Below are 55,684 nucleotides of genomic sequence, written 5' to 3'. Positions count from 1 at the left end.
GACCGATCGACCTGACCCCCTGGGACTACCGCACCGATCCTGTCGAAACCGGCGTCACGGCTCAGGTCGTTGGCACGGGTCCGACGACGGACAAGGGTGTGACCGCCCAGCTCCTTGCCCGCATCGTGGGCGAGGCCCGCCGTGAAATCATGATGACGACCCCCTATTTCGTGCCGGGCGATGTCGTATCGGAAGCCATCATCGGAGCGGCCATGGCGGGCGTGGATATCACGCTGACCGTGCCGCATCGCAATGATTCCTGGTTCGTCGGCGCGGCGAGCCGAGCCTATTATCCGCGACTGCTCGATGCGGGTGTCAGGATCCAGGAGTTCGATGGCGGCCTCCTCCATGCAAAGATCCTGACCGTCGATGGCGAGCTGACTTTCTTCGGGTCGACCAATCTCGATTTTCGCAGCTTCGACCTCAATTTCGAAAATGACATCATGGTGCGGGACAAGGAATTCACCGCCGCGATGCGGGCGCGCCAGCAGGAATATGGTCGTTCGGCGCGGCCGGTGACGCGAGGTCAGACAGAAGCCCTCCCTCTGCACACCCGCATCTGGCGCAATGCGCTTGCATCGCTCGGTCCGTTGATTTGACGTCCGGTCAGCTAGCGCTTCTCCCGGAATTTGGATCCCGATAGTATGGTTCGTCGAAGCACGGAGTATGACGCACATGGTTGGCACGCCGATCCCGAAGGACATCTTTACCGAACCGGAGAATGTCGATCCGGATACCCTCGCCAATCTCGGCCCGCTGAGGCGTTTGGCCGGAATATGGGAAGGCGACAAGGGCAATGACCTCAATCCGAAGGCGGACGGCCCGGAGCAGCGCCAATATTTTGAGCGGGTCGAGATGCAGCCGATCGATCCCCAGACGAATGGCCCCCAACTTCTCTACGGCCTGCGCTACCACACCCATATCGGCACGCGCGAAGAGGACATCACCTTCCACGACCAGATCGGCTATTGGCTGTGGGAGCCTGCAACCGGCCTCATCATGCAGACACTGGCTATCCCTCGTGGCCAGGTCGCGCTCGCATGTGGACAAGCCGGGAAGGACGACATGACGCTGAAAGTGAAAGCCGTTCGCGGCCAGACCGATTATGGCATCTGCTCCACGGACTTTCTGGAGCAGGCGTTCCGGACCGACAGCTACATGCTCGAAATCGATTTTGCCGCAGATGGCTCCTGGACATATACGAGCGAGACCATGCTGATGGTCAAAGGCCGCAACGAGCCGTTCACCCACCGCGACACGGGCAGCCTTAAGAAGGTGGGCGATGCCGATCTCAATCCCTGGCTCAGGATCGTTCGTGCCAAGGCCGGCGGGCCGGGCTGATGGGGGGAGCCGCGACGACGTTTCACTATTTCGACACCAGGACCTGGCTTGGCGCGGTGATTCTTGCGGCGCTGCTGATCGGAGCCGCGATCCTCATTTCCTGGCTGGTGCGACGCGCCTTCACGACGCTCATCGCACATGACCGGTCCGAACGCATCGACCAGATCACGATCTCGTTTCTCAGCCACCTGGCAATCCTGATCATATGGCTGCTGATCGGCGCGCTGTACGCCCATCTTGTTCCGGCGCTTAACCGTCTCAGCACCGCCTTGCTCGCCGGGGTCGGGCTGATGTCGGTGATCGTCGGCTTCGCCGCCCAGACGACGCTGGGCAATCTGGTCTCTGGCGTTAGCCTTGTATTGTACAAGCCATTCCGCCGTGGGGACCGATTGCAGGTCGTCGCGCCCAATAAGGATCAATTCGACGTCGGTGTTGTCGAGGATATCACGCTGGGTTTCACCATCCTGCGCACGGATGATGGCCGCGAGATCATCATAGCCAATGGCACGATGGCGCAGCAGACAATGATCAAACTGCCACGCAGCGAGAAGGATGGCGCATGAGAGCCGTGATCGCCGCCTCAGCTTTCGGAATGCTTGGTCGATCGCCTAATTCACGATGAGGGAACGGGGGCGTCTGTCAGGAGCAGGCATTCGGACATCTATCCCGGAACGCCCGGCTCTGGTCGGCACAGGCTTCAAGGAAACTCCTCCGTCTTACATCGGCAAGCTGCGAAGTGAGTATGGCGCCCATTCACTTCGCCGGACGCCATTCACTTCGCCGGACGAAGGCGTCGATCATCTATAGGGCGACCGGGAACCTTCGTGCCGTCCAGATCCCTCTCGGTCATAGCAAGATCGAGAACATGGTTCGCTATCTCGGCATTCTTGGCGAGGGGCCATTCAGCGTAACCACAAGCGGAGCACTCCTCCGACCAGCGCCAACGCAAGAACGCTCGTCGCCCAAATTCCGACGAACCATCCAAGCCGGCACAGCCAAAGCGGCATCAATGATAGCCCTCCGCCCCTACCTTGCCGCGAAACACCCAATAGGACCACGCAGTATAGGCCAGGATGACGGGCACCATGATCGAGGCCCCCACCAGCATGAACATCTGGCTGCGGTGAGGCGCGGCCGCTTCCCAGATCGTCACCCGCGCTGGAATTACGTCGGGCCAGATCGAAATGCCAAGGCCGACGAGGCAAAGTCCGAACAAGGCAAGCGCCCAAAAGAATGGCTGCGCATCACGCTTCCGACGCAGGCTGCGATAGAAGAGCAATGTCATGATCACTGTGGCAAGCGGCACCTGCGCCGTCGCCACTATGCCGGGGAAGCTCAGCCAACGCTGATAATATTTTGTCTCCAGCCCCAAGGTCGCGAGACTGATTGCGCCGATCATGATCAGAAGGCCGATGCCCAGTCGACCGGCATAGGTCACCGCCTGCCGTTGCAATCCGCCCTCGGTTTTCCAATTTAGCCAGCAGGCACCGAGCAGGGCATAGCCCACCAGCAGACTAATGCCGGTCAGCAGGCTGAACGGTGACAACCATTCCCACCAGCCGCCGGCATAGCTGCGACCCTTGACCGTGATACCCTGAAGAAGCGCGCCAAGCGCAATTCCTTGCGCGAAGGTGGTAATGACCGAGCCGGTGGTGAACGCCTTGTCCCAGAAGGCGCGGTGCGCCGGATCGCGCCATCGAAACTCGAAGGCGACACCTCGAAAGACGAGTCCCAGCAGCATCGCGATCATTGGCGCGTAAAGCGCTGGCAGGATGATCGCATAGGCTAGCGGGAATGCAGCGAGCAGACCGCCAACGCCCATCACCAGCCAGGTCTCGTTTCCGTCCCACACCGGCGCGATGCTATTCATCGCGGTGTCACGGTCCTGGCCGACCTTGAAGAGAGGAAAGAGGATGCCAATGCCGAGATCGAAGCCATCCATCACGACATAGGCAATGATCGCAAAGCCGATGATGCAAGCCCAGATGACAGTGAGATCGATCATGCCGAAGCTCCCTCGATGATAGCTGGGGCGGGGGTGATGCCTGCGCTGCGGATCGGTGCGTCATCGGGCGGGGTTTCATGCGCTTGGGGCGGCTTCTTCATCAGATGCAGGAGATACCAGATGCCCATGCCGAAGACGGTGAAATAGACGATCGCAAATGCGAGCAGCGACGAGGCGACGGCGGGAGCATCCAGAGGCGAAGCGCTCTGTGTCGTCCTTAGCAAGCCGTAGATCGTGAACGGCTGGCGCCCGACTTCGGTTACCACCCAGCCGGCCAGCACGGCGACAAGTCCGGACGGTCCCATCAGGACCGCGAACCGATGCAGCATCGGCCAGTCGTAAAGCGCCTTGCGCCAGCGCGCGATGAGGCTCCACAGCCCGATTGCGAGCATGGCAAACCCAATGCCGACCATGACGCGAAAGGCCCAGAAGACGATGCCGGCGGGCGGTTGGTCGGCTTTCGGTACAGTGTCGAGACCCTTCAGGGGCGCGTCGAGTTCGTGCCTGAGGATCAGCGACGAGGCCTTTGGTATCTCGATGGCGTAGTCGACCCGCTGTTCCTTGCTGTTCGGGATGCCGAACAGGATCAGCGGAGCGCCGTGCGGGTGACTCTGGTAATGGCCCTCCATTGCCATGACCTTCACCGGCTGATGCTCGAGCGTATTCAGTCCGTGCATGTCGCCGGCGAAGATCTGGATCGGCGCAACGATCGCTGCCATCCACATCGCCATCGAGAACATCTTGCGCGCGCCCGGATTGGCGCGGTCCTTGAGAAGATGCCAGGCACCCACCGCGCCGACGATGAAGGCGGTCGTCAGATAGGCCGCGAGGACCGTGTGGAACAGGCGATAGGGGAAGCTGGGATTGAAGATGATCGCAAGCCAGCTTGTCCCGGGCAGGAACTGACCGTTGGCGCCGATCTCATAGCCAGTCGGCGTTTGCATCCAGCTGTTGACCGCCAGGATCCAGAAGGCGGAAATAAAGGTCCCCAGCGCCACGGCTAGCGTAGCGACAAAGTGCAGCTTGCGCCCGACCTTGTTGATTCCGAACAGCATGACGCCGAGGAAGCCGGCCTCCAGGAAGAAAGCGGTCAGTACTTCATAGGCCATCAGCGGCCCGATAACTGGACCTGCCTTATCGGAAAACACCGACCAGTTCGTACCGAACTGGTAAGACATGACGATACCCGAGACGACGCCCATCCCGAACACGACAGCGAAAATCTTGAGCCAATAGCGGAACAGATTGGCATAAACGCCCTTGCCGGTCTTCAGCCACAGGGCTTCCAGTACCGCCAGATAGCTTGCCAGCCCGATGGAAAAGGCGGGGAACAAGAAGTGGAAGCTGACCGTAAAGGCGAATTGCGCCCGCGCAAGAATGATGGCGTCCATGGATGTCCCCGTTCAGCTGGCGAGTGCGGACCAGCTCTTGAATAGCATGTAGATGGCGACAATGAGCACGAAGATCGCGAACAGGCTGTTCAATCGGCCCTTTTCGGCAGCCATCACCTGGGATGTGCGTGTGCCGATGATGCTTCCGACGATGCCGCCCGCGATGAAAACGCTGGCGAGGCCCCACAGGACATAGCCAGAAACAGCATAGTTGAGCGCGGTGGTCAGGCCGAAGGCGGCGACCGCCACCAGCGAAGTGCCGATAGCGCGCAGGATCGGCATATGTGTCGACGCAATCAGGCCCGGTACGATGAGGAAACCCCCGCCAATTCCGAAAAAGCCGGAAAATGCCCCGGTGCCGAGACCATAGCCAACCACCTTGCCAACGTTCTCCCGGTTACATTGCGCGCCTTCTATGCCCTGATCGCCGCGTCCGCGGAACATCAGGAACGCCACCACGACCATCAGGATAGCGAATAGAAAGAGCAGCCTGTGTCCGTCGATGCTCTTGCCGAGGGTCGAGCCGCCGAGCGCGCCGATGACGCCTGCCGCCGCATAGATCCCGCCGCACCGCCAGTTCACCGTCCGGGCATGGGCATGGTTCCAGAGACCGGCGAGCGCGTTGACCGCGACCGCCAGAGCGCTGGTGCCGATAGCCTCGTGCGGATTGCGGATCCCCACGAGATAGAGCAGCAAGGGCACGGCGAGGATCGATCCGCCGCCGCCGACGAGCCCGAGCACGAACCCGACGAGCGCGCCCGAGAGACCGCCAAGGGCATATTGCATCGGCTCCAGCATGGCTCAGTGCGCCGCCCCGATTGCATGCGGCGCGACCATCCATTCGCGCCCCTTGAGCATGCCGTGCCAGTAGACCGGCGGAAGGATCGTGTCTTTCAGCAACCACGACAGGCGGGAGGGACGCGTCCCGTCGATCAGCCAGTTGGGGAAGCTGGGTAAGAGTTTGCCGCCATAGCCGAATTCGGCGAGGACGATCTTGCCTGCCTCGACCGTCAGCGGGCAGGAACCATAGCCGTCATAGTCCGCGACCGGTTCCTTGCCTTCAAGAGCAGCGAGAACGTTTACCGCGACGACCGGTGCCTGCTTGCGTGCGGCGGCTGCGGTCTTGGCGTTGGAGGCGGAGCAGGCGTCGCCCAGTGCGAACACGTTGGGATAGCGCAGGTGCTGAAGCGTCGCCTCGTCAACCTCGATGAAGCCGGACGCGGCCGCGAGCGGACTCGACCGGACAAAATCCGGAGCGACCTGGGGCGGTACGACATGGATCATGTCGAAGCGTTCATCGACCCGTCGCGTGCCATCGCCATCCTTGCGCTCGAAGGTGGCGACCTTCGCCGCGCCATCGATGGCAACCAGCTTCGATTCGAAATTCAGGTGCGCGCCATAACGCTCGACATATTCCATGAGCGCAGGGACATAGGCTGCGACGCCGAACAACACCGCACCGGCAGTGTGGAACTGCACGTCGATGTCCTTCAGGACCCCGGCCTTTTCCCAGCGATGACAGGAGAGATACATGGCCTTTTGCGGCGCGCCGGCACATTTGATCGGCATCGCAGGCTGGGTGAACAGCGCCCGCCCGCCCTTGAATTCCTTGACAAGCCGGTTGGTATAGGGCGCGAGATCGTAGCCGTAATTGGAGGTGACGCCGTTCTTCCCGATCGTTTCGGCCAGACCTGGTATGGCATTCCAGTCGAGCGTGATGCCGGGACAGGCGACCAGGACCCGATAGCCGACGTCGCGACCGTCACAGAGGATCACCTTGTTCTCGTCGGGGACGAAGCCGGAGGCGGCGGTGCGGATCCAGGTGACCTGCCTGGGCATGACCCGCGCTTCGGCGCGGCGCGTGAATTCCTTGTCGAACACCCCTGCGCCCACCATCGTCCAGCCCGGCTGGTAATAATGCACCTCCGACGGCTCGATGACGGCGATATCAAGTTTGGGATTGCGCTTCAGGAGGCTGGACGCCGTTGCAATTCCGGCAGCACCGCCACCGACGATCACGACATCGTGAATCCTGGGAGAGGAAGCCGAGTTCTCCTGCGATTGGGCAAGCTCGTAGAGCTTCGTCGATCGAGCGCCGGAGCGACAGAAAGCCAGGATCGGCTTGGGAAGGACCGCAATCGCCTCCGCCATGGCGTCGACATTGGCGTTGGCGATCGCGCCTGAAGCTGCGGGCACATGGGCGAAGCGCAGGCCCGCTTGCTGGGCAGCCTCGCGGATCTGGTCTGCCGTAATTTGCCCCGGTTCCTCGCCGTCGGGCCGGTTGCAGATGATGGCCTTGAACCCCTGGGCTGCAATCGAGGGGATATCGGCGATCGTAAGCTGGGGCGATACGGCGAAGTCTGTGTTCAGCGGTTTGATGTCCATGATTGCTCCTCCACCCGCTGCCGCGCGGGGCTGTTATCTCATTATGTGGTGATGCGGTGGATGGTCATGCCGGCCAGCATGGCGACCACGAATATCCCGGCCTCGAACGGGGCGATCAGCAAGTCAGCCAGCGCCGGTCCGGGGCACAGGCCCCCGATGCCCCAGCCGATGCCGAACAGAGCTGCGCCCGCCAGCAGCTTCCCGTCGATCAGGCGGGTGCCGGGCAGGTCAAAGGCGTTGCACGCGACGGGCTTCGTCATGCGTTGCTGGATCAGCCAGGCTATCGCCATCGGAACCATCGCCCCCGCCATCACAAAAGCGAGCGTGGGATCCCATGCGCCGAAGAGGTCAAGAAAGGCACGCACACGTGCAGGGTCGGCCATGCCGGAAACGGCAAGTCCAGCGCCGAACAGCAGGCCAGACGCGAGCGCGAGCGCAACCTGCCTCATAGCCAGCCTCCCAGGCGCATCACGCCAACCGTTGCAAAGCCGCTGGCCATGAAAGTGAAGGTTGCCACTATCGACCGCGGCGACAGCCGCGAAAGGCCGCATACCCCGTGGCCGCTGGTGCAGCCCGACCCGAGCCGGGTGCCCAGGCCGACAAGCAACCCCGCCCCGATGAGTTGCAGGATGCCCGCGCCGAAGCGGGTTTCAACACCACCGCAAACCAGTGTTACCAGCATCGCGCCCAGTGGCAGTCCGACCACGAAGGCGATGGCAAGCGCACGCGGCGCCCCAGCGGTGGCGATGGCGGTCGCGCGGGCCAGCATGCCGCTGACCCCCGCGATCCGGCCAAAGCCCAGCAACATGATGGCGGCGGCAAGGCCGATCATCAGGCCGCCCAGAAATCCGGCAACGGGCATTGCATCGGGAAAGCCGGGCAAGGTCATAGCGCGTTGACCGGGATCTTGAGGTAGGTGATGCCGTTGTCCTCAGGCGGCGGCAGGTGCCCGGCGCGCATGTTGACCTGGACCGAGGGCAGGATCAGGCGCGGCATCGCGAGCGTCTTGTCGCGGGCCTCGCGCATCGCGACGAATTCGTCTTCGCTCACGCCGTCGTGAATATGGACGTTGGAACTGCGCTCCGCCTCGACCGTGGTTTCCCACACATAGTCCGTGCGCCCTTCGGGCAGATAGTCGTGGCACATGAACAGCCGGGTTTCCGGTGGCAACGACAGGAGCCGTTTGGCGGACTGGTAAAGGGTACGGGCATCCCCGCCGGGAAAATCGGCGCGGGCCGTGCCATAGTCCGGCATGAACATGGTATCGCCGACAAAGACGGCGTCACCGATCACATAGGCAATGCAAGCCGGCGTGTGGCCCGGCACATGGAGCACGGTGACGTCGAGATTGCCAATGCGGAAGTGGTCGCCATCCTTCCACAGATGATCGAAATCGGAGCCGTCGCGCTCGAAGTCCGTGCCGGCATTGAACAGCTTGCCAAAGGCTTCCTGCACGGTGACGATATGCTCGCCGATGGCGATCTTCCCGCCCAGCTTCTCCTGCAGATAGGGCGCTGCCGACAAGTGATCGGCATGGGCGTGGGTCTCCAGGTGCCAGTCGACCAGCAGTCCCTTCTCCCCAACATAATCGAGAACTGCGTCTGCCGCGCAGAAGGATGTCCGACCCGAAGCCGGATCATAGTCCAGCACGCTGTCGATGATCGCGGCGCGTCGGCTTTCGGCATCGTGAACGACGTAAGTCACCGTGAACGTCGGTTCGTCGAAGAATGCCTTGATCTGCGGGACGCCAGTCTGCGCGGCCGAGATTTGCAACGATGCAGCTTCAAGTGAGGAGTCGATCACGGAAAACCTCATAAATTCACATTTACATATATTGTGTAATCGAATAATTCTATTGCGTCAAGAAACTAGAGTGTCGAAGGAAGCATTATGGAAACCAGTCAAAGGATCGAGGGCAGGCCCCCGCGTATCGGAGAACCCGCGCCCGATTTCCGCGCGCGCTCGACAACCGGCGAAATCCAGCTCTCCAAGCTGCGCGGACGATGGGTGATCTTCTTCTCTCATCCCGCGGATTTCACGCCTGTCTGCAGCACGGAATTTGCCGAGCTCGCCCGGCGCCAGTTGGAGTTCGATGCGCTCGAAACCTCGCTATTGGGGCTGTCTGTCGACAGCCTTTACGCGCACATGGCGTGGGTCAGGGCGATCCGCGAGACGCTGGGAGCCGATGTCCGATTTCCCATCATAGAGGATCCGAGCATGGCGATCGGGCGTGCCTATGGCATGATCGATGAACAATCGGCCGACAGCATGGCGATGCGATCGACATTCTTCATCGACCCGGAAGGAGTCATTAGAGCGATCACTTGCTATCCCCACAATGTGGGGCGTTCGGTGGACGAGATGCTGCGGCTGCTCAAGGCATTGAAGGCGGTGGAAGGAGCCGACACGCTGGCGCCTGAAGGATGGCGGGATGGACAGCCGCTGCTCTCAGCACCCTCCGACGTCTCCGGAGATCGTCAGGATTGGTTTTGCCGTTTTGTGGACGCGCCATGAAAGCGGCATTTTACGAAGACCGCGACACTGCGACCATCGCTGCTGAAAAGCTGAAGGTCTTTGCTCAACCGCAGCGCCTTATGATTCTGTCGTGCCTGTTGCGCGGGGAACGCAACGTCTCGGAGATTGGCGAAGCGACCGACATCGCGCAACCCGCGCTCAGCCAGCAGCTGGGCGAGTTGCGCCGCGCCAACCTCGTTCAAACGCGCAAGGAAGCTAAATTGGTGTGGTATGCGCTTGCTGACGAGGATGTCGCCCTATGTGTCCGCACAATGGAAGCGATTTTCGGAGGCATAGGCAAAATAGACGATGTTCGCGGCGCTGCGAAGCCGGCCCGCGGCCAGCCGCTGTCGGGCGGTGTCGCTGGTTTCGCTCAAATTTTGGATTGAAAACTTTCTGTCGCTAGAACGATTTCCAAGCGATCGGAACCGATTGCTGGTTAAGAAATCGCGGAAAACAAGGAATCCAGGGCGGCGATCCGATTCAATCAGATCGAAACCCGCTCTAGCGCCCAGGCGCCTGACTCTTGACTCTGCTGACTCCGCAAAAATCACATCGGCAGTCGGTGCAGGAGCCAGGGATTATCGAAACGGACACACCGTCAGGCTTCAGAGGGATACGGCGTATATCGTGCCGATCATCGGCGCAGCGATTAGGCCGGGCGGTCTTGCACCAGCCGGAGCGGCACGATTGCTGTGAACTGACATATTCGCACCCGGACCGGAACGGCGCATGTTGGGTCCGCGTCCGCGCCGAGCGCCCTACCGGTTTGCTTTGGAACAAAGCCCTCGTTCCCGCCCACGTCGCTAAGCGTCGCGTTGTACCGAGAGCCGACATCTACCGTTTGGCCACATCGGTGTCGTTTGAGGAACGGGAAGGCGCAAACCATTTTCTGAAATTACATGACTTCAGACATCTTCTTGCGTTGCGGGCCAGCATGCCCCAACCTGCCTCATAATTCACGATACCACTTGAGTTTGGATAACGAGCCTAAGCTTTCGCTCAATCGCTGGCACCTTCATCATCTTGCTCAGATAGAAACTTCGTGTCTGCCACGATGGCTCTGCTTCGCCGCCGCCATGACCTGCATGACATTGAGGGCCTCCTCAACTGGGACAGGACCAGGTCCTCCCATCGCGATTGCGTCTCTGATTGCTGCATAGAACTGTCGATAGTCTCCCGGAATTGATGCGACGGGCATCCCGCCCTGTTCACATTCCGCCACTTCAAAAAGCGTGCCTGGTTCCCGGTCCACGCCAAATTCGGGGCATGATGGGTTGCCCCCTGCCTTTAATTGCTGCTCTTGGGGATCCATGCCGCGCTTGATGAAACTTCCCGATGTGCCATGGACGGCCATGCGCAAGCTGTTGTCGAGTGTCAGCTGGCTGGCATGCAAGACAACACGAAGGCGCGGATAACGCAGCAGGATGTGGAAATAGTCATCGGCCAGACCTCCGTATTTCTGGATCCCCAGATCGGCGTAGACTGCTGCTGGCATACCAAATAGTAACAAGGCCTGATCGATCAGATGTGGGCCAAGATCGTTGAAGATGCCTGCGCCGGGTCGTTCGCGCCACCGGTCGCGGAGTTCGGGACGAAAACGGTCGAAATGGCTTTCGAACTGCATGATTTCACCCAGCCTGCCTGACGCAATCAGCGATCTCAGAGTGAGAAAATCGCTGTCCCAGCGACGATTGTGGAACACCGACAGGAGCCGATTGGCCTGCCGTGAATGTTCGGCAACGCTCCGCGCGTCTTCGAGTGTGAGAGCAAAAGGTTTGTCGATCACGACATGTTTGTTGGCATCGAGAGCGGCATGGGCTTGCGGCACGTGGAGCGGGTCGGGAGTGGCGATCACGACCAGATCGATGTCAGGATCGGCCAGAGCTTGATCAAGCCCCTCGAACACTCTTGCCGCGGGAAGATCCGTGTGGACCTTGGCGGGGCTTGTGGAGACCACCGCGGCGAGTTCGATCCCCGGCGTGGCCGCAATCAAGGGCGCGTGAAACGTCCTGCCGGCATAGCCATAGCCGACCAGAGCGACCCTCACGACTGGATGAACCACAAGCACGCCCTCCCACAATATGATCGGCACTCGATCCCCGGAATAAGAAACCCGCAGCCAGGGAAGTTCCCCGACTGCGGGCATAGGTGCTCCCCGGCAGGGTTTCTACATCTTGACGCGAACCCCGACGTGAACGCCTGGCCAATCGTGTCATAGGCGCCCGAATAGGGGATTGAGAAGGTCGTCGTTGGCTTCGGCGAGGGCGGCGGATCCTTGTCGAACAGGTTACTGATGGTGAGGAAGGCCTCGAAGCGCTCCATGACCTTCGTCGTGAGGGTCACGTCGGTATAGGCCACAGCCGGGATATCGTTCTCGGGAATGCCGATCCCTTCGACCAGGTTGGTATCGATCAGCGATTTGCCGATGATCCGTTCCTGCAGGAACACGCCGAAGCTGTCCGAATTGTAGTTGATCTGGAAGATCCCGCGCCAGCGCGGATTGGTCGCAGCGCCGCGCTGGTTGATCACGGACCCCACGGCGGGACGGATGTAATCGGCGCTGTTGATGTTGACAAAGCCGCGCAGGGCTAACTGGCCCGATCCCAGATTTGTGCGATATTGCGCTTCGATGTCCCAGCCTTTGACCCGCTGCGGATTGAGGTTGAACGGCGGCGTGATGACCGTGAGCGCACCGTTTGACAGGCTCTGCAAGGCGCAGAAGGTCTGATCACCGGCCGCGCAGAGATTGACCTGCTGCTGGGCCAGCAACCCGGCAATCGCGTTGTTCACGTCGATCTTGTAGTAGTCGACCGATGCCTGGAAGCCGGGAAGGAAGCCGGGCTTCAGTACCACCCCGGCAGTAAGAGTCCGCCTTTTCGGGAGTCAGGTTCGGGTTGCCGCGGGTCAGCTGGAACAGTGGAATCGTGTTTCCGCCGAAGGTGATGGTGGCACTCGAGAACTGGCTGCCGTTATAGAGGTCGATCATCGAAGGCGCCCGAATGTCGCGCGAGCGGGTCAGGCGGAAACGGATGTCGTCGACCGGCGCCCAGTTGGCGCCAAGCTTCCAGGTCGTCGCATCGAATGAGCTGGACGAAGGCGCCGACGTGGAGACACCTCTGGCGAAGGTGTAGACCCGGCCATCTGCGCTGTACCTCGCGCGGCGGACGGCTCCGTTGAGATCGAGCTGATGGAAGAACGGCTTGCCTTCGACCAGCGGAACCCCCACCTCCAGATAGCCCTCAACCACCTTGATCGCGCCGCTGAACGGCTGCGGATTGAAGAAGCGGAATGCGCCTTGGCGCCGTTCTGGGCCGATGGCGTGCCAAGGATGCCGGTGAAGCTGTTGACCGTCTGCGACAGGGCATCCGATGTCTGGTTGGCCTTGTCGCTGCGATATTCGATACCTGTTGCCAGTGAGATCGGCGAGTTGCTGGCAAGGAAGGCACCGCCGAGTTCACCGCGCAGGTTCAGAGCGATGTTGTGCTGGGATCCACTCGTCGTGATGCTTCCCGTTCTTCCATTCGGCCTTCTGTTCAATGTGAACCCTGAGGGCCGCCGCCTTGAAGGTCAGAATTGCCGGATCTCACTCCCATTCTTGCGGGGCCACTGCGGTTCTGCAAGCAGTAGGGCAATTAACGTGATGCCTCACTCTGAGAGAGCTTCGCAACAGCCGAAATATGGCGTCGCATGGAAATGTCACGGGGATAACCGACCGGCCGGCTTGTACGACCGGGCTTCGTCCACGAGGCTCTGCATCCGGGCGATCTTGTCCTTGCGTACCTGGTCGCGGCGGATCAGGTCGCGCACATAATCGCTCGCATTGCTGTAGCGGCCGGTTTCGGCCTGCGCCTCGACCCATTGCTTCATCGGATCGGGAAGGGAAATGTTCATGGTGGCCATGGGCGGACTCCTTGTCCAGAATATGCCAAGGACCGCCAATTCTTGTTAAATTCACCAGTCCCGACCCAAGGTCTAATTGTCCCTTTCCGCAAAAGGTTCATCCTGTTCCCAACTTTCAGACGAGTCCGGGAGAGGATGGATGTTACAGCAGGCAATGGCGCGGTTCGCGGGGAAGACGCTGGTTCGCGACACCTATGACAATTTCATCGGCGGCCAATGGGTGAAGCCGGTTCGCGGGGAATATTTCGACAATCTTTCGCCGGTGACGGGCCAGAGCGTGTGCAAGATCGCTCGCTCGACCGCCGAGGATATCGAGCTGGCGCTCGACGCGGCGCACAAGGCGAAGGAGGGTTGGGGCCAGCGATCGGCGACCGAGCGGGCTAACATCCTCAATCGCATCGCGCAGCGGATGGAGGAGAATCTCGACCTGCTCGCCATGGCCGAGACGATCGACAACGGCAAGCCGATCCGCGAGACGACCGCGGCCGACATTCCGCTCGCCATCGACCATTTCCGCTATTTCGCGGCCTGCGTGCGGTCGCAGGAAGGTTCGATCGCCGAGATCGACCATGACACGGTCGCCTATCATTTCCATGAGCCGCTGGGCGTGGTGGGGCAGATCATCCCCTGGAACTTCCCGATCCTGATGGCGGCGTGGAAGCTGGCCCCGGCGCTGGCGGCGGGTAATTGCGTGGTGCTGAAGCCTGCCGAGCAGACGCCGATGTCGATCATGGTGCTGATGGACCTGGTCGGCGACCTGATCCCCGAAGGCGTGCTGAACGTCGTCAACGGATTTGGCGTGGAGGCCGGCAAGCCGCTGGCCACAAGCAAGCGGATTTCGAAGATCGCCTTCACCGGGGAAACCACCACCGGGCGGCTGATCATGCAATATGCCTCGGAAAACCTGATCCCGGTGACGCTGGAGCTGGGCGGCAAGTCGCCCAATATCTTCTTTGCCGACGTGATGGAGGCGGACGACGACTATTTCGACAAATGCCTGGAAGGCTTTGCGATGTTCGCGCTCAACCAGGGTGAGGTCTGCACATGTCCGAGCCGGGCGCTGGTGCAGGAAAGCATCTACGAGAAGTTCATCGAGCGCGCCGTCGCCCGCGTGCAGAAGATAGTGCAGGGCAGTCCGCTCGACCCCGCGACGATGATCGGGGCGCAGGCGTCGAACGACCAGCTGGAGAAGATCCTTTCCTATATCGACATCGGCAAGGATGAGGGTGCCAAGGTGCTGACCGGGGGTACGCGGGCGCATCTGGGCGGCGAGCTGGAGCAGGGCTATTATGTGACGCCGACCGTGCTGGAGGGGCACAACCGGATGCGCATCTTCCAGGAGGAGATTTTCGGTCCGGTGCTGTCGGTCACGACCTTCAAGGACGAGGCGGAGGCGCTCGCCATCGCCAATGACACGCTGTACGGCCTGGGCGCGGGGGTGTGGAGCCGCAACGGCAACACCGCCTATCGCATGGGCCGCGCAATCCAGGCCGGGCGCGTGTGGACCAATTGCTACCACGCCTATCCGGCGCATGCGGCCTTTGGCGGATACAAGCAGTCGGGCATCGGGCGCGAGACGCACAAGATGATGCTGGATCACTATCAGCAGACCAAGAACCTGCTGGTCAGCTATTCGACCAAGGCGCTGGGGTTCTTCTGAGGCGCGTGGCGGGTCGCATGCCGAAGGCGGATTGTTTCCCCCTTCACGCCTTCGGTTCCGGCGGGCGCCTCTCCCGGGCGCCCGCCTTTTCGTCTCCGTGCCGATGGTGGGAGGGAGAAGGGAGAACATGATGAACCTGCCGCCCCGCATCCTGGCCACGCCCGGCGCCGAGGCGCTGATCGCGCGGCTGACGGCGCGCCACGGGCCGTTGATGTTCCATCAGTCCGGCGGCTGTTGCGACGGGTCGGCGCCGATGTGCTTTCCGCGGGGCGAGTTCAGGGTCGGGGGGCAGGACGTGCTGCTGGGCCATGTGGCGGGCGAGGTGGACGGGGGGGTGCCGGTGTGGATCGGCGCGGCGCAGTTCGAATATTGGCGGCATACCCAGGTGACCATCGACGTGGTGCCGGGCCGGGGCGCGGGCATGTCGCTGGAAAGTCCGGAGGGGGTGCGCTTCATCGTGCGGTCGCGCGTCTTCAGCGATGAGGAGAATGCAGCGCTGGAAGCGGCGGGAGAACCCTTGCGCGGCGGATGATTAGGCATAGACAGTAAGAACAGGAGAACAGGCGGGGAGAGGAACATGACGGTGCTGGCATCGGAGATCGCCTTTGCGTCGAGCCATGCGGGCGATCCGGCCAGGGCCATGGCCGAAGTCGCCGGGCAATTGGGAAAGGAGCCGCTGGCCGGGATGCTGCTGTTTTGTTCGCACCGTTTCGACCGTGAGGCGCTGGCGCGGGCGGTCAATCGCAGCGCGGAGGGCGTGGTGGCGATCGGCTGCACCAGTTCGGGCGAGCTTACCGAAAATGGGTATGACGAGGACAGCCTGAGCGTCATCGGCTTTCCGGCCTCGGCCTTTCACATGAGCTCGATCTGCTTCGATGACATAGAGAATTTCGATCCCGCCGCCGCGCGGCAGGCGGTGCGGGGGCTGGCGGCGCGGGCGGAACGGGAAAGCCGCCATCTGGGCGAGAAGGTCAATCATGTCGCGCTGTTCCTGGTCGACGGCCTGTCGCACCGAGAGGAATTGCTGACGATGACGATCCAGGACGCGCTGGGCGATATCGCGCTGATCGGCGGGTCGTCGGGCGACGGGCTGGTCTTTCGCGAAACGGCGGTGTTCCATGGCGGGCGCTTCCACGCCCATGCGGCGGTGGTGGCGATCCTTTCCACGCCGCGCCCGATCCATGTCTTCAAGGCGCAGCATTACCAGCCGAGCGCGGCGAAGATGGTCGTCACCGGCGCCATCCCGCAGGACCGGATCGTGACCGAGATCAATGCGGAACCGGCCGCGCAGGAATATCTGAAACTCGCCGGCCATGGGGGCGAGGCGCTGGGCGTCGCCTTTTATGCCGCCCATCCGCTGATGGTGCGGGCCGGGGGCGATTATCATGTGCGGTCGATACAGAGCGCCAATCCGGACGGCAGCCTGACCTTCTATTGCGCGATCGACGAGGGGATCGTGATGACCGTCGGCGAGCCGGTGGACCGGATTGCGCGGATGGACGCCCTGTTTGCGGACATCGCGGCGCAGGTGGGGCCGGTGGACCGGATCATCGCCTTCGATTGCGTGTTGAACCGCATCGATGCCGAACAGCGGCAGATCAGCCGCGCGGTGTCGGAACTTTACGGGCGGCATCGGGTGATCGGCTTCAACACCTATGGCGAGCAATATCATGCGCTGCACGTCAACCAGACATTCAGCGGCCTGGCCATCGGACGGTGAGAGAGGTCGCCCTCTCTTCCGCCGAGCTGGAGGCGTTGCGGGAAGAGAACCGCAAGCTGCGCAAGATCAACGCGGCGCTGATCGACCGGGTCGAACGGTCGAGCGACATGGCGGGCAATGCCTTTTCGATGTTCGAGACCGCCATCTCGCTGGAAGCCATGGTGCGCGAGCGGACGGCGCAGCTGGAGGAGGCGCTGGCGAAGCTGGCGGAGGTCAATGCCGACCTTGCTGCCGCCCATGGTCATGCCGATGCGGCGCGGATGCGGCTGCGCGATGCGATCGATTCCGTCAACGAGGGCTTTGTGCTGTTCGATGCGGAGGACCGGCTGGTCCTCTATAACGAAGCCTATCTGGGTTTCTGGCCGGAGATTGCGGCGCACATCCGCGAGGGCATGAGTTTCGACGAGATCGCCCGGCTGGCCGCGGCGCATCATCGCCCGGTGGGGCAAGACCGCTGGGTGTCCGACCGGCTGGCGCGCCACAGCGTGGCGGAGGGCGGCCATGTCCAGGCGCTGTCCGACGGACGCTGGGTGCAGATCAATGAACTGCGCACCAGCGAGGGCGGCATCGTCGGCATCTATACCGACATCACCGAGGTGAAGACGGAGGATGCCCGCGACCGGGCGCGCGAACTGGCCGAGCGCAACATCGTGTTGCAGGCGACGCTCGACAATCTGTCGGAGGGCGTCTGCCTGTTCGACGCGGAGGGGCGACTGGCGGCGTGGAACGAGGCGTTGCAACGGCTGCTGGAATTGCCGGAGGAGTGGGCGCAGGAGGGCGGCACCCATGCCGCGCTGCTGGATTGGTGCCGGGGCCGGCTGGGCATGGATGACAGGGGCTGCCTCGACCGGGGCGGCGCGCGCCATCGCAGCGAGCTGGTTCATGCCGGGGGACGCAGTTTCGAGATCCGCAGCAACGCCATGGAACGGGGTGGGCAGGTGATCGGCTTCACCGAGGTCACCGACATGCTGCGCGCGCAGGCGGCGCTGCGCGAGACGGCGGAGACGCTGGAACGGCGCGTGGCGGAACGCACGTCGGAACTGGAGGCGGAGGTAGCGGAGCGGCGCCAGATCGAGGCGCAGCTGATGGATGCCAAGACGGCGGCGGAAAAGGCGAACCTGTCCAAGACCAGCTTCCTTGCCGCGGCCAGCCACGACCTGTTGCAGCCGTTGAACGCGGCGCGGCTGTTCGTCGCGGCGCTGGGCGACCGGCGGCTGGCGCTGCCCACACGGGCGCTGGTCAACCAGACGTCGACCGCGCTCGATTCGGTGGAAGACCTGCTGGAGGCGCTGCTGGAGATCAGCCGCCTGGATGCTGGCGCGATCCAGCCGGAGATCAGCGATTTCCGCATCGACCGGCTGCTGGACACGCTGCGGACGGAATTCGCGCCGATGGCCCGTTCGGCGGGGCTGACGCTGACGGTCGAGGGTCTGGCCGACGAAGGAGGGCCGATCTGGGTACGGTCCGACATTCGACTGTTGCGCCGTATCCTCCAGAACTTCCTGTCCAACGCCTTGCGCTATACCCAGCGCGGATCGGTGCGCGTCACCTGCGTGGCGGAGGGGGAGGGGATAAGGCTGAGCGTCGCCGACAGCGGCCCCGGCATCCCCCCGGACAAGCAGCAACTGATCTTCGAGGAGTTTCGCCGCCTCGAAACGCATGGGGGCAGAGGCGCGGGTGGCAAGGGGCTGGGCCTGGCCATCGTCCGGCGGGCGAGCGACATGCTGCGCCATGAGGTGACGCTGGAATCCGTGCCGGGGCAGGGTTCGACTTTTTCGATCCGCGTGCCGCGCGGCGGGGCGGTGGTGGAGGAAGGGGAGGGCGGTGCCGCGCAGCGCAGCGACCGTTCGATGCGCGGGCTGAAGGTGCTGGTGGTCGACAATGAACGCGCGATCCAGACCGGCATGGCCACGCTGCTGGGCGGCTGGGGCTGTGCCGTGGCCACGGCGGCGGGATTTGAGGAGGCGGTGGCGGCCTTCGCGGACGAGGACGCGCCCGACGTCATCCTGGTCGACTATCATCTGAACGACGGCGAGACCGGGGATGGCGTGATCGAGCGGCTGCACGGCCATTTCGGGCGGGCGGTGCCTTCGGTGATGATCTCGGCCGACCGGGGTGAGGCGCTGAAGGCGCGGATGGACGGCTGGGGCATTCCGCTGCTGGGCAAGCCGGTGAAGCCGGCGCAGTTGCGCGCCCTTTTGCGGACGATGTTGAAATAGGGCTGAAACAGGGCGTGCCCGGCGATCGGATTCAGGAAGGACGCAGGTTTCGGCGCTTCATTTCGTCCAGCACCGCCTGTTCGAAGCCGCTGGGCCGTTTCGTGTCGCCGATCCTGCGGCGGATGGCGAGCAGTTGCTGGTCCGTCAGATCGGCCGCGTCGGCAGCGTCTTTCAGATGATCGTGCACGGCGAATCTCCGGATCACGGCGGTGAGAAGTGTCGCACGAAAGCCGGGCAGGGGCAATTTACCGGAAAGTTCTAGTACGATCGGAGAGCAGGGGGAGGCCGCCCCGTCCGGGGAGCGGCCCGCCCATCTTCATGCCGCCAGGTCGAAGCGGTCGGCGTTCATCACCTTGGTCCAGGCAGCAACGAAGTCGTTCACGAACTTGTCGCCCGCATCGGCGGAGGCATAGACCTCCGACAAGGCGCGCAGTTGCGAGTTCGATCCGAACACCAGGTCGACGCGCGTGCCGGTCCATTTCTGTTCGTTGGACGTGCGGCAGGTGCCGGTGAAGATGTCCTTCTGCCCCTCGGCTTCCTTCCAGGCCGTGCCCATGTCGAGCAGGTTGACGAAGAAGTCGTTGCTGAGCGTGCCGGGACGGTCGGTGAACACGCCATGCGGCGAACCGCCATGATTGGCGCCCAGCACACGCAGGCCGCCGACCAGCACCGTCATTTCCGGGGCGCTGAGCGTCAGCAACTGGGCGCGGTCGATCAGCAGTTCCTCGACCGGGACATTGAACGGCACGGGCAGATAGTTGCGGAAACCGTCGACCTTCGGTTCCATCACCTCGAAATTCTGCACGTCGGTCTGTTCCTGCGACGCGTCGGTGCGGCCCGGAGTGAAGGGCACCTCGATCGAGCGCCCGCCATCCCTCGCCGCCTTCTCGATCGCCGCCGATCCGGCCAGCACGATGAGGTCCGCGAGCGAGACCTTCTTCGCCCCCGCGACGTCGAACTCGGCCTTGATCTTCTCCAGCGCGGAGAGGACGCGGCCAAGCTGCTCCGGCTGGTTCACATCCCAGTCCTTTTGCGGGGCAAGGCGGATGCGCCCGCCATTGGCGCCGCCGCGATGGTCCGACCCGCGATAGGTGGAGGCGGAGGCCCAGGCGGTCGTCACCAGTTCAGCCACGCTGAGGCCCGACGCCAATATCTTCTGCTTGAGCGAGGCGATGTCCGAAGCGTCGACCAGCGGATGGTCGACCGCCGGGATCGGATCCTGCCAGATCAGGTCCTCGGCCGGTACTTCGGGGCCGAGATAGCGCGCCTTGGGCCCCATGTCGCGATGGCACAGCTTGAACCAGGCGCGGGCGAAGGCATCCTCGAACGCGGCGGGGTCATTGCGGAAGCGTTCGGAGATCTTCCGATATTCCGGGTCCATCTTGAACGCCATGTCGGCGGTCGTCATCATCGTCGGCACGCGCCGGTCGGGGCTGTGCGCGCCCGGCGCCATATCCTCCGGCTTCTGATTGACCGGCTGCCACTGCTTGGCGCCCGCCGGGCTCTTCACCAGTTCATATTCATAGTCGAGCAGCATGTGGAAGAAGCTGTGGTCCCAGGTCCGGGGCGTGGGCGTCCACGCGCCCTCGATGCCGCTGGTGATGGTGTGGTCGCCCACGCCGCTTTCATAGCCGCTCTGCCAGCCCAGGCCCTGCTGCGCTATGTCGGCGCCCTCGGGTTCCTTGCCGACCTTGGACGCGTCGCCCGCGCCATGCGCCTTGCCGAAGGTGTGGCCGCCCGCGGTGAGCGCGACGGTTTCCTCATCGTTCATGCCCATGCGCAGGAAGGTTTCGCGGATGTCGCGCGCCGATTGCAGCGGGTCGGGATTGCCGCCCGGTCCTTCGGGATTGACGTAGATGAGGCCCATCTGGATCGCGGCGAGCGGGCTTTCGAGGGCCATGTTCTTTTCGGGCTGGATGCGGGTCTCATTGCCCTCCTGCCCGACCCAGAATTCCTCCGTGCCCCAATAGACGTCCTTTTCCGGCTCGAACACGTCGGCGCGGCCGCCGCCGAAGCCGAAGACCGGGCCGCCCATCGATTCAATGGCGACATTGCCGGCGAGGATCATGAGGTCGGCCCAGCTCAGCTTCTGCCCATATTTCTGCTTGATCGGCCACAGCAGGCGGCGGGCCTTGTCGAGATTGGCATTGTCCGGCCAGCTGTTGAGCGGGGCGAAGCGCTGCGAGCCGGAGGAGGCGCCGCCGCGGCCGTCGCCGGTGCGATAAGTGCCCGCCGAGTGCCAGGCCATGCGGATGAAGAAGGGGCCGTAATGGCCGTAATCCGCCGGCCACCAGGGCTGGCTGTCGGTCATGAGGGCCGTCAGATCCCTTTTCAGCGCGTCATAATCGAGCGTCTTGAAGGCTGCGGCATAATCGAAATCGTCGCCCAGCGGATTGCCGGACAAGCCGTTCTGCTGGAGAATGTCGAGCGAAAGCTGGTTGGGCCACCAGTCGCGATTGGTGCGCCCCAGCAGGGATCGAAGCGCCGCCGGCTCCTTCATGGGGCAGGCCAACGGATCATTGCTCGTCTTTGCGTCCATTGCACGGGTTCCTTTCAGCTTCTCCGGATGGGGGGGATTTTAGGCCATGGCCGGCAAAGGGGGAACTGCGACGGCCATGTTATTTTTCCGATGACTGTATGGAATTTATTGCATGAAAGGGGAGGCGCCCGCCCCTGATCCTTCAAGCGGGGTGAACGACTCCGCCCGATGGCCGCTCGCCTAGATGCTGAACGCGAAATGGCTGGCGCCCTTTTGCAGCCGCCGCCAGTTTTCCGCATTCATGTGCACCAGCGTGTGATGGTCGCCGCCCTCGAACCAGACATCCTGACCCATCAGCATGTCGTCGTCGATGATGGTCTTCAGCCCGTAGGCCGCGCCGACCGGGGGCAGCGCGCCGAGGTCGCAATCAGGAAACAGCGCCGCGGTCGTATGCTCCTCCGCCAGGGACACGTCGCGGGCCAGCCATTGCTGCAGGAAGTTGAAGCTCACATGTTTGGAAGAGGGGAGGACGGCCAGCAGATATTCGTCGCCCGCCTGCACCAGCACGGCCTTCGCCACCTGCCGGCCGGGGACATGCGCTGCCTGCGCCGCCCGCGCCATCTCTGTCGAGGGTTCATGCGGCCATTCGTCGAACCTGGTGCCGCAGCGGTCCATATAGCCGCGCAATCTCTGGGAAATCGCCATGACATCCTCCATCGGCCTGTGCCCGGGGGCATGGTCAGCGGGGCGTCGTGCGCGGTGCCGGAAATGGGGGCCGGCACAAGGGCGGGCGGCGAGTCTGGCCAATGCCGTCTATAGGTGAAGAATAGCAGATTTGCCGACGACAAGCGATCCCGCCCTGGAACCCTCAATCGGCGCGGAAATGCACCCGATTGGCCTTGATCACCGCCTGGGTGCGGCTGAGCACGCCCAGCTTCTGGAGAATGGCGGAGACATGCGCCTTGATGGTGGTCATCGACACGCCGAGATCATGTGCGATCTGCTTGTTCAGCCGGCCGCGCACCAGATGCGCCAGCACCGTTTTCTGCTGCGGCGTGAGGCTGTCGATACGGCGGGCGATCTCATCCTCCTCCGCGGTGGGAGCGATCGTCTCGCCCATGGCCTCCGGCAGGTAGATCTCGCCCGAGACCACGCGATGGAGCGCGTCGACAATGGCGCTGCGCTTCAGTGACTTGGGAATGAAGCCCGCGGCGCCGGCGGCCAGCGCCTCCTGCACGATCGGGCGGTCGAAGGCGCCCGACACCATCACCACGGGCAGGATCGGAAAACGATCGCGCAGCAGTTTGAGGCCATCCAGGCGGCGGACATCGGGTATGTTGAGGTCGAGCAGGATGAGGTCGAAATTGTCCTGCTTTTCCAGCAAGGCGACGGCCTCTTCCATGCTTGCCGCCTCGAAGATCTCGCAATTGTCGAAGCTGATCGCGATCACGCTGCGCAGCCCGTCGCGCACGAGGGGGTGATCGTCGACGATCAGTACCCGCTCCATGATTGCCTCGCCACCCATATACTGGCCCACCCCTTGCCCCGGATAATCGGACAAGTCATGGGCCGTGGCAAGCCGCATCGCGCCAGGCGGGACCGCCCGGATGGAGGGGATGTGGTTGCCGCGGCCCATGACGATCATCGTGCTTATCCCTTATTTAGGCAGCTTGAACACCCAGAGCGAACCGCCCTGGTTGATGTCCTTGAAGCTCTTGGCGACTTCGCCGCCCCAGAGCGGCACCGCGCCACCCCAGCCGGACATCACCGCCACATATTGCTCGCCATCCTGTTCCCAGGTGACGGGGCTGCCCACCACGCCCGATCCGGTCTGGAACTTCCACAGTTCCTGGCCCGTCTTGGCGTCGAAGGCCTTGAGATACCCCTCCGGCGTGCCGGTGAAGACGAGGTTGCCCGCGGTCGAGAGCACGCCGCCCCAGAGGGGCGCCTTGTTCTTATATTCCCAGACGATCTTGCCCGTCTTGGGGTCCATGGCGCGCAGCGCGCCGATATGATCCTCCGCAATGGGCTTGATGGTGAAGCCGGCGCCCAGATAGGCTGCGCCCTTCTTGTAGGCGATCGGCTCGTTCCAGATGTCCATGCCCCAGTCGTTGGACGGGATGTAGAAGAGGCCGGTGTCCTGGCTGTAGGCCATGGGCATCCAGTTCTTTCCGCCCAGGAAGCTGGGGCTGGCGAAGACCGACGATCCCTTGGCCGCCTCGCCCGGTGCGCCGGGGCGATTGGCGTCGTTGTAGTTGGGCCGGCCGTTCTTGTTGAAGCCATTGGCCCAGGTCGTCTGCATGACGAACTTGTTGGCGCTGACGAACTTGCCGTTGGTGCGGTCGAGCACGAAGAAATAGCCGTTGCGGTCTGCCTTCGCGCCCAGCTTCATCGCCTTGCCGTTGACGGTGGCGTCGAAGGGGATGAATTCGTTGACGCCGTCGAAATCCCAGCCGTCATGCGGGGTCGTCTGGAAATGCCATTTGATGACGCCGGTGTCGGGATCGATCGCCAGCGTCGAGCTGGTGTAGAGATTGTCGCCGGGGCGCAGATGGCTGTTCCACGGCGCGGGGTTGCCGGTGCCAAAGAAGAGCAGGTTGGTTTCCGGATCATAGGTGCCGCCCAGCCAAGTGGCGCCGCCGCCGGTCTTCCACAGGTCGCCCTGCCAGCTGGCGTTGGTCTTGCCGGTGATGCCGTTGTCCCTGCCATTGAGGGTGCCCATATGCCCCTCTATGGTCGGGCGGCGCCAGACCAATTCGCCGGTGTTGACGTCGCGCGCCTCGACCGCGCCGACAATGCCGAATTCGCCGCCGCTATTGCCGTAGATCACCTTGCCCTTCACCACCATGGGTGCGGCGGTGGCCGAATAGCCGGCCTGATAGTCCGCGATCTGCTTGTTCCAGATGACCTTTCCGGTGTGGCGGTTGAGCGCGACCATGTGCGCGTCCAGCGTCGCGAAGATGATCTTGTCGCCATAGATCGCCGCGCCGCGGTTCACCACGTCGCAGCAGGGCATGATCGCTTCGGGCAGGCGGGCGTCATATTGCCACTTTTCCTCGCCCGTGCGCGCGTCGAAGGCGAACACGCGCGAATAGCTGCCGGTGACGTAGATGGTGCCGTCATAGACGATCGGCTGCGCTTCCTGCCCGCGCTGCTTTTCCCCGCCGAGCGAGGAGGCGAAGGCGGGTACCAGCCTTGCGACATTGGAGGCGTTGATCGCCTTCAGCGGGCTGAAGCGCTGCGCCTGCGGACCCATGCCATAGGTCAGAACGTCGCCCGGCGTCGCCGCGTCGTTCATGAGGTCCGCATCGGTTGGACCTTCGGCCAGCAATGGCGCGGCGGCAACCGCCAGGCTCAGGATCGCGGCGCCGGACAGGGCTCGCGTCAAACGTCCTTTCATTCTTTCCTCCCTCTGTTGAAAGGGCGTGCTCGGCGCCCCCGACCGCTGCAGATTATTGCACCTGTTGTGCGCAGCAATTGGACCTTGGGTCGGCCCCTTCCCCCCGACTCTCTGGAACGGGGAGGGGCAGGTGCCCGATCTCAACCCGCCGCCAGCGCGGGTGTCCATTCCACGCCATAGGGGGCGAACAGTGCCTTCATCTCGCCGCTGGCGGCCATGGCGACGACGATCTCCTCCACCGCGTCGCCCAGGGTGCGGCTGTTTTCCCTGACCGCCATGCCGATGTCCCATCCGGGCGAGGTGAAGGCGGGCAGGGGCCCCTTGCGCAAGGCAAGGCCCTTCGCGCCGCGGTGCAGCCCTTCCTCGATCTGTGCGCGGCTGGCGAGGACGGCGTCCGCCTTGCCCGCCGCGACGGCCGCGACCGCTTCGGCGCCGCTGGGATAATGCGCGACATCCTTCGCCAACAGGCCGCCGAAGGAACCGATCAGGTAGAAGTCGGGAATGGAGTCGAGTTCGGCCGCCAGCCTGTGCCCGCGCCATCCGGTGGGCGGCGCTTCCAGATCAATGGCGTCCGGCATGCCGGCAAGACGGAAGCTCTCGCGATAATAGGGCGCGATGATCGCCACCTGGTCGTTGCGGGCGGCGAAGGTCCGGTCGAAGGGGATGTGCAGCATCAGGTCGCCCGGCGCGAAGCCGAGCAGTCCGCCCTTCCACACGCCATGGCGCAGATCGTCGTCCACGCTTTCGTCCGCGACGAGCTGGGCGAGGTCGGCGCGCACGCCCAGTTTCCCGGCGATCGCATGCGCCAGATCGACGTCGAGGCCGACGAGCTTCCCGCCTTCCTCCCAGGACCAGGGGCGATTGTCCCTGTAGACGACCACCCGCAGCACGCCCAGGTCCTTGACCTTGCCCAGCGGTGCCGCATGCGCCATGCCGGGCCTCATCCCTAGCCCCAGCGCCATCGCCGCGCCCGCTGAGCCGATCAGGCCACGCCGGCTGAACATGGCCTCAGCCCTGGAACTTGGTTTCGAGCCAGGCGCGGATCGCCCAGCCGGCCTTCTGGCCCAGCACGTCCCCGAAGGGCGGCATATAGACCTTTCCGTCATGGCTGGAGCCGTGGCGGAAGCGTTCGACGAACCACTGGTCGCCCGATTCGCCCTGTTCCAGATAGCGCAGGTCCGGCGCGATGCCGCCGCTTTCGGCGTCGAGCCCGTGGCAGCGGGCGCAATTCTGGCCATAGGCGGACTGGCCGATCTCTATGGCCTTGGCATTGCCGCTATAGGGGTTTTTCTGAAGCCATTCCTCGCCAATGTCCGGCAAGGCGGAGGTGTCGACCGCCTGCGGCGTCACATTGCCGTGCGCCATCAGGCCGGTTGCCGTGGTCGCGCCCAATATGGCGACGGCGCCCAGCAGCGAAATGCGTCCCAGATTCATGCTCGAAATCCTCACCCGAATTGATTGGGGCAAGTGTAGGGCAGCGTGCTTTGCCGCCCTATTGGCCGTTGGTACTATCCCGGTGGAGGCGCGCGCGCCTTAAAACTCGCGGGTGCCATACAGGAACACGGAATATCCATCGGGCGGCGGAGAGGATCAGGGCGGATGAAGCGCATCATTCTGGCGGGGTTGGTACTGGCTCCGGCGAGCGCGCAGCCAGTGAGCGCGTGGGCGGAGACGCTCTATGTCTCCAACGAGCGCGGCAACAGCGTCACGGTGATCGACGCGGCCAGCGCGAAGGTGGTCGCGACATGGGCGGTCGGCGGCCGGCCGCGCGGGATCACCGTGTCGAAGGACGGGAAATATATCTATCTGTGCGCATCGACCGACCATGCCGTGCAGGTGATCGAGCGGGCCACGGGCAAGGTCGTGGCGGAGTTGCCGTCAGGGGAGGATCCGGAGCAATTCTTCCTGTCGCGCGATGGCGGGACGCTGTTCGTCGCCAATGAGGACAATGCGGCGCTGACCGCGATCGACCTTGGGACCAGGACCGTCGCTTTCCAGGTGGATGTCGGCGGGGAGCCCGAAGGCGTGGCGCAAAGTCCCGACAGCCGGTGGGTCGTGGTGACGTCGGAGGAAGAGAATGTCGTCAACTGGGTCGACGTGGCGAAGCGGGAAATGGTCGAGGCGACGCCCGTCGACCTGCGCCCGCGCCATGTCGAATTCACCCGCGACGGCGCCCAGCTCTGGGTCGCGGCGGAGGTGGGCGGGACGGTGCAGATCATCGATACGGCCTCCCGCAAGGTGGTCGAGACGCTGCATTTCGCCATTCCGGGCGTGGCGGAGCATCGCATATTGCCCTGCGGGATCCGCTTCACGCCGGACGGCAGGACGGCGGTGGTGGCGCTGGGCCGGGCGGACCATGTCGCGCTGGTCGACGTGGCGAGCCGCAAGGTGCGCGCCTATGTGCCGGTGGGCAAGCGGGTATGGCATGTCGCGGTGAGCGGCGACGGCGCGCGGGCCTATGCGGCCAATGGCCTTTCGGACAATGTGAGCGTGATCGATCTGGCCAGGGGAGAGGTCACGGGAACGATCCCCGTGGGCGCCGCGCCCTGGGGAATCGTGGCGGTCCCCTGATCATCCGCAGATAGGTTGCCCCCTCATCCCAAGGGAGGAAGCCCTAAGTCCAATTTTCCTGCCGGGGCGTCCGCCTCACTCTCTCTTCAGCCGGGGGCATTGACCGGCACAAAGAGGGAGGATGTTATGAAAAGGACGCTGCTCCTCGCGAGCGCGGCCATGGGGCTGCTTTGCGCGACTGCCACGCCGGCATTGGCCGGGACCACCGCCGATCTGCTGAAGCGGCTGCATGAGAAGGGAATCCTCTCCGACGAGGAATATCAGGAGCTGCTGAAGAATGAGAGCGCCGAGGCGGCTTCGGCGCCTGCCGCCCCGCCGGTGACGCCCGACGCGTCGGGCGGCGGCCGGACCGTGCGCATGACCGACAGCGGCGTCGGCTTCGAAATGGGCGACGTCACGCTCAAATTCTCCGGCTCGGTCAACGGCTTCTACGTCCATGACAATGGCGAGGCGCCCAGCGCGACCAACAGCGTGGTCGGCGGCGTGGCGACGGTAGGCGGCAAGAGTTCGGCGATCCGCAACGGCCTGCTGCCAGGCTTCCTGAAGGTCGAGGTCATGACCCGGCAGGGCGGCTGGGATGTGGGCGCGCATTTCGGCATGTATCCGGGCATTAATTCGGTGAACTATGCGGCGGGCGGCGGCGCGAACAGCCCCGGCAATCCGCGTGGGCTGCAGACGGCGGGCATCGATTTCCGCCAGACCTACCTGACCTTCGGCCGGCCGGGCTTTGGCGAGGTGAAGATCGGCCGCGACATCGGCCTGTTCGCCTCCGAGCAGATACTGAACGACATCACCCTGCTGTCTTCGGGAACGCCGGCGGGCAATGTCGCGCCGTCCAACACCACGCTGGGGCGGATCGGCGTCGGCTATATCTACACCGATTTCCAGCCGCAGATCACCTATACCACGCCCAGCTTCAGCGGCTTTACCGCCAGCCTCGGCATTTTCGAGCCCTTGTCGTCGCTGACCGGGCCGGACGAGGCCAACAAGGAGCCGGGCTTCCAGGGCAAGCTGGTCTATGACGGCAAGTTCGGCGGCGTGGGCACGCGCCTGTGGGCGGCCGGCATCCGGCAGAAGCATAATGTGATCGCGGGTCCGGACTATACCAGCTGGGGCTGGGACGCGGGCGCGAAGGTGACGGTGGGTCCGCTGACGCTGGTCGGCACCTATTATGATGCCTCGGGCCTTGGCACGACGGCGCTCAACCTGTTCGACACCGATGGCCTGGGCAACAAGCGCGACAGCCATGGCTTCTACCTGCAAGGGCTGGCGACGTTCGGGAAAGTCTCGGTCGGGGGCAGCTATGGCGAGAGCAGTCTCGACTATGCCAACGCCGCCGACGCGCTGGCCAATCCGACGCTGGTGGACAAGAATTCGAGCTGGGTCGGGCAGCTCCGCTACGGCCTTACGAGCTGGGTGACGCTGCTCAGCGAATATGTCCACACCAAGTCGGAAGCGCATAACGGCAACCGGGCCAGTTCCGACGCCGTCGCGGCCGGGGCGATCCTGTTCTTCTGATCCCGACCGAAGGAACAATGTCACGGGGCGGGGCCGCATCCTAACAGGGATGCGGCCCCATTTTTTCATGGCTGGACAATGGCCTGGCGGTCGAGGAACAAAGAAGAAGAGGCAAGGGGATGAGGAAGGGCATGCGGCTGGTCGGCGCGGCATGGGCGATGCTGGCGGGGCAGGCCATGGTCCTGGACGCGCGGGCGGAGACGGCCGACGCCGATGCGGAGCGGCAGCCGATCGTCGTCACGGCGCCCGGCGGCGCGATCGATGCCGATGATGCGTTGCGCCTGACCGGCGCGGACATCGGCCGCGCCGGGGCGCCCGACCTGCTGGGCGCACTGACCCGGTCGATCGCGGGCGTGACCCTGCAGGATGCGCAGGGCAATCCGTGGCAGCCCAATCTGGTCTATCGCGGCTTTACCGCCTCCCCCTTGCAGGGGCAGGCGCAGGGGCTGGCGGTCTATCTGGACGGGGCGCGCTTCAACCAGCCCTTTGGCGATACCGTCGCCTTCGATCTGTTGCCGGAGGCGGCGATTCGCGGCGTCACCCTGCTTGACAGCAGCGCTGTCTACGGGCTGAACGCGCTGGGCGGGGCGATGGTGATCGACACCAGGACGGGCGCCAGCGATCCGGGGCTGGAGGCGAGCCTGACCGGCGGCCGTTTCGGGTCGCGGGAGGCGAGCGTCGCGGGCGGCCTGAAGAGGGGCGATTTCAGTGCCTTCGGCGCGTTCCAGTACCGCCATGAGGACGGCTGGCGCGACCATTCGCCCTCCACCCTCTATAATGGCTATGCCGACCTGGGCTTCGACACCGCGACGGGCGGGCTGCATCTGAAGTGGATCGGCGCCGACACGGACCTGGCGGGCAATGGCGTCGCGCCGGTCGAATTGCTGGCGGCGGACCGGCGGGCGGTCTTCACCTGGCCCGACAATGCCAGAGCGCGCTATGGCCGGGTCAGCCTGCACCCCTGGGTCGCGTTGGGGGAGGGGACGCGGATCGAGGGCACGTTCTATGCCCAGCGGTTGAAGCTGCGCACCGTGAATGGCGATGCCGCCGACATGGAGGCGTGCGAGGACGAGGATCGCGCCGGGCTGCTCTGCCTGGAGACCGTGGGCGGGACGGAAGAGGCGCTGCTGACTGATGGCGACGGGCGGCCGATTGCCGATGTGCGGGGCGGCGAGGGCTATGGCGTGCTCAACCGTGGCCGGCTCGACAGCCGGGCGATGGGCGCGCTGGTCCAGATGATCGACGAGCGGGCGTTGCCGGGCGGGCGCAATCACCTTGCCATCGGGCTGAGCTATGACACGAGCCGCAGCCGCTTTGGCGCGTCGACCGAACTGGGCGCGCTGACGGAGGATCGCAGCGTCCAGGGGCTGGGGCCGTCCATCGTGCAGGAGGACGGCGCCATCGGGCCGGTCGGCCTGGTCGCGCATGCCAGCTATTGGGGGCTGTTCGCGCAGGACCGGCTGCCGCTGACCCCCCGGCTCTCGGCGGAGATCGGGCTGCGCTACAATCATGTCGCGATCGCGATGCGCGACCGGATCGGCACGGCGCTCAACGGCGATCATCGGTTCGAGCGGCTGAACCCCGGTCTGGAGTTCGATTACCGGCTGTCGCAGGAACTGGACCTGCGCGTCGGCTATGCCGAGAGCAACCGCGCGCCCACGCCCGCCGAACTGTCCTGCGCCGATGAGCATGCGCCGTGCAGCCTCGCCAATTTCTTCATCGCCGATCCGCCGTTGAAGCAGGTCGTCGCCAAAAGCTGGGAAGCGGGCGCGGGCGGGCGGGGCCGGTGGGGCGGGTTCCGGCTGGAATGGCTGTTGTCCGCCTATCGCACGCGCAACCGCGACGACATTCAATTTGTCGCGTCCGACATTCGCGGACGCGCCTGGTTCCGCAATATCGGCGCCACCCGGCGGCAGGGCGTGGAGTTCACCCTGAAGGCCGTGCGCGGTGGCTTTTCCGGGGCCCTCAGCTATGCCTTCACCGACGCGACCTACCGGCATGAGCTGGCGCTTTCCAGTCCCGCCAATCCCGCGGCGGACGAGAACGGCGTGATCCTTGTCCGGCCGGGCGACCGGCTGCCCGGCATTCCCCGCCACAGTGCGACGCTGTCGCTGGACTATGCCGGGCGGGGCTGGTCGGCCGGCGGCGACCTGATCGCGCGGACGGGACAATATCTGGTGGGTGACGAGGGCAATGACCAGCCGCCGCTGAAGGGCTATGCGCTGGTCAATCTGCGCGCCGGGGTCGATATCCTGCCGGGGGTGACGCTGTTCGGCGAGTTGCACAATGCGCTGGACTGCAAATATGCAACCTTCGGCACGTTCAGCGACATCGGGGAGGTGGCGATGGCGCAAGCGCCGCATGCGTCCGATCCGCGCGCCTATGGGCCGGGCGCGCCGCGCCGCTGGTATGCGGGGGTGAAGGCTCGATTCTAGAGCCAACCGGCTTGGATCGCCGGCTAATCGCGCCAGATCAGGCTGGCTGGTCGATGCGGGGCAGCAGCCGCGCCTCCAGCCCCGGATAGAGGTGGGAGACGCTGCGTTGCAGTTCGTATCGTGCCGCCGCCATGGTCGCGAAGCGTGGGGGGATTGGCAGTTCGCCCGCCTCCACCATGTCGAGGCCCGATTGCACCGCCCGCGTCAGCGCGTCCTCCAGCCAGTCGATCCAGTCGCGGGTCTGGGCAATGGCGGCCCTGCCGCCCGGATCGAACGGGCCATGGCCGGGGACCAGCCCGCCATGCGGTTCGCTCGCCAGCCGGTCGAGGCTCGCGCGCCAGCGGGGAAGGTCGGCGGTCGGCGTGCTGGGTGCGCGATCGTGAAAGACGAGGTCGCCGCCGATCAGCAGGCCGCTTCGTTCGTCCAGCAGCGCCAGGTCCGCGCCGCTGTGGCCGGAAAGCGCCAGCAGCCGCAAGCCGCGCCCGCCGAAATCATCGCGCCCTGTCGTGATCGGCAGGCCGGGCAGGACCAGTTCGGTGCCGCGCATCCAGTCGTTCAGCAACCGGTACATCGCGTCTGAATAGCCGCGTCCCTCGCTGGCGAGCGCTTCGATCGTGCCGGGCAGCGCCGCGACGATCCCGGGATCGAAGGCGGCGATGCCCATGCCGTGATCGGGGTGCAGATGGGTGACATAGACGCGGACCACCCTCTGGCCGGTCAGTTCCTCCGCCACCTTGCGCAGCGCCTGCCCATAGGAGAGCGACGGGCCGCAATCGCACAGTACCGTCCCCGCCGGCGTGGCGATGATCGCGATATTGGCGATGGCGCCGCCATTGGCCGGATCGATCGGGGCGTCCGCGCCGTGGATCATCCATATTCCGTCCGCGACGGCGACGGGATCGATCGCATAGCGGCCGCGCGCCTGCGCGGGCAAGGCGGCGAGCGCCATGCCGCCGGTGATCAGTCCGCGCCGGGTGAGCATCATCGCGGCGGGGGCGACTGGCGCGCGACGGACAGTGCCGCGTGATAATCGCGTCCGTTGGTGTCGCGGGCATCGACCGTCAGCATGTCGCCCGCCGCCGCATGAGGGACCAGGGTGATGGCCGGGTCTTCCGCGACCGAAGCCCAGATCTCCATCCGGCCCAGTTCGCGGCCGGCGCCGTCGCGCACGGTCAGCTGTTCCAGATGATAGGTGGGAATGGCATCGACCAGCCCGGTATCCATCGGGTGCCGGAAGCTGATGCGCAGGCGGCTGGCCGGGGTTGGCCCGGCGACGGGCCAGGCTTCGCCCCTGATTTCGCCCAGATGTTCGGCCCAGTCGCCCTTGACGCGGCTGACCGGCGGCGTCGAGCAGCCGCCGCCCGCCGCGTCGATCCAGCCGCCGGACACCAGCCATTCGCCGCTCGCCAACTGCACCGCGCCGCGCACGGGCGTGCGCTGGTCCAGCTTGATCCGGGTGGCGAGATAGGCGTCGCTGTCCGTCGGGTGATAGTCGATGGCGATGGGGATCGGGTTGAGGTCTGCCATCAGCACGATGCGTCGGACGCCGGCAATGGCGCGGGCGTCGATGGCCACCGGGAAGCTGCGCTGATTTTCCGCGATCTGGGGAAAGCCGACCTTCACCCGCGGGTCGAAGCGGACCGGATCGTCGCCGAACAGCAGCTTCGCATGCGCTTCCCACATCGGCGATTCGAGCGGATCGGCAGGCACGGATGCGTCTGCGCGCGCCGCCAGCGCGAGCAGGGCCAGGGTCATGGCTGCGTATCTTCGCCCTTTCACGTCCTTCTCCCTTGGTGCAGATCTACAGGCTGGCGCAATGCGCTACCATTGGCCCTTGGGTCGGATGGGGAGGGCCGGGAATGAGGATGACTGTATGGGGCGCCGCATTGCTGCTTTGCGCGGCGCCGGTGGGGGCGGAGCCATTGTTCGGCCCCGACGGATATCGCATCGCCGCCTATCGCGCGCCGGTCGCCCGCCCGCCCGACGGGGTTGGCCGGATCGCCCCGGCCGCCGCCGCGGCCCTGCGGCCGGGGCGGGACGCGCTGTTCATCGATGTCCTGCCGGCCGAGGGCGGGCATAGGGAGCGCGACGGGCGCTGGCGGCTGGCGGAGCAGCATGAAAGCGTTCCGGGCGCGCACTGGTTTCCCGAAGCGGGCAGGGGCGTGCCGGAGCCCGGCATCGCGGCCTGGTTCGCAGGTGGCGTGCGGCGGCTGACGGGTGGACGGCGGGATCGCATGCTCCTGGTCTTCTGCCGGGCCGATTGCTGGATGAGCTGGAACGCCGCGCGGCGGCTGCGCGCCATGGGCTATCGCAATGTCTGGTGGCTGGCGGAGGGGACGGACGGCTGGCGCGACCTGGGACAGCCATTGGCGCGGGCGGTGCCGGAGGGAGGCGTCGTGCGCGCGAGCGCTCCGTCCTAGATCAGGCGCGGGTCGTGCCCCGATTTTGTCGTGGCATGCTTTGGTCTGCTCAAGCTCTAGGACCAATGGCCCATTGCGAGGATCCGCCGCGCTGCGCCATCTTTTGCCCAAGCATGTTTGCATGGGAGAGAGAGCCTTGACCGACATTCGCATCACCCTGGGCGCTGTTGGCGCCGTCGCGCTGCTGGCGCTGGCGCCGCTTTCGGCGCAGGCCAGGGACATCATCGTCCATATGAAGAACCAGGGCGCGGATGGCGCCATGGTGTTCGAGCCGTCCTTCGTGAAGGCGGCTGTGGGCGACACCATCCGTTTCCAGCCAAGCAATCCCAGCCATAATGCCGAAACCATGGCGAACATGCTGCCGGCCGGCGCGACCCCGATGAAGGGCGCGATGAACAAGGAGGCGGTGCTGACCGTCACCAAGCCGGGCCTCTACGGCATCAAGTGCATGCCGCATTATTCGATGGGCATGGTCGCCCTGGTGCAGGTGGGCAAGGTAACCCCGGCCGATCTCGCCGCCGCCAAGGCGGTGAAGTTGCCGCCCTTCGCCGCCAAGCGGATGACCGCCGCGCTTGCCAAGGTGAAGTGAGATCCGCCGATGCTGACCACGGCCCCCCTTGTCTATCCCGTGCCGCCGCTCTGGTCGGCGGAGGCGAAGGTCGATGCCGCCGCCTATGCCGCGGGCTATCGCCGATCGATCGATGACGCTGACGCCTATTGGCTGGAGCAGGCGCGGCGGCTGGACTGGCTGCGCGAACCCACCCGCGCCGACGAGAGCAGCTTTGCGGAGCGGAATTTCGGCATAAGCTGGTTCAGCGACGGCATGCTCAACGTGTCGGCCAATTGCCTGGACCGCCATCTGGAGACGCGCGGGGACCAGGTGGCGATCATCTGGGAACCCGACGATCCGGAGGAACCGGCGCGGCGCTTCACCTATCGGCAATTGCATACGGAGGTGTGTCGCTTCGCCAATGTGCTGAAGGCGGCGGGCGTGGGCCGCGGCGACCGGGTGACGCTCTACCTGCCGATGATTCCGGAGGCCGCCTTCGCCATGCTCGCCTGCGCGCGGATCGGGGCGATCCATTCCGTCGTGTTCGGCGGCTTTTCGCCCGAGGCGCTGGCGGGGCGGATCACCGATTGCGACAGCCGGATCGTCATCACCGCCGATGAGGGGCGGCGCGGCGGCAGGACCGTGCCGCTCAAGCGCAATGTCGACGCGGCGGCGGTTCTGGCGCCGGGGCTGGAGCGCGTGATCGTCGTCCGGGCGACCGGCGGCGATGTTGCAATGGATGCTGGGCGCGACGCCTATTATGACGAACTGGCCGCCACCGTTTCCGTCGATTGTCCGGCCGAGGCGATGGCGGCGGAAGACCCGCTGTTCCTGCTCTATACCTCCGGATCGACGGGCAAGCCCAAGGGCGTGCTGCATTCGACCGGGGGCTATCTGCTCTGGGCGGCGATGACATTCGACCTGAGCTTCGACCATCGGCCGGGCGAAGTCTTCTGGTCATCCGCCGATGTCGGCTGGGTCACGGGGCACAGCTATATCGTCTATGGGCCGCTCGCCAATGGCGGCACCACGCTGATGTTCGAGGGGGTGCCGAACTGGCCGACGCCCAGCCGCATCTGGGAAGTGGTCGACCGGCATCAGGTGGCGACGCTCTACACCGCGCCGACGGCGCTGCGTTCGCTGATGAAGGAAGGCGACGATTTCGTGACCCGCACCAGCCGCACGTCGCTGCGCCTGCTGGGGACGGTGGGCGAGCCGATCAATCCCGAGGCCTGGCGCTGGTATCATGAGGTGGTGGGCGAGGGGCGCTGCCCCATCGTCGACACCTGGTGGCAGACCGAGACGGGCGGGCACATGATCACGCCGTTGCCGGGCGCGACGGACCTGAAGCCGGGTGCGGCGGCCAGGCCCTTTTTCGGGGTGGAACCCCTGCTGGTCGACGGCAATGGCGTCGCCGTGGACGGCGAAGGGGAGGGCAATCTCTGCATCGCGCGGAGCTGGCCGGGGCAGGCGCGCACTGTCTGGGGCGACCATGAGCGCTTCTTCCAGACCTATTTCACCACCTATCCGGGGCTGTACTTCACCGGCGACGGTTGCCGGCGCGACGCGGACGGAGACTATTGGATCACGGGCCGGGTAGACGACGTCATCAACGTGTCCGGGCACCGCATGGGCACGGCGGAGGTCGAGAGCGCGCTGGTGCTGCACGAAGCGGTGGCCGAGGCGGCGGTCGTGGGCTTTCCGCACGACATCAAGGGCCAGGGCATCTACGCCTATGTGACGCTCAACAGCGGCGAGGAAGCGAGCGACGCGATGCGCCAGGCGCTGGTCAAATGGGTGCGCAGCGAGATCGGGCCGATCGCGACGCCCGACGTGATCCAGTTTGCCCCCGGCCTGCCCAAGACCCGGTCGGGCAAGATCATGCGCCGCATCCTGCGCAAGATCGCGGAGGGTGAAGTGTCCCCGCAGGCGCTGGGCGACATCAGTACACTTGCCGATCCGGCCATCGTGCAGGAGCTGGTCGAAAGCCGCGCCGCATAGAGCAGCGATGGGGCGGGAAGAGGCATGTCCTTCCCGCCGCCGCAGCAGGGTTAAGAAATGGTTGATGACCATCGGTGGCAGGCGAGCGCTAAGCCGTTGATCATAATCGCTTTGTGATCGACCCCGTCCAATGATAGAAAGCTGCGCGGTTTCGATGCAGAAGGTTGTCGATGGACAGGAAACTGGCAAGCGAACGGGGTGCGGAGCAAAAGGCGCTGGCGGCCCGATGGAGCATAGCCGCCGAAGCCATGGAAGCGCTGGCAGGTGCTCGGTCCCTGGAGGCCATCACCCATGTCCTGCGAGCCTTCGCGCGTCGCGCGGTCGGGGCGGACGGCATTGCGGTCGTCCTGCGCGATGAGGACGAGTGTCACTATATCGCGGAAGATTCGATGGAGCCGCTTTGGGCGGGCCAGCGCTTTCCCGCGGCGAGCTGCGTATCGGGCTGGGCGATGGAGAATCACCGGACCGCGGTGATCCCGGACATATTCGACGATCCCCGCGTGCCGGTGGAGGCCTATCGCACCACATTCGTGCGGTCCATGGTGATGGTGCCGATCGGCCGCGTCGAGCCCATAGCCGCTCTGGGCGCCTATTGGTCGGAATTCGCGCAGCCCACAGAAAATGAGATCGCGCTGCTGGAGGCCCTGGCCCGCGCGGCGTCCACCGCGCTGGAAAATGGGCGGCTGTTCGCATCGCTGGAAGCGCTGAACGATCAGCTGGAACGCCGCGTCAGGGAACGCACCACGGAACTGGAGCGGTCGCAGGACAGCCTGCGCCAGGTCCAGAAGCTGGACATGCTGGGCCAGTTGACCGGCCATGTCGCCCATGATTTCAACAATCTGCTGATGCCGATCGTCGGCGGGCTGGACCTGATCCTGTCGGGCAAGCGGACCCCGGAGTCGATCGAGCGGCACGCGACCATCGCGATGCAGGCGGCGGAAAGCGCCCAGACGCTGGTGCAGCGGCTCCTGACCTTTGCCCGCCGCCAGCCCCTGACCGCAAAGGCGGTCGACCTGTCAACCCTGCTCGATGGCATGCAGGCCCTGCTGGCCAGCACGCTGGGCCCGCGGATCGCGCTGTCGCTCGATCTGCAACCGATGCTGCCCGCCGTGCGCGCCGATGCCCACCAGCTTGAGGTCGCGCTGCTCAATCTGGCGGTCAACGCGCGCGATGCCATGCTCGATGGCGGCGCCTTCAGCATAAAGGCGGAGGCCCGGAAGAGCCGCCTGCCCGCCGCTCTGGCGCCGCCTGGTCCCTATGTCTGCCTGACCGTCAGCGATACCGGCACCGGCATGACGCCGTCGGTCCGGGCTGCGGCGATGGAACCCTTTTTCACCACCAAGCCTTCCGGCCACGGTACGGGACTGGGCCTGTCCATGGTCCATGGCCTTGCCACCCAGCTTGGCGGCACGGTGGAGATCGACAGCGCTGTGGGCGAGGGTACGAGCGTCAGGCTCTGGCTGCCGGTCGAGCAGGCCCCTGTCGCGAAAGCCGAACCGCCTGCGGTCGGGGAAGAGCCCAAAGCGCGATCGGGCAAGGTGCTGCTGGTGGATGATAACGACCTTGTCCGGAACAGCACGCGGGCGATGCTGGTCGACATGGGCTATGAGGTGATCGACACCGACCGCGCCGAACATGCCCTCACGATGATCGAATCAGGCGACCGGCCGGACATCCTGATCACCGACCATATCATGCCGGGCATGACGGGAGTGGAACTGGCGCTGCGCCTGCGTGCCGATCATCCGAAGATCGCGCTGCTGATCATATCGGGTTATGAGGGGGTGGACCTGATCGCGCCCGACATCACCCGCCTGTCAAAGCCGTTCCGGCATCAACATCTGCAGGCCTGCATCTCCGCCGCGCGCGCGCAGACCGCCTGATCCGGGTATATGACGGCTGCCGCCGGGCTGCCTGTTCCAGTCATGCCGCCTCGGCGATGTCGACCGTGTAATGCGCGCTTGTCCTTTCGGCGACGTCGTCTTCTGTCACGCCCGGAGCGAGCTGGACGAGGCGGAAGGGGCTGTCATGGTCGGGCCGCTGGAAGACGCAGAGGTCGGTGACGATCATGTCGACCACATTCCTGCCGGTCAGCGGCAGGGTGCAGGCCGGGATGAACTTGGGGCTGCCGTCCTTGGACGTGTGTTCCATGACGACGATGATCTTCTTGACGCCCGCGACCAGGTCCATCGCGCCGCCCATGCCCTTGATCATCTTGCCGGGGATCATCCAGTTGGCGATGTCGCCATTTTCCGCAACCTCCATCGCGCCCAGAACGGTGAGGTCGATATGCCCGCCACGGATCATCGCGAAGCTGTCCGCGCTGGAGAAATAGCAGCTCTGCGGCAGTTCGCTGATCGTCTGCTTGCCCGCATTGATAAGGTCGGCATCCTCCTCCCCCTCATAGGGAAAGGGGCCGATGCCCAGCATGCCGTTCTCCGACTGCAGCGTCACTTCCACGCCGGCGGGGATATGGTTGGCCACCAGCGTCGGTATGCCGATCCCCAGGTTCACGTAGAAACCGTCGCGCAGTTCCTGCGCCGCGCGCGCGGCCATTTCATCTCTGCTCCAGGGCATCAGACGGCCTCCCTCTGGCGGACGGTGCGGAATTCGATCTTCTTGTCATAGGGCGCGCCCACGATCATGCGCTTGACGTAAATGCCGGGCAGATGGATCGCGTCCGGGTCGAGCGCGCCGGTGGGCACCACCTCCTCCACTTCGGCAACGCAGATCTTCGCCGCCGTCGCCATGGGCTGGTTGAAGTTGCGCGCCGTCTTGCGGAAGATGAGGTTGCCGCTCTCGTCGGCCTTCCAGCCCTTGATGATCGCCACATCGGCAAAAATCCCGCGCTCCAGGATATAATCCTGCCCGTCGAAGACCTTGACCTCCTTGCCCTCGGCCACCGCCGTGCCGACGCCGGTCTTGGTATAGAAGCCCGGAATGCCCGCGCCGCCCGCCCGGCACCGTTCCGCCAGCGTCCCCTGCGGACAGAATTCCACCTCCAGCTCGCCGGCCAGATATTGCCGCTCGAACTCCTTGTTCTCCCCCACATAGCTGGAGATCATCTTCTTCACCTGCCGCGTGCGCAGCAGCTTGCCCAGACCCTCCCCGTCAATCCCCGCATTGTTCGAGGCAATCGTCAGGTCCTTGACCCCGCTGTCGCGGATCGCGTCGATCAGCCGTTCCGGTATCCCGCACAGCCCAAATCCGCCCGCGCACAAATGCATCCCGTCAAAGAGAAGCCCCTCCAACGCGCGCGCAGCATCGGGGTAAAGTTTCTTGACCATGAGCAAGCCTCTCCTTCGTGGCCTGTTCTGGCGCAGGTGAATTATCATTTCTAATGATTTGTTTTTTGGAATAATAATAAGTGATGGCTATCAATCGCATCGGTCTATTTCATCTGGAAACTCTGTTGTGGATCGACCGGCTCGGCACCTTTGCGTCTGCAGCAGAGCGGCTCAACACCACGCAGCCGGCCATTTCCGCGCGGGTGCGGGAATTGGAAGCGCATCTGGGCGCGCGCCTCTTTCGCCGGGAGGGCCGGACCATGTCCTTCACCCCGGCCGGGCGCCAGTTGGTGCGCGATTGCGCGCCGCTCTGGAGCGATCTGCAGAGCGTGTTGCTGCGTTGCGGCGGATTGGCCGAGGCGAGCGGCGTGGTCCGCATCGGTACGGGCGAGATTGCGGCGGCAAGCTGCCTTCCGGACTTTGTGGCGCGACTGAAGGCGCAGATGCCGCATGTCAGCCTGGAGCTGGACATCGACCTGACCGCCAATCTGATCCAGCAATTGCTGGTCGGGCGCGCCGACATCGCCTTCGCGGCCGGGCCGGTGGCGCATCCTGCGCTGCAGTCGAGTCCCATTGGCGGCGTACGGCTCGTCTGGCTTGCCAGTCCGGCGATCGCCGCGTCATTTCGCAACGGCGGAGGGGACCGCACCATTCCGATCTGGTCGCTGGCCAGCCATTCCCCGATCTATGGGCGGATGCGCGACGCGATCGCCGCCTCCCGGATCGCCCACAAATCGCTCAACCTATGCAACAATGCCCGGATGATGATCGACATCGCCAAGGCGGGCGGCGGCATCGGCATCTTTCCAGAACCCATGGCGCGCGCCGACATGATGAACGGGGCTCTGGTGGAACTGGGCGACATGCCGGACCTGGCGCCGATCGAATTCCATGTCGCCAGACGGGTGTCCGACAATGATCCGGTGGTCGCCGCGATTTTCGAGCAGGCCAGCGCCCTGAGACTGGGGCAGGGTGGGGCAGAGGCGGGCGCGCCGCCGCCCTGGGGCGGGTTTCGATCTGACTGAATCAGATCGCCGCTCTGGATTCCTTGTTTTCCACGATTTCTTGACCAGCGATCGGTTCCGATCGCTTGGAAATCGCTCTAGGAACCGAGCGCCTGATTGGGATCGACGGTTCTGATGGCCCCGGACGTCGCCCCGGTTTCGGGCGGGACGGCGATCGCGGGTTGGGCCGGCGCCGTGCCAGTACCCAGAGACAGCTCCTTGTCCACATAGACCTCGAACTTCGTGCCGGCCGGTAGCTTGACATCCTTGCCGTGCACGAGGACCGCGAGCGGGAGGAAGACGATGCCCGCGCCGACGGCGCCCAGGGTGCCGGACTTGCCCTGCGCATTGCGCTGGCCACGCACGGGCACATCCGTTCCGCCCGCCTTGACGGTGCTGACCTTGATGTCGAGCTTGCCGGAGCGGCCGAGCAGGCCATTGTCCCTGACCCGGCTGACTTCCCCGACTGCCGGGCTGCCCGCAGGGATGAGCGTGACGCCGCCGATGGTCACGGGCCTGGCCACCGCCAGCTCGACCCGGTCCCCGACGCGGGCGGATTTGGAGGATATTTCCTGACGCGTCTCCAGTTGGATCGCCATGCCTTCGGGAAGGATCATCGACTGGGCCAGGGCTGGGCCGGGGGCGGCCGCCAGCAGCAGGGCGGCGGCGCTCCATGAGCCGCTCCAGCGCGTCGGCGACAGGCCAGTCATCGGGTCATCCTCTCCGCTTCGGGCACGGGCTATGCAGTCCATGGCAATTTACGCCTGCCGGGCCGCGGCTTCAAGGAATGAGTCCGGTCCGTCGTGCCCCGACCCCGGAGCGCGACCTGCCTCTGATCTATCGCAGCGCGCTCTGGCCGGCAGTGGATGCGCCTTGTTCGGATGGCTCGAACGCCTGCGCCAGCGGGCCTGCCATGGCGAGGACGGTCAGTTCCCCGTCCATCAGCATCCGGCCCGCCTGCTTGCGCTGCACCTTGCCGCTGGTCGTCCGGGGGATCGTGCTGGCGGACACCAGCACCAGATCGGTGACGGCCAGTTCCAGCCGTTCCATGGCCATGGCGCGCAGCCGGCCAGCCATCTCCTGCACCTTCTCGTCGGACAGGGCGCGGGCGTCGTCGCGCTTCATTTCCGCGATCAGGACGATGTGCTGAGTATCGCCCATCTCGATCTCCACGGCGGCGGCGCTCGCCTGGCCTACCGTTCCGGAGAGTTCCGACCAGATCTGCTCGACGTCGCTGGGCGCATGGTTGCGGCCGCGGACGATGATCAGGTCCTTGAGACGGCTGACGATGAAGAATCCTTCGGCCGTTGCAAAGCCGAGATCGCCGGTGCGCAGGAACGGGGCCCCTTCGTCCAGCCGGCCGAAGCTTGCCTCCGTCGCGGCGGGGTTGTCGATATAGCCGGCGGTGATGTGCGGTCCGCGCAGCCAGATTTCGCCCACCGCGCCGTCGGGGAGCGCTGCGCCGGTCGCAGGATCGACGATCCGCGCCTCCGCCCCCGCCATGGCGGGGCCGCAGCAGGCGAGCTCCAGCACGCCTTCCCCGTCCTTGCTTTCCTCCGCCCGTCCCGCCGCCAGAGCGCGGCTGTCATAGCTTTTGACGATCGGGTCGCTTTGCGGCGGGACCGCGATGGTCACGAGGGTGGATTCGGCCAGGCCGTAGCAGGGCAGGAAGGCGCGTTTGTCGAAGCCCGCATCGGCAAAGCATTCGGCAAAGCGGTCGAGCGTGCCGGGCCGGACCCGTTCCGCGCCGTTGAACGCGACGCGCCAGCCCGACAGGTCGAGATCGTCCGGCATACCCCGGCGCGTGGCGAAATCGACGCAGAGGTCGTAGCCGAAATTCGGGCCGCCGCTGGTATGCGCGCCGTAGCGGGTGATGAGCTGAAGCCAGAACATCGGCCGGTTGATGAACGCGGCGGGCGAGGTGATCACGCAGGTGGAGCCCAGGAACAGCGGCTGCAGGATATTACCGAACAGGCCCTGGTCGTGATAATGCGGCACCCAGCCGACGAAATGGGAATCCTGGTCATGGCCGAAGGCGACCTGGATCATCGCCTCATTGGCGATGATGTTGCCATGGCTGATCATCACCCCCTTGGGATTGGACGTGGTACCGGAGGTGAACTGCAGTACGGCAAGCTGGTCGGGCCGGAGCGTCAGCGCCGCAAAGGGGTGCGGTTCGGCCGCGAGCGCGGCAAATTCCAGATAGCGCACCGGGCCGACGGCGAGGGCGGCGGACAGTTCGTCCCCGAACAGCGCGGCCATGCTGTCGTCCAGCAGGATGCAGTCGGGCCGGATGTCGCCCAGCATGTTCAGGATATTCTGGAGCCTTGCTTTGCGCCGGCCGACCGGGGCGAGCGGAATGGCGACGCCGCCGGCCGCAAGGCAGGCGAGCAGCGCGAGTGCGAAATCAGTACCCGCCGAGAAGAGGAGGGCGATCCGCCGACCCGCCAGCCCCCGGGCCGACAGGGCGCCGGCAAGCTGCGTGATCCGCGTCGCCAACTCGGCATAGGTCAGGCTGCTCTGCGCGCCGTCGCCCTGGTCGAATATCAGCGCCGTCCGATCCGGAACGCTGTTGCCATGATCGAGGACGATGTCGACGATCGACCGGCTGAAGTCTATCTGCATTTCTTTATGCGAACCCGATATTCTGGTCATTCTGCGGCGAAGGCTATCCGAAGCAGGCCGATCTTGCGCATGCGGAAACCGGCTGCCGACATGCGCAGATAGCGGGAATATTTCTCGACCGGATGGACCGCGGGATCGACCACGCCGCCGCGCACCGCGCCGCGCAGCCGGTTGCTCCACATCTCGCAGGTGCGCGCATAGTCCAGCCCGTCGTCGCGCAGCCTTTCCATGCGGAACAGCCCCTTGGATGCGACGACGATATCCTCCAGCGTCGGCAGTTCCGCGGCCGGGAAGATCTCGTTCGAAATGAAGGGATTGGCATCCTCCGGCGACATCCTGCCATAGGCGATGGTCTGGAGCGAGAGGCGGCCCTTGCCCTCCATCCAGCCGCGGCAGGCCTGGAAGAATTCACGGTACACGCCGCGACGCTCCTCCACGCTCTGCTGCGGATGGGCGAAATGTTCGAACGCGCCGACGGAGATGATCGCGTCGAACGGCCGGTCGGGGCAATAGTCGTGCCAGTTGGAAAGGACCGCGCTGATGCCGGGATCGCCCAATTGCTCGATATAGGCGAGTTGTTCCTCGCTCAGCGTCAGGCCGACGCATTCGCTGACGCCATGGGTGCTGCGCAGGTTGCGCATCATGCCGCCCCAGCCACAGCCGACGTCCAATATGCGCATGCCTTCGCCCGCGCCGACCGATTCCGCATGATAGTCGAGCTTGCGCTGCTGCGCCTCCTCCAGCGGGGCGTCCTTTGGCAGGCCGTCCCACATCGCGCTGGAATAGGTCATGCTGGGGTCGAGCCACGCCGAATAGAAATCGTTGCCGACATCATAATGGTGGCGGATGGCGGCGGCCGAGCCGCCATATTCGATCTGTTCGTCCTGGATCATTGCGGGGCGCCGCCCTGCTGCATCGCCATGTCGCTGACCGCCGCGGCGATGCCCGTCGCCGCGTCGCGGATCGATTCCGCCTCGAACAGCAGTTCCAGCGGCAGTTCGTCGGGCAGGTTCAGCCAGTTTTCCAGCTCCACCATCAGCGAGATCGCCTTGGCGGAATCAATCCCGAAACTGTCGAAAGGCGCATCGGGCGAGATGGCGGCCGGCGCCACATTCACGATTTCGGCGATGTGCGCGACGATCCAGCTTTCGATTTCCTCTGCCGATGCCTGTCGAATAAGGTCGGAATTCATCAATGTCCCCTTGAAGCCGAACGGGATGCCCCGAATCTGCCATAATAGACGTCCGCCCCGGTCGTGGCGGACGGATGTGTGCCGGACTCGATCTCCGGCTGGGCGGCGATCTTCTGCAGTTCCGGATGCTCGCGCGTCAGCCGGGCCGCCGCGACATGCACATTGTCTTCACCTGGAAGCAGCTTGTCGATCAAGATGTGCGAGGGCCGGGGCAGGCCCCACATCTGGCGCATCTCATCGAGCGCCGCCTGCGACACTTCCACCTCATAGGCGACGGCCTCCCCCTGGCCATAGTCCGTGGCGGAGCCGAGCAGGGTCAGTTTCCAGCCGACGCCATAGCAGAAGCTGAGCATGCGCACGTCGGTGAAGCCCACGCAGCGGTCGATCCCGGCCTCATAGGCAAGCTCCAGCGGCGCGATCATGCAGGCGGCCTTGCGCCGCAGATTGTGACGGCGCATGCCCCGCTCGACGCAGAACCCGCGGCTCAATTCCCAGGTGCGCCCATCGTCGATCGGACGGATGCCGGCCGGCAGGACATGCGAAAAATGGTCGAGCAGCATGGAACAGTCGTCCGTGGGGCGGAAGCGCAGCCCCATGACGACCTGGTTTTCCGCCGAAAACCCTATGATGTTGCTCGCGCGCGCATCATCATATTCGTCATATTCCAATCCGTCCTTGACCGTGAGATCCCAGCCAAGCTGGTTAACGAACACCTCCGCGCGGGCCTGGTGCAAATCTCTGATCTCTTCCTGGTAAAGGGCGGAATTGTCCTTCGAAATCAGATGAATCAAATCCGTTGGTCCCCCGCAAGCAGCGGCAGCGCCTCTAGCATATTATACGCGGCAGGTCATCGGAAAGTTGCGCTGTGCAATCCATCCGAGCGCAAGGAATTCGGATGCTTTCAGGCGCCCTGCTTCTGCCGGGCGCGCTGCACATGGACCTTTATCGCCTGCACGGAGCGGTCGAGCGCTTCTGCAATGTCGAGGTCGCACCATCCGGCCTGCCGCCGGTCGAGGCAGAAAATTTCCGTCTCCGTCAGGTCTGTGGCGGCCGGATCATCCCGCGCGTCGAGCAGGGCGATGCCCCTGCACAGATAGAGCGTCGCCATGGCGTGCAGGTTCGCATGCTCCTGCGGGCTTTCGAGCATGCTGAGCAGGCGGATCTCCACCTCATAGGGCCGCTCGTCCCATCCGGTGATCGGGAAACAGAGCCGGGGAAGGGCATCGGGCTGCGCGATGGGGCCGCGCCAGCCGGCCTCCCCGAACAGGCCGGTTTCCCCGAACAGGAAGCGCCTGCCGCCGTCGCTGACGTCGTAGCAGGCATGGCTGGCGGCCTGAAGGCCCAGCGCCTGGCTGAAGCGGGTCACGAGGCTGTCGATGCTGAGCATGCCGTCGACCCCGGCGATGAAATCGGCGGCGGTCGTCGAGCTTCCGGCGCGAAGCTGGGTGCTGGGGATATATTCGCTCATGGTTCCTCGCGCAGGCTATGCCTGTCGTCATGCAGCGCCAGGTCTTAAAGGCGGGTTAAGCCTGCTCCCCCGCGCCGTGCTTCTTCTTTGCGGCAGAGCGAGCCCTGGGCGGGATGTCGGTCGACCGGCGCTTGACATGGAGACGGAAAGGCAAAAGGTCGGCCACAGACCGGACATCAACGATGGGGACAACATGCTGCCGACATACCGAACCGAACCTTCCGCGGATGATGCGGTCGATGCATGGCTGGCGTCGCATGGACAGGATGAGGGCGCGCCGGCCATCGCGGGCGACACGAGTCGTCCGGAACTCTATTCCCAGGCGCGTTGGGAACCGCTGTTCCGGCAGATGCGCGAGGCGGCGCCACTGAATCGGGTGGAGGGCACGGCCTATGGCGATTATTGGAACGTTTGTTCCCACTCGCTGATCATGGAGGTGGAAGGGAAGCCGGACCTGTTTTCCTCCTCCTGGAAATATGGCGGCATCACCATTGCCGACCCCGCGCCGGGCGAGGAATTCCAGCTTCCGATGTTCATCGCAATGGATGAACCGGAACACAGCGCGCAGCGGAAGACCGTGGCGCCCGCCTTTACGCCCGCGCATATCGCCGAACTGGCGGTGAAGCTGCGCGCGCATACCGCAACGGTGCTGGACAGCCTGCCCGTGGGCAGTCGTTTCGATTGGGTGGAGAAGGTTTCGATCGAGCTTGCCACCAGCATGTTGGCGACGATCCTGGGCTTTCCGTGGGAGGACCGCCATCTGTTGACGTTCTGGTCCGACTGGGCCGGGCATATGGAAGCGGCCCGCATAGCCGAACTGTTCCAGGTGCGGCGCGAGATGCTGACGGAGATGGCGACCTATTTCCACCTGTTGTGGGAACAGCGCCGGGCCAGTCCGGAGGGGACCGACCTGCTGGGCATGATGATCCGCAGCGACAGCATGTCGGAAATGGGGCCCATGGAATTCATCGGCAATCTGGCCCTGCTGATCGTCGGCGGCAATGACACCAGCCGGACCAGCATGTCGGCCGCCATATTGGGGCTGGACCGCTTTCCCGATGAGCGGGCGAAGCTGATCGCGGACGAGAGCCTGTTGCCCAACGCCGTCCAGGAGATCATCCGCTGGCACACGCCCATCGCGCATATGCGGCGGACGGCGACGGCGGATTGCGAACTGGCGGGGCAGAGGATCGCCGCGGGCGACAAGCTGGCGCTGTGGTATATTTCCGCCAATCGCGACGAAGCCGTCTTTCCGGACGCTGATCGGCTGGACCTGTCGCGCGCCAATGCCAGGCGCCATCTTTCCTTCGGGCATGGCATTCATCGTTGCGTGGGCGCCCGCCTGGCGGAATTGCAGCTTCGGATCCTTCTGGAGGAATTGATGAAGCGGCGACTGCAAGTGAATGTGGTTGGCGAGCTGCGCCGCGTTCACGCCAATTTCGTAAATGGTTTCCGGCAGATGGAGGTCGAACTGACGTCCTATTGAACACTGCTCGAACATTGCCGCGCGCGTCCGATCCGGAGAAGGATGGGGATGGCGTTTAACCTGCAATTTACCAAGCCCGGTTACAGGAAAGGATCATCAAGAATATAACGGATCGTGGGCCATGCATATTTGGGGTTATAAGGGGTGTTGGAAGCGGCTGCTTCTCACGTCGGCTGTGTTTGCGATGGCGCCGCCCGGCGCTGCATGGGCGCAGGCCGTTCCTGACGCCGACATATTGGTGACAGCGCGCAAGGTGCCTGAACCGCTGCTCAAGGCGCCCCTCTCTGTCACCAGCGTTTCGGGCGACACGATCGTCGCCGCCGGCCTGCAAAGCATTACCGACCTGACCCGCTTCGCGCCCAATGTCGATATCAGCGGCGGCATTGCGGGCCAGTTGCAGGGGCAGATTTCCATTCGCGGCATTTCCACGCTCGTCCGCAATATCGGGCTGGAAACCGGCGTGGGCATCTATGTCGACGGGGTCTATGTAGGCCGGCCGGAAAATTTCGTCCAGCATCTGCTGGACATCGATCGGGTCGAGATCGCCCGCGGGCCGCAGGCCACGGAATATGGCAAGAACACCATAGCCGGCGTGATCAATGTCCAGACCATCCAGCCGGACGCCGATCCGGGCCTGTCCGTCCGGTTGGACGCGGGCAATTACGACTATCGCCGCGGCGAAGCCGTGCTGGGCGCGCGCCTTGACGACCGCTTTTCGGTGCGCGGGGCGGTCGCCTATGCGCGGCAGGACGGTTTCTACCGGCATCTGTCGGGCGGTCAGGATGCCGGGTCGACCGACCTGTTGACTTGGCGCCTTTCGGCCAAATTCGCGCCGACCGACCAGTTGTCTTTCATTGCGCGCTGGGACGGCCTGCGCGACCGGGGCGTGCCGGCCTTTTTCCAGGCGGATGCGCTGGCGGGCTATCCGGCCGACTTTCCCTCGCGGCAGCCGCTGCATATCAACAACAACCGACCCAACCGGCTGCATCGCGACAGCCAGGGACTTTCGTTGACGGCCGAATGGACGTCCGACACGATGTCGCTGACGTCGATCACGGCCTATCGCGATTCTTCCTATGAAGCGTCGCTGGACGACGATCAGGAACAGGTGGACTTCGTCTCGGCCGACAATTTCAGCGATGATTCGCATTTCTTCAGCCAGGAATTGCGGCTGGCCGGCGGGACGGGGAAGCTACACTATCTGGTCGGCGCCTATTATTTCGACCAGATGGTGCGGACCGACCGGGGACTGGGACTGGGCGCCGACACCGGCGTTCCCGGCAACCCCGTGCTGACCACCATGGGCAGCGTGAAGACGGAGAGCGGTGCGCTGTTCGGGAGGCTCGATTATGCGCTGACCGATCGTCTCTCCCTGTCGGCGGGCCTGCGTTATACGCGGGAGAAGAAGCGCGCCCATTTCGTGCAGGATGACGTTTCCGGCATATTCCCGCTGCTGGGATTCCCCGCGCTGACCTTTGACGGGCATTCGACCGACAATGATCTGTCGCCGAGCGCAACCCTGTCCTATGAGATTGCCCCGGACGCCAATCTTTACGGCCGCTTTTCCAGGGGCTTCAAGAGTGCGGCCTATAATGTCGACATCGCTTCGTCGTTGAGCGGCCTGACCGCCACCCCGGAAAAGGCGACCAGCTATGAGGTCGGCTTCAAGGCGCTGACCTTTGGCAAGCGGTTGCGGCTGAACCTGGCGGCGTTCGTGACGGATTATGAACGGCTGCAGGTCTCGCAGGTGCTGGGCACCGGGTTGGCGCTGACCAATGCCGGACGCGCCCAGATCCAGGGGGTGGAGGGAGAGATGGCCCTTCAAATCTCCTCCCGTCTGCGGATCGAGGGGAATGCGGCGGTGCTCGATGCGCATTACAAGCGGTTCGACAATTGCGGCGTGCCTGCGTCGGTCGGTGGCGGCAGCATGGACTGTTCGGGCAAGGACCTGGTGCTGGCGCCGCATTTTTCGGCATATGGCGCGGTCACCTATGAGGTGCCGGTCGCGTTCGGGACGATCTTCACCCGCGCCGACATGGATTACCGCTCGACCGTCTATTTCGAACCGACCAATTCCGACAGCTTCAAGTCCGGTCCGCGTACCCTGGCCAATCTTCGTCTCGGGCTTCGCCACGACAATTGGGAGGTCGCTGCCTGGGTCAAGAACCTGACCGACAAGATCTACAAGACCTATGCCGACGATCGATCCGGTTTGGGCGTTTTTCGCACGGCCGCCTATGGTGCGCCCCGCACCTACGGCATCAGCCTTTCTTCGACATTTTGAGCATGCTGGCCGCCGGTGCATGAGGGCCGGTCATTAATCAAATCTTAGCCAGCAGATGGTGAATCATTTGCAACGCCCCTGGCGTCGGAACAGCAGGAGTATAATGGCGGACCACATTTCATCGCGGTCACCTGACGAATGGAAAGGCAGGCAAGACCCGATGGATGGCGACCAGAAAATTCTGGCGTCGGCTGGCGTTCTGCGGTGCGTGGTGGATGGCGATTGCCGGCTTCACCCTGATCCCGCCGCTGCGCATCATTTTGGCCTGGCGCCATCGCAACCCCTTTTTAACTGGCTTCGTGGGGTTCGGGGCGCCCTCCGCAAGCCGATCTTTGAGATTATCCGCGTCGTTCGCCAGGAGCAGCAAGCCGAAGCGACTCTTACGCTGCACGGCGGTGCCGGCGACCTCAGGCATATCCGCGTTCTTGCGCAGGCCCGGCATCGGGGGCCGGATCGGCCAGTCGTCGATCTGGTGGCGGTCGACGTGACGTCGGAGCATGCGGAAATCGACCTGCTCCGGCGCAGCATGGAAAATCTGCGGCTGATCGTCGAATATAATCCGCAACTACCCTGGATAGCCGATGCGGAGGGGCGGATCATCGATTTCACCGATCGGTGGCTGGAGAATACCGGACTTGAGCGGGATGAGGCGGCAGGTTCCGGTTGGCTTGCCGCCACCCATCCCGACGATGTCGAGCCGGTGACGCAACGCGTCGCCCATTCCCATGCGACCGGCGAGCCGTTCGACGTGCGCGTTCGGCTGATGGTCAACGACCAGTATCGCTGGATGCGGGCCCAGGCCTATCCCCGGCGGGACGATGAAGGCCGGATCATCCGCTGGTATGGCTATACCGAGGATATCCACGAAAGCGTGCTGATCGAGGAGCAGATACGCTGGAATGCCGACCATGATTCGCTGACGGAGTTGCCCAACCGTGCGATGTTCAACGCCTGCCTGGACAAGGCGCTGGGAAGGGCGCTGACCGATTTCAAGAAGGTCGGCGTGTTCCTGCTGGACATCGACAATTTCAAGGACGTCAACGACCTGATGGGCCATCATGCCGGTGATGACCTACTGAAGAGCTTTGCCGCGCGCCTGAAGGCGATCTTCGCCGGCGAGGGAGTGGTGGCGCGTCTGGGCGGCGACGAATTCGCCATATTGATCGAGAATGCCGACAACCGGCAGCAACTGGCAGATCTTGCCGATCGCGCGCTCACCATCCGCGAGACGCTGTTCGCAGCGGGACGTTCGCTGGAATGCCGGGTCAGCGTCGGCGTCGCCGCATTCCCGGAGGACGGGCGCGTGGCGACCGAATTGCTGCGTCATGCCGACCTGGCGCTGTACCGCGCCAAGTCGCTGGGGCGCGGGCGGGTGCAGATGTTCGAGCAGTCGTTGCTGGAGGACATGCAGGAACGGGTGGCGATGATCAACCGGGCCAGGACCGCGGTGCGCGACGGCACTATCATAAGCTATTATCAGCCCAAGGTGTCGTTGCAGACCGGCGAGCTGGTCGGATTTGAAGCGCTGCTGCGGTGGCGCGACAGTTGCGGCACCATCCGGTCGCCGGCCGAGATCTACGCGGCGTTCGACGATCATGACGTCGCCGACATGATCGGCCAGACGATGACCAGCCAGGTCTTTTCCGACATGGCCGCCTGGCGCGCGCGCGGCCTGGCCGTGGGGCATGTCGCCATCAATGTCTCGTCCGCCGAATTGCGGCGGGAGCGCTTTGCCGGACGATTGATCGAGACGATGGAGCGTTTTTCGATCGCGCCCGATTCGATCGAGATCGAGATCACGGAGGGCGTGTTCCTGGGCGCCGGATCGGACGCGGTCCGCCGTTCCATCGACGAACTGCACATGTGCAACATCCCGCTGGCGCTCGACGATTTCGGGACCGGCTTCGCTTCGCTCACCCATTTGCGGTCCCTGCCGGTCAGCACGCTGAAGATCGACCGATCTTTCGTCAGCGGGGTCACCGCGCGCGAGAGCGACGGCGCCATCGTATCCGCGCTGATCACGTTGGGCCGGGCGCTCAACATGAAGGTGGTGGCCGAAGGCGTGGAAGAGGCGGACCAGTCGATCAGGCTGCGCGAGATGGGCTGCGATTATGCCCAGGGTTTCTATTTCAGCCGCCCTGCCCCTTCGGAGACCATTCCCGCGCTGATCCAGTCATGGAGCGAAAACAGCGCCGTCATCAGCCTGAACCGGCGAGCGGTCCCCCGGTCTTCACTGGGAAGAGGGGGCGAAGGCTGGGCGGGATCGCGGATCGCCTGAGAGACGGCGCGGCAACCTCCGATCATGCCGGCTAGAGCGATTTCCAAGCGATCGGAACCGATCGCTGGTCAAGAAATCGCGGAAAACAAGGAATCCAGAGCGGCGATCTGAATGAGCAGAAACGCTCCGGTCTTTTGATGCCGCATTTTCCGAGCCGCCGACCGTAAACGGTCAACTTGAAAATGCTCTAACCGTTGACGATGGTGCCGCCATTGGGGTGCAGCACCTGGCCCGACATGTAGCTGGCGTCGTCGCAGGCGAGGAAGAGGAAGGCGGGGGCGACCTCATTGGGCTGGCCGGGCCTGCCCATGGGCGTGCTCTCCCCGAAATGCGCCAGTTTTTCCGGACTGGCCCCGCCGCTGGGGTTGAGCGGAGTCCAGATCGGCCCCGGCGCGACGGCGTTCACCCTGATGCCGTCGCCCACCAGATTTTCCGACAGGGACCGGGTGAAGGCAGTGATCGCTCCCTTCGTGCTCGAATAGTCGAGCAGTTCCTTCGACCCCTGATACATGGTGACGGAGGTGCAGTTGACGATCGCCGCCCCGCGCTTCAGGTGCGGCCGCACCGCCTGCGTCAGGAAGAACATGGCGAAGATGTTGGTCTGAAAGGTCCGGCGCAGCTGTTCCTCGCTGATGTCGGTGATATCGCTGTCGGGATGCTGTTCGCCCGCATTGTTGACGAGAATGTCGATCCGGCCGAGCTCCTTCACCACCTGCGCCACCGCCCGCTGGCAGAAGTCCCGGTCGCCCAGGTCGCCCGCCACGGTGAGCGCCCGCCGTCCCTCCGCGCGGACGATCGCCGCTGTCCGGGCCGCGTCGTCATGTTCGCAGAGATAGAATATGGCGACATCGGCGCCTTCGCGGGCGTAGAGAGCGGCAACCGCCCGCCCGATGCCGCTGTCGGCGCCGGTGACGATCGCCACCTTGCCTTCCAGACGGCCGGAGCCGGGATAGCGGGGTTCCCATTCGGGCCTGGGTTCCAGCCGGCTTTCATGACCGGGCAGGCCATCTTCGTGGATCATCTCCTGGATTTCGGGCATTGCAAATCTCCTCTGCCCGAAGAACTCATCCCCCGCCGGGGAGTTCATTGGCCGGAACCCGATTCGCCGTGCGAATGGGGCAGATGGAGATAGGCGATGGTTGTGAAAGCTCTGGCTCTCAATTCTACCCGGAAGGCGGTGGAGGGGCGGTCGAGCTCGACCGATGCGATGATTGCGGACGACATGGCGCGTGCGGCGCGCCTGTTCCAGTTCGCCCCCTATCCGGGTTGAACGTTCGTGGAGAAGGGTGGTCGCGCCGCGCATGTCCGGGAAAATATCGTCCTTTATGGCGCGCTGCTGGCCAATGTCGGGATAGCAGTCGCCAAATTCATCGCCTCCGCGCTGACCGGCTCCTCCTCCATGCTGACGGAGGGGGTGCATTCGCTGGTCGACAGCGGCAACCAGCTGCTGCTGTTTCATGGTCAGTCCAAGGCGAAGCGGCCGGCCGATGCGGCCCATCCCTTCGGCTATGGGCGCGAACTGTATTTCTGGGCTTTCGTCGTCGCGATCCTGATCTTCGCGGTTGGTGCGGGCGTATCGGTCTATGAGGGCTGGCTGCATGTCGCGCGGCCGGAGCCGCTGCGCGATCCGGCCGTCAATTACGCGGTCCTGGCCATCGCCTTCCTGCTGGAGGGCACGTCCTGGACCATCGCCGTGCGCGAATTCGGGCGCAGCCGGGGGCCGAGCAGCTGGTGGCAGTCGATCCGCCGGTCGAAGGATCCGGCGGGTTTTATCGTCCTGTTCGAAGACAGCGCCGCTCTCATCGGTCTGGTCGTGGCGGCGATCGGCGTCTGGGCGAGCCATTATTTCGGCGATGCCCGACTGGACGGCGTCGCCTCCATCATCATCGGGCTGGTGCTGGGCGGGGTGGCGGTCCTGCTGGCGCGGGAGGCAAAGGGCCTGCTGATCGGGGAGAGCGCTGACCGAGCGATCATCGACACCGTGCGGCGGCTGCTCGACCGGCGGCCGGAGATCACCGCCGTCAATCACATCCGCACCATCCACACAGCGCCCGATGCCGTCTTCGTGGCGATCAGCGCCGATTTCGACGACGACCTGCTCATGGGCCGGGCCGAAAGCCTGATCGAGGAGATGGAGAGCGAGTTGAAGCGCGCCATCCCCGAACTCACCTCCATCTACATCCGTCCGGAAAAGTGGGAGGATGCGGTCATTCAGCCGCCTGCGCGGTAAGACGCTGCACCCGCCAGCGCCGGTCGTTCATGTCCATGGCGCGCCAACTGGCCCCTTGACCATTTGACGATGATCACCATCAAATGCCGGTCTGTCGATCCGGAACCGAGGCCTGCATGCTGTCCGCCATCCTCGCGCGCCATATGGGCGCGCGGCAAATCCATTATGGCTGGGCGGTGCTGGCCGCGACCTTCCTCACCATGCTGGTCGTCGCGGGCGCGGTAGGCGCGCCCGGCGTGTTCATCATCCCGCTGCAGAAGGAATTCGGCTGGAGCGCGGCGGATATTTCCGGGGCGCTGGCCATACGCTTCGTCCTGTTCGGCTGCATGGGGCCGTTTGCCGCCGCCTTCATGAACCGCTTCGGCGTGCGGCGGATGATGCTGATCTCGCTGTCGATCGTCATCGGTGGGCTGCTGCTGTCGATGGGCATGACCCAATTGTGGCAACTGGTCCTGCTATGGGGAGTGGTCATCGGCATAGGCACGGGCCTTACCGCCATGGTGCTGGGCGCCACCGTCGCCACGCGCTGGTTCACCCATCGGCGGGGGCTGGTCATGGGACTGCTGTCCGCCAGCACCGCGACGGGCCAACTGGCGTTCCTGCCGCTGCTTGCCGCGTTGACGGAGCGTTTCGGCTGGCGGGCCGCCATCCTGCTGGTGTGCGGAGCGATCCTGCTGGCGGCGCTGGCCGTGCTGCTGCTGATGCGGGATCGTCCCTCCGACCTCGGCCTGCCGCCCTATGGCGAGAGCGAGGTCCATCCCGTGCCAGCCCAGCCAGCCGGTTTCGGCGCCCTGCTGATCAGCCCGCTTCGCATATTGGCCGACGCCGCGCGGGTGCCGAGCTTCTGGATATTGTTCTTCACCTTCTACATATGCGGCGCCAGCACCAACGGGCTGGTCCAGACGCATTTCATCGCGCTGTGCGGGGATTATGGGCTGGCGGCGGTGGGCGCTGCGTCGATGCTGGCGATGATGGGGCTGTTCGACTTTGCAGGTACGCTCGCGTCGGGCTGGCTGTCGGACCGGTTCGACAATCGCTGGCTGCTGTGCTGCTATTACGGGCTGCGGGGGCTGTCGCTGCTCTATTTGCCGTTCAGCGATTTCTCGCTTTACAGCCTGTCGATCTTCGCGGCCTTCTATGGTCTGGACTGGGTTGCGACCGTGCCGCCGACCGTCAAGCTGACGGCGCAGCGTTTTGGGCCGGAACGGGCCAATGTCGTGTTCGGCTGGATCTTCGCCGGTCACCAGCTGGGCGCCGCGAGTGCGGCGCTGGCGGGCGGTCTTTCCCGGACGGTCTGGCAAAGCTATATGCCCGCCTT

General features: G+C 64.5%; 52 protein-coding genes and 2 pseudogenes (2 of these 54 only partly in view). 24 read left to right on the top strand and 30 right to left on the bottom strand.

Going from position 1 to position 55,684, the window contains the following annotated elements:
- The 4 genes and pseudogenes from ACN9MX_RS15890 to ACN9MX_RS15875 form a co-directional block, all read left to right on the top strand.
- Positions 1-599: the 3' portion of a phospholipase D-like domain-containing protein gene (locus tag ACN9MX_RS15890; RefSeq protein WP_363832654.1), read on the top strand. 823 nt of this gene lie to the left of the window's left edge; 599 of the gene's 1,422 nt are visible here — the last part of the coding sequence; its start codon lies off the left edge, out of view; it ends in the stop codon at positions 597-599.
- Positions 600-666: 67 nt separating this feature from the next.
- Complete coding sequence (locus ACN9MX_RS15885) at positions 667-1,341, top strand: FABP family protein (protein ID WP_363832657.1); 675 nt, start codon at positions 667-669, stop codon at positions 1,339-1,341.
- Positions 1,341-1,904: a mechanosensitive ion channel domain-containing protein gene (locus ACN9MX_RS15880; protein WP_363736691.1), complete on the top strand. Its 564-nt coding sequence runs from the start codon at positions 1,341-1,343 to the stop codon at positions 1,902-1,904. Before ACN9MX_RS15885 ends, ACN9MX_RS15880 begins: the two co-directional genes overlap by 1 nt.
- A 200-nt stretch (positions 1,905-2,104) precedes the next feature.
- Positions 2,105-2,227 (top strand): annotated as a pseudogene (locus ACN9MX_RS15875) (integrase); the annotation flags it as partial.
- A gap of 16 nt (positions 2,228-2,243) precedes the next feature.
- Here ACN9MX_RS15875 and ACN9MX_RS15870 read toward each other — a convergent pair.
- From ACN9MX_RS15870 to ACN9MX_RS15835, 8 genes are read right to left on the bottom strand one after another with little or no spacing between them, the layout of a single operon-like run.
- Complete coding sequence (locus ACN9MX_RS15870) at positions 2,244-2,348, bottom strand: DUF2474 family protein (protein WP_363736689.1); 105 nt, start codon at positions 2,346-2,348, stop codon at positions 2,244-2,246.
- Entirely contained in the window at positions 2,348-3,346 is a 999-nt protein-coding gene (gene cydB, locus ACN9MX_RS15865) for a cytochrome d ubiquinol oxidase subunit II (protein WP_363832659.1), read from the bottom strand. Before cydB ends, ACN9MX_RS15870 begins: the two co-directional genes overlap by 1 nt.
- Entirely contained in the window at positions 3,343-4,737 is a 1,395-nt protein-coding gene (locus ACN9MX_RS15860; RefSeq protein ID WP_363832662.1) for a cytochrome ubiquinol oxidase subunit I, read from the bottom strand. Before ACN9MX_RS15860 ends, cydB begins: the two co-directional genes overlap by 4 nt.
- Positions 4,738-4,749: 12 nt before the next feature.
- Complete coding sequence (locus ACN9MX_RS15855) at positions 4,750-5,535, bottom strand: sulfite exporter TauE/SafE family protein (protein ID WP_363832663.1); 786 nt, start codon at positions 5,533-5,535, stop codon at positions 4,750-4,752.
- A 3-nt stretch (positions 5,536-5,538) separates the two neighbouring features.
- Positions 5,539-7,122, bottom strand: a complete 1,584-nt coding sequence (locus tag ACN9MX_RS15850) for a TIGR01244 family sulfur transferase (protein ID WP_363832666.1) — start codon at positions 7,120-7,122, stop codon at positions 5,539-5,541.
- 41 nt (positions 7,123-7,163) lie between these two features.
- Positions 7,164-7,571: a DUF6691 family protein gene (locus tag ACN9MX_RS15845; protein ID WP_363736683.1), complete on the bottom strand. Its 408-nt coding sequence runs from the start codon at positions 7,569-7,571 to the stop codon at positions 7,164-7,166.
- On the bottom strand, positions 7,568-8,011 hold the full coding sequence (locus ACN9MX_RS15840; RefSeq protein WP_363832669.1) for a YeeE/YedE family protein: 444 nt from the start codon (positions 8,009-8,011) through the stop codon (positions 7,568-7,570). Before ACN9MX_RS15840 ends, ACN9MX_RS15845 begins: the two co-directional genes overlap by 4 nt.
- Positions 8,008-8,925, bottom strand: a complete 918-nt coding sequence (locus ACN9MX_RS15835; protein WP_363736681.1) for an MBL fold metallo-hydrolase — start codon at positions 8,923-8,925, stop codon at positions 8,008-8,010. Before ACN9MX_RS15835 ends, ACN9MX_RS15840 begins: the two co-directional genes overlap by 4 nt.
- Before the next feature lie 87 nt (positions 8,926-9,012).
- Between ACN9MX_RS15835 and ACN9MX_RS15830 the strand changes: the two genes are divergently transcribed.
- Entirely contained in the window at positions 9,013-9,636 is a 624-nt protein-coding gene (locus ACN9MX_RS15830) for a peroxiredoxin (RefSeq protein WP_363736680.1), read from the top strand.
- On the top strand, positions 9,633-10,025 hold the full coding sequence (locus ACN9MX_RS15825; RefSeq protein WP_363736679.1) for an ArsR/SmtB family transcription factor: 393 nt from the start codon (positions 9,633-9,635) through the stop codon (positions 10,023-10,025). Before ACN9MX_RS15830 ends, ACN9MX_RS15825 begins: the two co-directional genes overlap by 4 nt.
- Before the next feature lie 641 nt (positions 10,026-10,666).
- Here the strand turns inward: ACN9MX_RS15825 and ACN9MX_RS15820 are convergent.
- The 3 genes and pseudogenes from ACN9MX_RS15820 to ACN9MX_RS15810 form a co-directional block, all read right to left on the bottom strand.
- Positions 10,667-11,731, bottom strand: a complete 1,065-nt coding sequence (locus ACN9MX_RS15820) for an oxidoreductase (protein ID WP_363832674.1) — start codon at positions 11,729-11,731, stop codon at positions 10,667-10,669.
- Positions 11,683-12,865: pseudogene (locus ACN9MX_RS15815) on the bottom strand (TonB-dependent receptor). Before ACN9MX_RS15815 ends, ACN9MX_RS15820 begins: the two are co-directional and overlap by 49 nt.
- A 470-nt stretch (positions 12,866-13,335) precedes the next feature.
- The gene (locus ACN9MX_RS15810; protein ID WP_363736676.1) at positions 13,336-13,539 is read right to left on the bottom strand and encodes a type II toxin-antitoxin system ParD family antitoxin; all 204 of its coding nucleotides are present in this window, start codon (positions 13,537-13,539) and stop codon (positions 13,336-13,338) included.
- A 139-nt stretch (positions 13,540-13,678) separates the two neighbouring features.
- On the opposite strand from ACN9MX_RS15810, the gene adh reads away from it, so the two are divergent.
- From adh to ACN9MX_RS15790, 4 genes are all read left to right on the top strand, one after another.
- Positions 13,679-15,199 (top strand): aldehyde dehydrogenase, encoded by a 1,521-nt coding sequence (gene adh, locus ACN9MX_RS15805; RefSeq protein WP_363736674.1) that lies wholly within the window; start codon positions 13,679-13,681, stop codon positions 15,197-15,199.
- Between the two features lie 130 nt (positions 15,200-15,329).
- Positions 15,330-15,731: a DUF779 domain-containing protein gene (locus ACN9MX_RS15800; protein ID WP_414714682.1), complete on the top strand. Its 402-nt coding sequence runs from the start codon at positions 15,330-15,332 to the stop codon at positions 15,729-15,731.
- 45 nt (positions 15,732-15,776) lie between these two features.
- Positions 15,777-16,919, top strand: a complete 1,143-nt coding sequence (locus ACN9MX_RS15795; protein ID WP_363832679.1) for an FIST N-terminal domain-containing protein — start codon at positions 15,777-15,779, stop codon at positions 16,917-16,919.
- Positions 16,916-19,138: a hybrid sensor histidine kinase/response regulator gene (locus ACN9MX_RS15790; protein ID WP_363736668.1), complete on the top strand. Its 2,223-nt coding sequence runs from the start codon at positions 16,916-16,918 to the stop codon at positions 19,136-19,138. The genes ACN9MX_RS15795 and ACN9MX_RS15790 overlap by 4 nt, the downstream gene beginning before the upstream one ends.
- Before the next feature lie 31 nt (positions 19,139-19,169).
- Here the strand turns inward: ACN9MX_RS15790 and ACN9MX_RS15785 are convergent, their stop codons facing one another.
- The 7 genes from ACN9MX_RS15785 to pedF all read right to left on the bottom strand — a co-directional run bounded on the left by ACN9MX_RS15785 (position 19,170) and on the right by pedF (position 26,451).
- Positions 19,170-19,325, bottom strand: a complete 156-nt coding sequence (locus ACN9MX_RS15785) for a hypothetical protein (RefSeq protein WP_363736666.1) — start codon at positions 19,323-19,325, stop codon at positions 19,170-19,172.
- 129 nt (positions 19,326-19,454) lie between these two features.
- A complete protein-coding gene (gene katG, locus ACN9MX_RS15780) occupies positions 19,455-21,677 on the bottom strand; it encodes a catalase/peroxidase HPI (protein WP_363832681.1) in 2,223 nt (740 codons plus the stop codon).
- A 180-nt stretch (positions 21,678-21,857) separates the two neighbouring features.
- Positions 21,858-22,322: an aminoacyl-tRNA deacylase gene (locus ACN9MX_RS15775; protein ID WP_363736659.1), complete on the bottom strand. Its 465-nt coding sequence runs from the start codon at positions 22,320-22,322 to the stop codon at positions 21,858-21,860.
- Positions 22,323-22,485: 163 nt separating this feature from the next.
- On the bottom strand, positions 22,486-23,262 hold the full coding sequence (locus tag ACN9MX_RS15770; RefSeq protein WP_363736657.1) for a response regulator transcription factor: 777 nt from the start codon (positions 23,260-23,262) through the stop codon (positions 22,486-22,488).
- Positions 23,263-23,274: 12 nt separating this feature from the next.
- Positions 23,275-25,017, bottom strand: a complete 1,743-nt coding sequence (locus tag ACN9MX_RS15765) for a methanol/ethanol family PQQ-dependent dehydrogenase (protein ID WP_363832684.1) — start codon at positions 25,015-25,017, stop codon at positions 23,275-23,277.
- A 140-nt stretch (positions 25,018-25,157) separates the two neighbouring features.
- Positions 25,158-26,021, bottom strand: coding sequence for a substrate-binding periplasmic protein (locus ACN9MX_RS15760; protein WP_363832686.1), 864 nt, complete (start codon positions 26,019-26,021; stop codon positions 25,158-25,160).
- A 4-nt stretch (positions 26,022-26,025) separates the two neighbouring features.
- Positions 26,026-26,451, bottom strand: a complete 426-nt coding sequence (gene pedF / locus ACN9MX_RS15755) for a cytochrome c-550 PedF (protein ID WP_363736652.1) — start codon at positions 26,449-26,451, stop codon at positions 26,026-26,028.
- A gap of 165 nt (positions 26,452-26,616) precedes the next feature.
- Between pedF and ACN9MX_RS15750 the strand changes: the two genes are divergently transcribed.
- The 3 genes from ACN9MX_RS15750 (at position 26,617) to ACN9MX_RS15740 (ending at position 31,541) form a co-directional block, all read left to right on the top strand.
- Positions 26,617-27,588 carry a PQQ-dependent catabolism-associated beta-propeller protein gene (locus ACN9MX_RS15750; protein ID WP_363832688.1) on the top strand — a complete coding sequence of 324 codons (972 nt, stop codon included), beginning with the start codon at positions 26,617-26,619 and terminating at the stop codon, positions 27,586-27,588.
- Between the two features lie 126 nt (positions 27,589-27,714).
- A complete protein-coding gene (locus ACN9MX_RS15745; protein ID WP_363832691.1) occupies positions 27,715-29,106 on the top strand; it encodes a porin in 1,392 nt (463 codons plus the stop codon).
- Positions 29,107-29,225: 119 nt separating this feature from the next.
- Positions 29,226-31,541 (top strand): TonB-dependent receptor, encoded by a 2,316-nt coding sequence (locus ACN9MX_RS15740; protein ID WP_363832694.1) that lies wholly within the window; start codon positions 29,226-29,228, stop codon positions 31,539-31,541.
- 37 nt (positions 31,542-31,578) lie between these two features.
- On the opposite strand, the gene ACN9MX_RS15735 is transcribed toward ACN9MX_RS15740, so the two are convergent.
- Together ACN9MX_RS15735 and ACN9MX_RS15730 are read right to left on the bottom strand one after the other, a co-directional pair.
- Positions 31,579-32,526, bottom strand: coding sequence for a quinoprotein relay system zinc metallohydrolase 1 (locus ACN9MX_RS15735; RefSeq protein ID WP_363832696.1), 948 nt, complete (start codon positions 32,524-32,526; stop codon positions 31,579-31,581).
- Entirely contained in the window at positions 32,523-33,296 is a 774-nt protein-coding gene (locus tag ACN9MX_RS15730) for a quinoprotein dehydrogenase-associated SoxYZ-like carrier (RefSeq protein ID WP_363736642.1), read from the bottom strand. The genes ACN9MX_RS15735 and ACN9MX_RS15730 overlap by 4 nt, the downstream gene beginning before the upstream one ends.
- A 104-nt stretch (positions 33,297-33,400) precedes the next feature.
- On the opposite strand from ACN9MX_RS15730, the gene ACN9MX_RS15725 reads away from it, so the two are divergent.
- From ACN9MX_RS15725 to ACN9MX_RS15710, 4 genes are all read left to right on the top strand, one after another.
- On the top strand, positions 33,401-33,961 hold the full coding sequence (locus tag ACN9MX_RS15725; protein ID WP_363736640.1) for a rhodanese-like domain-containing protein: 561 nt from the start codon (positions 33,401-33,403) through the stop codon (positions 33,959-33,961).
- 136 nt (positions 33,962-34,097) lie between these two features.
- Positions 34,098-34,550, top strand: coding sequence for a pseudoazurin (locus ACN9MX_RS15720; protein ID WP_363736638.1), 453 nt, complete (start codon positions 34,098-34,100; stop codon positions 34,548-34,550).
- A gap of 9 nt (positions 34,551-34,559) precedes the next feature.
- Positions 34,560-36,512: an acetate--CoA ligase gene (gene acs, locus ACN9MX_RS15715; RefSeq protein ID WP_363832699.1), complete on the top strand. Its 1,953-nt coding sequence runs from the start codon at positions 34,560-34,562 to the stop codon at positions 36,510-36,512.
- Positions 36,513-36,682: 170 nt separating this feature from the next.
- Entirely contained in the window at positions 36,683-38,395 is a 1,713-nt protein-coding gene (locus tag ACN9MX_RS15710) for a GAF domain-containing hybrid sensor histidine kinase/response regulator (protein ID WP_363736634.1), read from the top strand.
- A 40-nt stretch (positions 38,396-38,435) separates the two neighbouring features.
- Here the strand turns inward: ACN9MX_RS15710 and ACN9MX_RS15705 are convergent, their stop codons facing one another.
- Both ACN9MX_RS15705 and ACN9MX_RS15700 read right to left on the bottom strand, forming a co-directional pair.
- Positions 38,436-39,089 carry a CoA transferase subunit B gene (locus ACN9MX_RS15705; protein ID WP_426387712.1) on the bottom strand — a complete coding sequence of 218 codons (654 nt, stop codon included), beginning with the start codon at positions 39,087-39,089 and terminating at the stop codon, positions 38,436-38,438.
- Entirely contained in the window at positions 39,089-39,799 is a 711-nt protein-coding gene (locus tag ACN9MX_RS15700) for a CoA transferase subunit A (protein WP_363736630.1), read from the bottom strand. The genes ACN9MX_RS15705 and ACN9MX_RS15700 overlap by 1 nt, the downstream gene beginning before the upstream one ends.
- An 83-nt stretch (positions 39,800-39,882) precedes the next feature.
- Here ACN9MX_RS15700 and ACN9MX_RS15695 point away from each other — a divergent pair, with 83 nt between their 5' ends.
- Positions 39,883-40,824, top strand: a complete 942-nt coding sequence (locus ACN9MX_RS15695; RefSeq protein ID WP_363829406.1) for a LysR family transcriptional regulator — start codon at positions 39,883-39,885, stop codon at positions 40,822-40,824.
- Positions 40,825-40,901: 77 nt separating this feature from the next.
- On the opposite strand, the gene ACN9MX_RS15690 is transcribed toward ACN9MX_RS15695, so the two are convergent.
- The 6 genes from ACN9MX_RS15690 to ACN9MX_RS15665 all read right to left on the bottom strand — a co-directional run bounded on the left by ACN9MX_RS15690 (position 40,902) and on the right by ACN9MX_RS15665 (position 46,088).
- On the bottom strand, positions 40,902-41,513 hold the full coding sequence (locus ACN9MX_RS15690; protein WP_363752572.1) for a hypothetical protein: 612 nt from the start codon (positions 41,511-41,513) through the stop codon (positions 40,902-40,904).
- Positions 41,514-41,640: 127 nt separating this feature from the next.
- A complete protein-coding gene (locus ACN9MX_RS15685) occupies positions 41,641-43,428 on the bottom strand; it encodes a fatty acyl-AMP ligase (RefSeq protein ID WP_363829403.1) in 1,788 nt (595 codons plus the stop codon).
- A gap of 26 nt (positions 43,429-43,454) precedes the next feature.
- Positions 43,455-44,321 carry a cyclopropane-fatty-acyl-phospholipid synthase family protein gene (locus tag ACN9MX_RS15680; protein WP_363829401.1) on the bottom strand — a complete coding sequence of 289 codons (867 nt, stop codon included), beginning with the start codon at positions 44,319-44,321 and terminating at the stop codon, positions 43,455-43,457.
- Positions 44,318-44,620: an acyl carrier protein gene (locus ACN9MX_RS15675; protein ID WP_363752566.1), complete on the bottom strand. Its 303-nt coding sequence runs from the start codon at positions 44,618-44,620 to the stop codon at positions 44,318-44,320. The genes ACN9MX_RS15680 and ACN9MX_RS15675 overlap by 4 nt, the downstream gene beginning before the upstream one ends.
- The gene (locus ACN9MX_RS15670; protein WP_363736623.1) at positions 44,620-45,411 is read right to left on the bottom strand and encodes an acyl-homoserine-lactone synthase; all 792 of its coding nucleotides are present in this window, start codon (positions 45,409-45,411) and stop codon (positions 44,620-44,622) included. The genes ACN9MX_RS15675 and ACN9MX_RS15670 overlap by 1 nt, the downstream gene beginning before the upstream one ends.
- A 110-nt stretch (positions 45,412-45,521) precedes the next feature.
- Complete coding sequence (locus ACN9MX_RS15665) at positions 45,522-46,088, bottom strand: helix-turn-helix transcriptional regulator (RefSeq protein WP_363736622.1); 567 nt, start codon at positions 46,086-46,088, stop codon at positions 45,522-45,524.
- A 136-nt stretch (positions 46,089-46,224) separates the two neighbouring features.
- Between ACN9MX_RS15665 and ACN9MX_RS15660 the strand changes: the two genes are divergently transcribed.
- Together ACN9MX_RS15660 and ACN9MX_RS15655 are read left to right on the top strand one after the other, a co-directional pair.
- Positions 46,225-47,574 (top strand): cytochrome P450, encoded by a 1,350-nt coding sequence (locus ACN9MX_RS15660; RefSeq protein WP_363829398.1) that lies wholly within the window; start codon positions 46,225-46,227, stop codon positions 47,572-47,574.
- Positions 47,575-47,758: 184 nt separating this feature from the next.
- Positions 47,759-49,858, top strand: a complete 2,100-nt coding sequence (locus tag ACN9MX_RS15655; protein ID WP_363736620.1) for a TonB-dependent receptor — start codon at positions 47,759-47,761, stop codon at positions 49,856-49,858.
- A 127-nt stretch (positions 49,859-49,985) separates the two neighbouring features.
- Here the strand turns inward: ACN9MX_RS15655 and ACN9MX_RS15650 are convergent, their stop codons facing one another.
- Positions 49,986-50,273 (bottom strand): hypothetical protein, encoded by a 288-nt coding sequence (locus ACN9MX_RS15650; RefSeq protein WP_363736619.1) that lies wholly within the window; start codon positions 50,271-50,273, stop codon positions 49,986-49,988.
- A gap of 69 nt (positions 50,274-50,342) precedes the next feature.
- On the opposite strand from ACN9MX_RS15650, the gene ACN9MX_RS15645 reads away from it, so the two are divergent.
- Positions 50,343-52,136 carry a putative bifunctional diguanylate cyclase/phosphodiesterase gene (locus ACN9MX_RS15645; RefSeq protein ID WP_426387711.1) on the top strand — a complete coding sequence of 598 codons (1,794 nt, stop codon included), beginning with the start codon at positions 50,343-50,345 and terminating at the stop codon, positions 52,134-52,136.
- A gap of 187 nt (positions 52,137-52,323) precedes the next feature.
- Here the strand turns inward: ACN9MX_RS15645 and ACN9MX_RS15640 are convergent, their stop codons facing one another.
- Positions 52,324-53,175 carry an SDR family oxidoreductase gene (locus ACN9MX_RS15640; protein ID WP_363829393.1) on the bottom strand — a complete coding sequence of 284 codons (852 nt, stop codon included), beginning with the start codon at positions 53,173-53,175 and terminating at the stop codon, positions 52,324-52,326.
- A gap of 96 nt (positions 53,176-53,271) precedes the next feature.
- Here ACN9MX_RS15640 and ACN9MX_RS15635 point away from each other — a divergent pair, with 96 nt between their 5' ends.
- From ACN9MX_RS15635 to ACN9MX_RS15625, 3 genes are all read left to right on the top strand, one after another.
- On the top strand, positions 53,272-53,406 hold the full coding sequence (locus tag ACN9MX_RS15635; protein ID WP_363829391.1) for a hypothetical protein: 135 nt from the start codon (positions 53,272-53,274) through the stop codon (positions 53,404-53,406).
- 6 nt (positions 53,407-53,412) lie between these two features.
- The gene (locus tag ACN9MX_RS15630; RefSeq protein ID WP_363829389.1) at positions 53,413-54,366 is read left to right on the top strand and encodes a cation diffusion facilitator family transporter; all 954 of its coding nucleotides are present in this window, start codon (positions 53,413-53,415) and stop codon (positions 54,364-54,366) included.
- Positions 54,367-54,482: 116 nt separating this feature from the next.
- Positions 54,483-55,684 carry the 5' portion of an MFS transporter gene (locus tag ACN9MX_RS15625; RefSeq protein ID WP_363736613.1) on the top strand. 88 nt of this gene lie beyond the right edge of the window, so the window shows 1,202 of its 1,290 coding nt (coding positions 1-1,202); it begins with the start codon at positions 54,483-54,485; its stop codon lies off the right edge, out of view.

Origin of the sequence: Sphingobium sp. R-21, from assembly GCF_049913335.1 — a bacterium.
Lineage (GTDB): Bacteria > Pseudomonadota > Alphaproteobacteria > Sphingomonadales > Sphingomonadaceae > Sphingobium.
This window is presented reverse-complemented; position numbering and strand designations above follow the sequence as displayed.

What these genes read in the sequence shown, in the direction of transcription:
- ACN9MX_RS15845 (WP_363736683.1), bottom strand. Translation starts at nt 7,571, where the DNA reads ATGAGGCAGGTTGCGCTCGCGCTCGCGTCTGGCCTGCTGTTCGGCGCT.
- ACN9MX_RS15825 (WP_363736679.1), top strand. Translation starts at nt 9,633, where the DNA reads ATGAAAGCGGCATTTTACGAAGACCGCGACACTGCGACCATCGCTGCT.
- ACN9MX_RS15710 (WP_363736634.1), top strand. Translation starts at nt 36,683, where the DNA reads ATGGACAGGAAACTGGCAAGCGAACGGGGTGCGGAGCAAAAGGCGCTG.
- ACN9MX_RS15725 (WP_363736640.1), top strand. Translation starts at nt 33,401, where the DNA reads ATGAGGATGACTGTATGGGGCGCCGCATTGCTGCTTTGCGCGGCGCCG.
- pedF (WP_363736652.1), bottom strand. Translation starts at nt 26,451, where the DNA reads ATGAATCTGGGACGCATTTCGCTGCTGGGCGCCGTCGCCATATTGGGC.
- ACN9MX_RS15660 (WP_363829398.1), top strand. Translation starts at nt 46,225, where the DNA reads ATGGAGACGGAAAGGCAAAAGGTCGGCCACAGACCGGACATCAACGAT.
- ACN9MX_RS15765 (WP_363832684.1), bottom strand. Translation starts at nt 25,017, where the DNA reads ATGAAAGGACGTTTGACGCGAGCCCTGTCCGGCGCCGCGATCCTGAGC.
- ACN9MX_RS15830 (WP_363736680.1), top strand. Translation starts at nt 9,013, where the DNA reads ATGGAAACCAGTCAAAGGATCGAGGGCAGGCCCCCGCGTATCGGAGAA.
- ACN9MX_RS15810 (WP_363736676.1), bottom strand. Translation starts at nt 13,539, where the DNA reads ATGGCCACCATGAACATTTCCCTTCCCGATCCGATGAAGCAATGGGTC.
- ACN9MX_RS15885 (WP_363832657.1), top strand. Translation starts at nt 667, where the DNA reads ATGACGCACATGGTTGGCACGCCGATCCCGAAGGACATCTTTACCGAA.
- ACN9MX_RS15655 (WP_363736620.1), top strand. Translation starts at nt 47,759, where the DNA reads ATGGCGCCGCCCGGCGCTGCATGGGCGCAGGCCGTTCCTGACGCCGAC.
- ACN9MX_RS15700 (WP_363736630.1), bottom strand. Translation starts at nt 39,799, where the DNA reads ATGGTCAAGAAACTTTACCCCGATGCTGCGCGCGCGTTGGAGGGGCTT.
- ACN9MX_RS15640 (WP_363829393.1), bottom strand. Translation starts at nt 53,175, where the DNA reads ATGCCCGAAATCCAGGAGATGATCCACGAAGATGGCCTGCCCGGTCAT.
- adh (WP_363736674.1), top strand. Translation starts at nt 13,679, where the DNA reads ATGTTACAGCAGGCAATGGCGCGGTTCGCGGGGAAGACGCTGGTTCGC.
- ACN9MX_RS15650 (WP_363736619.1), bottom strand. Translation starts at nt 50,273, where the DNA reads ATGCCTGAGGTCGCCGGCACCGCCGTGCAGCGTAAGAGTCGCTTCGGC.
- ACN9MX_RS15800 (WP_414714682.1), top strand. Translation starts at nt 15,330, where the DNA reads ATGAACCTGCCGCCCCGCATCCTGGCCACGCCCGGCGCCGAGGCGCTG.
- cydB (WP_363832659.1), bottom strand. Translation starts at nt 3,346, where the DNA reads ATGATCGATCTCACTGTCATCTGGGCTTGCATCATCGGCTTTGCGATC.
- ACN9MX_RS15775 (WP_363736659.1), bottom strand. Translation starts at nt 22,322, where the DNA reads ATGGCGATTTCCCAGAGATTGCGCGGCTATATGGACCGCTGCGGCACC.
- ACN9MX_RS15690 (WP_363752572.1), bottom strand. Translation starts at nt 41,513, where the DNA reads ATGACTGGCCTGTCGCCGACGCGCTGGAGCGGCTCATGGAGCGCCGCC.
- ACN9MX_RS15730 (WP_363736642.1), bottom strand. Translation starts at nt 33,296, where the DNA reads ATGACCCTGGCCCTGCTCGCGCTGGCGGCGCGCGCAGACGCATCCGTG.
- ACN9MX_RS15860 (WP_363832662.1), bottom strand. Translation starts at nt 4,737, where the DNA reads ATGGACGCCATCATTCTTGCGCGGGCGCAATTCGCCTTTACGGTCAGC.
- ACN9MX_RS15635 (WP_363829391.1), top strand. Translation starts at nt 53,272, where the DNA reads ATGGTTGTGAAAGCTCTGGCTCTCAATTCTACCCGGAAGGCGGTGGAG.
- ACN9MX_RS15770 (WP_363736657.1), bottom strand. Translation starts at nt 23,262, where the DNA reads ATGATCGTCATGGGCCGCGGCAACCACATCCCCTCCATCCGGGCGGTC.
- ACN9MX_RS15675 (WP_363752566.1), bottom strand. Translation starts at nt 44,620, where the DNA reads ATGAATTCCGACCTTATTCGACAGGCATCGGCAGAGGAAATCGAAAGC.
- acs (WP_363832699.1), top strand. Translation starts at nt 34,560, where the DNA reads ATGCTGACCACGGCCCCCCTTGTCTATCCCGTGCCGCCGCTCTGGTCG.
- ACN9MX_RS15745 (WP_363832691.1), top strand. Translation starts at nt 27,715, where the DNA reads ATGAAAAGGACGCTGCTCCTCGCGAGCGCGGCCATGGGGCTGCTTTGC.
- ACN9MX_RS15740 (WP_363832694.1), top strand. Translation starts at nt 29,226, where the DNA reads ATGAGGAAGGGCATGCGGCTGGTCGGCGCGGCATGGGCGATGCTGGCG.
- ACN9MX_RS15760 (WP_363832686.1), bottom strand. Translation starts at nt 26,021, where the DNA reads ATGTTCAGCCGGCGTGGCCTGATCGGCTCAGCGGGCGCGGCGATGGCG.
- katG (WP_363832681.1), bottom strand. Translation starts at nt 21,677, where the DNA reads ATGGACGCAAAGACGAGCAATGATCCGTTGGCCTGCCCCATGAAGGAG.
- ACN9MX_RS15705 (WP_426387712.1), bottom strand. Translation starts at nt 39,089, where the DNA reads ATGCCCTGGAGCAGAGATGAAATGGCCGCGCGCGCGGCGCAGGAACTG.
- ACN9MX_RS15665 (WP_363736622.1), bottom strand. Translation starts at nt 46,088, where the DNA reads ATGAGCGAATATATCCCCAGCACCCAGCTTCGCGCCGGAAGCTCGACG.
- ACN9MX_RS15695 (WP_363829406.1), top strand. Translation starts at nt 39,883, where the DNA reads ATGGCTATCAATCGCATCGGTCTATTTCATCTGGAAACTCTGTTGTGG.
- ACN9MX_RS15685 (WP_363829403.1), bottom strand. Translation starts at nt 43,428, where the DNA reads ATGCAGATAGACTTCAGCCGGTCGATCGTCGACATCGTCCTCGATCAT.
- ACN9MX_RS15795 (WP_363832679.1), top strand. Translation starts at nt 15,777, where the DNA reads ATGACGGTGCTGGCATCGGAGATCGCCTTTGCGTCGAGCCATGCGGGC.
- ACN9MX_RS15840 (WP_363832669.1), bottom strand. Translation starts at nt 8,011, where the DNA reads ATGACCTTGCCCGGCTTTCCCGATGCAATGCCCGTTGCCGGATTTCTG.
- ACN9MX_RS15880 (WP_363736691.1), top strand. Translation starts at nt 1,341, where the DNA reads ATGGGGGGAGCCGCGACGACGTTTCACTATTTCGACACCAGGACCTGG.
- ACN9MX_RS15870 (WP_363736689.1), bottom strand. Translation starts at nt 2,348, where the DNA reads ATGCCGCTTTGGCTGTGCCGGCTTGGATGGTTCGTCGGAATTTGGGCG.
- ACN9MX_RS15855 (WP_363832663.1), bottom strand. Translation starts at nt 5,535, where the DNA reads ATGCTGGAGCCGATGCAATATGCCCTTGGCGGTCTCTCGGGCGCGCTC.
- ACN9MX_RS15750 (WP_363832688.1), top strand. Translation starts at nt 26,617, where the DNA reads ATGAAGCGCATCATTCTGGCGGGGTTGGTACTGGCTCCGGCGAGCGCG.
- ACN9MX_RS15850 (WP_363832666.1), bottom strand. Translation starts at nt 7,122, where the DNA reads ATGGACATCAAACCGCTGAACACAGACTTCGCCGTATCGCCCCAGCTT.
- ACN9MX_RS15680 (WP_363829401.1), bottom strand. Translation starts at nt 44,321, where the DNA reads ATGATCCAGGACGAACAGATCGAATATGGCGGCTCGGCCGCCGCCATC.
- ACN9MX_RS15735 (WP_363832696.1), bottom strand. Translation starts at nt 32,526, where the DNA reads ATGATGCTCACCCGGCGCGGACTGATCACCGGCGGCATGGCGCTCGCC.